Source organism: Stutzerimonas sp. Brlt_14 (assembly GCF_051948915.1).
Classification (GTDB): domain Bacteria; phylum Pseudomonadota; class Gammaproteobacteria; order Pseudomonadales; family Pseudomonadaceae; genus Stutzerimonas; species Stutzerimonas stutzeri.
Genome location: NZ_JAYJLM010000001.1, coordinates 506450 through 560260, shown reverse-complemented (window position 1 = coordinate 560260; position 53811 = coordinate 506450). Strand labels below are relative to the sequence as shown.

The window sequence follows — 53811 nt, the reverse complement described above, 5'->3', positions numbered from 1 at the left end:
GTCGCCGTTGATGCTCCGCATCCTGAATTCGAAATCACGGAAGCGCAGGGCGATGCCGGCCCAGTGCACGGTGCTGCCGCCGACGCCCTTGACGATCCAGGCCGGCAGGTTGGGGTTGTTCTCGGCCAGGTGCCAGTCGCCGGCGGCGATGCGCTTGTCGAGCCAGGAGATTTTCTTGAACATCGCCCACTCGTCGTTCTCGATGTCCTCCAGCGTGTGCCGCTTGCCCGCCTCGAGCACCACGCTGCGAATCTTCTGTTTGGCCAGCGCGTTGGCCAGCGTGCCGCCGCCAGCGCCGGAGCCGATGATCACCACGACGCCATCGTCGTCCTGGGCAAAAGTTGCCATGGGGAATCCCTCTCTTGTTCTTGTTGTCGGCGCCGCGAGGCGCCCTGGCTCAGAGCCAGTTGAGATCGTCGAAGCCGCGGTTGACGTAGCCGCCGTATTCCCACGACGAGCCCTCGTAGCCGAACAGCGGGAATAGCGTCTTGTTGTCGTACAGGCCGAACATCAGGCTGCTGCGCACCGCCTTGAAGAACGGGGTGTTCTCGATGTCGCTGAGCAGCGCCACGCGTTCGGCTTCGTCCAGCTGTTCGAAGCGCTTGCCGTGGGCCTTGCGTGCCTGCCGCTGCAGCTCGTCGAGCCCGCCGCCGATCAGCGCCGGCTCCTGTTCCGCCAGGTCGAGCAGGGGCTGTACGTAGTGGCGATCGCTGATGAAATCGTGGGGGAAGATGTCGCGACCCATGCGCAGCAGGCCGTCAGGCAGTTCCGCCTGCCGCTCTTCGGCGAGCAGGTTCACCGGGATCAACTGGCTCAGGCTCAACGCCAGCAGCGACTGGCTGGACAGAGAAAGAAAACGTCGACGGTTTAGCGTGCCGTGCGGACGAGCTGAATCGTGCATGACAGTAGCTCCTGATTATTACCAACAGCGCTGAGGGGAGCAGGCGGCTGGCGATCTTGTTATGCGAAGAGTTTGTTCCGCACAGGGTGATCAGCAGGGGTCATGCCAACTTTCATGTATGAATATTTATATACCTATCTGTCTGAAATTAAAGGATTTATCTTGTTTGAATTGGATGGCCGTAACGGTGGTGTAACGCAAGTTGCGCTTTACACCTGTAAAGCGTTGTAAAGCGCTTTACAACGTGCGGCTAATATTTGAAACGCCCAAGCAGGCATGCTTCCAAAGTTCAGGCTGGTCCTGACGGTTCAATCGTTTATCCTTCAGTACACTTCATAACAATAAAGCGTTTCGCTGAGGCGCCCGTTGCCATCCGCTGCGAGCGCTTCGAGGAGGATGCATGAACCTGCTCTCCGGTCCCGTGAGCCACATCGACGCGGTGCTGACGCTGGCCAACGCGCCGCATCTTTCCGCTGACCGCGATCCGATCATTGCGCGCTCCTGGCGCCGCTGTGTGCACGACTACGGTCTGGACCCGGCACGTCCGTCCGAGGCGCGCTTCGTGCCCCGGCAGGTTCTGCGCGAGCACCAGGACCAGGCAGACGAGCTGATCAACGTGGCCCGTGCGGGCGTGGAGCAGCTCTACCGGCAGGTGGCCGAGCTGGGCTACGTGATTCTGCTGACCGACAACCGCGGCATCGCCGTGCAGTTTCTCGGCGATCCGGCGGACGAGAAGGCGCATCGCAAGACCGGCCTGTATCTGGGCTCGGACTGGGGCGAGGACCACGCCGGCACCTGCGCGGTCGGCACCTGCATCAAGGAACAGCAGGCGCTGGCGTGTCATCAGCACGATCACTTCAGCGTCTGGCATACCAACCTCACCTGCACGGCGGTGCCGATGTTCAACCCCCAGGGGCAACTGCTGGCGGTGCTGGACATCTCGGCGCTGCATTCGCCGCCGTCCAAGGATTCGCAGACCTTCGCCCTGCAGCTGGTCAAGCAGTACGCGCGGATGATCGAGGACGCCTACTTCCTGCGCCTGTATCGCGACCGGCCGATCCTCTGTTTCGACGGCTCGCGGGAGTTCGTCCTGATCAACCGACGCTACCTGCTGGCGCTGGGCGACCAGGGCGAGCTGCTGGCTGGCAACACGGCCGCGCGCGGACTGCTGGCCGAACATGGGCTGGCACTGTCCGGCCCGTTCGGTACCTCGAACCAGGTGCATGTCGATCAGCTGTTCGACTGCGAACTGGCGGACGTGCTGAGCATTCCCTACGCCAGCCACGATCAGGTACGCGCTTTCCGCACCCATCGCCATCAGCTGTTCTTCGCGGCGCTGATGGAACCGCGCCGCCGCGCGCCGGCAGCGACGGAGCGCAGCTCGCCGGCCGGGCAATCGCCGCTGGATGCGCTGGCCGACGATGACCCGGTCATGCGCAAGATGCTCGCCCGCGCGCGGCGTCTGTGCAGCGAACCGCTGAACGTACTGCTCAACGGCGAGACCGGCACCGGCAAGGAACGTCTGGCCAAGGCGCTGCATGAAAGTGGCAGCCGACGCAGCAAGCCGTTCGTGGCCATCAACTGCGGAGCGATGCCCGAATCGCTGATCGAGAGCGAACTGTTCGGCTACGCCCCGGGTACCTTCACCGGGGCGCGCAGCAAGGGCATGCGCGGCCTGATCCAGCAGGCCGACGGCGGCACCTTGTTCCTCGACGAGATCGGTGACATGCCGCTGCACCTGCAGACGCGCCTGCTGCGCGTACTGGCCGAACAGGAGGTGACGCCACTGGGCGCCGAGCGGCCGGTGAAGGTGGACATCCGCGTGATTGCGGCCAGCCACCGTGACCTGCGGCAGATGGTGGAGAGCGGGGCGTTTCGCGAGGACCTGTTCTACCGGCTGAATGGTGCGTCGCTGAAGCTGCCGCCGTTACGTGAGCGGGCGGACAAGGCGTTCCTGATCGACCGCGTCTTCGCCGAGTTGGCCGAGGGGCGACCGGGCAACCCGCACCTGCGTGGTGATGCGATCAGCGCGCTGCTGGCCTATCCCTGGCCGGGCAACATTCGCGAGCTGCGCAATGTGCTGCAGTACGCGCTGGCGACCTGCGAGGGGGACGAGATCACCGTGCAGGATCTGCCGGATGAATGCCTGCCGCGCATTCTCGCCCGCAGCCGGCAAGCCGAGTCGGAGCCGGAACCCGAGTCGGCCGCGGCCTTGCGCGAGACGCTGCGTCGCCATCGCTGGAACGTCAGTGCCGCGGCGCGCGAACTCGGCGTGTCACGGCCGACGATGTACCGCCGCATGCGCCTGCTGGGGATCGAGGCGCCGATCTGACGTGAATCAGCGCGCCGCGGGCTCGGTACCCGGTTGGCCCGCCACCTCGATATCGAAGGCGATGCTCCAGTTCTGCAACGGGTAGGGCTGGTGCACCAGGGCCCTGATGTTCGCTTCGGCGGGCATCAGGTCCTTGAGGTATTCGTAGGTCGCATCGGCACGCATCGGGTCGCTGTCGCGTAGCTGGCCGGCGCCGCCCACCTGGTAGCCGGCATAGCTGACGCGTGGCTGGCCGCTGAGTTCGCGATCGGCGCGCAGGCGGACGATGGTATCGGCGACGATCTCCACGGCAGCGATGGGCACCTCGCCCTGGTCGTCCTGCAGCATGAAGCCCTTGTTCTTCACGTCCCGGGCCTCGTGGCCGATGTAAGGCTGGTCGAACGCCAGCGGCGGGTGCGGCACGTGGAAGTCGATCAGTACGTCGCGGCCGTCCAGTGTGGCCTGGCGGGGCGACAGGGGCACCCATTCCTTACGCTCGATGACGACGTGGTGATAGACCTTGCCGAGCATCTGGCCGAACCAGCGGTAACCGTTGGCCGACAGGTGCACGCCCTTGTCGGTGTAGGGGTAGACCGGCCCGACCAGGTACCAGCCGGGCTCTTCCTGAGCCAGTTCCCATTGCGCCATGCCGACCGCGAGCGAACCGTCCTTGACCGAGGATTTGGCGTCGGTCTGGTAGCTGAAGAAGGCCGGCATCTTTTCCTGCCCGGCGATGGCCTTGGCGGTGTCGGCATAGAGGTCGTCGCGCAGCTGGCGCAGCTTGGCCTTGTAGTACGCCTGATCGTTCTTGCCGCCATTGGTATGGGAATAGTCGTACTCGCCCTGCAGCCAGAAGAATGCGCTGATGCTGTAACTGGCCTGTTGCGCGTCGGCCAGCGCCTTGGCCTGATCGACGGCCTGGGTCACGCGCAGGTATTCGTTGGTGCCACCGGTTTTCGAAAGCTGGGCAATGGAGCGACCCGAGGTCGAGGCGTTGCTGGCGACGAACAGGTGCTCCGGATCGGTGTCGCGGCCGAGGTGATGTAGATAGAGCCGACGTGCCATGTTCAGCGCGCCGACTTCCACCGATTCGCCTTCTTCCTGCGCCTGCGGCGCGAGCTTGCCGACCTTCTCTGCATCGAGCACCACGGCCGCGTTGCTCTTCTGCTGCACCACGGCACGCAGCGGCGTGAAGGCTGCTTCGCCCACCGGCTTGAACGACGCGCCGCTGAAGGCTGCCGAGCGTGGTGACTGGCCGAGCATCAGGTTGTCGTAGCGTGGCGCGACGGACAGCGCCGGCCAGCCCTCGGCGGCGGAGGCCAGCGATTGCCCGTAGGTGATGATGTGGTTGTACTTGCTCTGCAGCGGCTGGGTCAGCTCGTTGGGCTTGGCCATGAGCTCGGCGGTCACCCGCTTGTTCTCGGCATCTCGCTCGGCGAGCTGGCTCTCGGTGACTTCGGCGAAGCAGGGTGCAGTGATGCTCATCAGCGCCGCGGCAATGGCCAGGCGCAGGGCTGTGGAATGGCGGAGGCGTTGGAGCTCGGGCATGGGCGGTTCCGGGGCGGCACTGGATCGTCTGCTGAGGCTGCGTCGGACGAGCCGTAGCAGGGTGGACGCGCTTTCGACGATGGCAATCGAGGTAAGTTCGTGGCGGTCATGCCGATGCAGGATTGGCTATGCTGTCCGCCATTCCCGGGGCGGCTTCGATGACTCGAACGATGCCGATGCTGGCCGCTGCCCTGGCAGGTCAACCCGTAGCGGAGAAGTGTTCATGAGCCACAAAGCCATATTCGTACAGCCCGGCGGCGGTTATGAGCGGGTCATCGTCGGCACCAGCGAGGCCGCCCGGCCCGAGGCCGGCGAGATCACCGTGCGGCTGCGCGCCAACTCGCTGAACTACCACGACTTCGCGGTGGTGAGCGGCATGTGGGGGCCCAGCGAGCCGCGCATTCCCATGGCCGATGGCGCCGGTGAAGTGGTGGCGGTGGGTTCCGGCGTGACTGAATTTGCCGTTGGCGACGCGGTAGTCAGCACCTTCTTCCCCGACTGGCTGGCCGGCGAGCCGCTGGTGGAAGGCTTCGCCACGGTGCCGGGCGACGGTGTCGATGGCTATGCCCGCGAAATGGTCACCGCCCGCGCCACCTCGTTCACCCATGCGCCCAAGGGCTACAGTCATGCCGAGGCGTCGACCCTGACCACCGCCGGCCTCACTGCCTGGCGTGCGCTGATGGCCGACGGCAAGCTCAAGCCCGGCGACAGCGTGTTGATCCAGGGTACCGGCGGCGTGTCGATCTTCGCCCTGCAGTTCGCCAAGATGGCCGGCGCCACGGTCATCGCCACCTCGTCCAGCGACGCCAAGCTGGAGCGCCTGCGGGAGATGGGCGCCGACCACCTGATCAACTACCGAACGACACCCGCCTGGGGCGAGACGGTGCGCGAGCTGACCGATGGCCGCGGCGTCGACCATGTGATCGAGGTCGGCGGGCCGGCGACGCTGGCGCAGTCGATGGTTGCGGCGCGCATCGGCGGGCATATCTCGGTGATCGGCATTCTTACCGGCATCGCCGGCGAGCTGCAGCTGGTGCCGGCACTGGTGCGTCAGTTGCGCTTGCAGGGCGTGCTGGTGGGCAGCCGCACGCAGCAGCAGGAAATGATCCGTGCCATCGATGCCAATGGCATCCGCCCGGTGATCGACAAGCGGTTTGCGCTGGACGAGATCGTCGAGGCGTTCCGTTACCAGGAGAGCAACCAGCACTTCGGCAAGATCTGCCTGGAGTTCTGACGCCGCTGCCGTGCGGCGGCCAAGCGGTACGGCGGCATCGCGGTCGTCTATGTTGGATAAGTGCCCGCTCCGAGCGATGTCGGGGCGGCGCGATCACGACAATAAGGATGACTACGATGCGCTTGCTACACATCACCCAGTTCACTCTGGCGGCAATCGTCGCGACGAGCCCCGTGGCTTACGGTGCGCTTCTGGAAGGCGGGGCGGTTGCCGCTCCCGATGAATACAGCGCCAACGTGGCCGCCCAGGTCCTGAAGAATGGCGGCAACGCGGTGGACGCGGCGGTAGCGACCGCCTTTACCCTGGCCGTCACCTATCCCGAGGCGGGCAATATCGGCGGCGGCGGTTTCATGACCCTGTACATGGACGGCAAGCCGTATTTCCTGGACTACCGGGAAGTCGCGCCGAAGGCCGCCAGCAAGACCATGTTTCTGGATGATCAGGGCGAGGTGATCGAGAACCTCAGCCTGGTGGGCGCCCGGGCAGCCGGCGTGCCTGGCACGGTGCTGGGTATGTGGGAAGCCCACCAGCGCTTCGGCAAGTTGCCCTGGAGTGAACTCATCACCCCGGCAGTCGGTTATGCCCGTGAAGGCTTCACGGTGGCCGACCAGCAGTTCCAGTATCGGGAGGACGCCATCGGCCTGTTCAACGGTACGACCAACTTCGAGGACTACTTCGGCAGCATGCGTCCGGGTGCGACCTTCCGCCAGGCGGAGCTGGCCGAGACGCTGGAACGCATCGCCGACCAGGGGCCGGACGACTTCTACAAAGGCAAGACCGCCGCATTGCTGGTCGCGCAGATGGAGCGCGATGGCGGGCTGATCACCCAGCAAGACCTGGCCGACTATCGCGTCAAATGGCGTGAGCCGATGCGCATCGACTGGCGTGGCAACAGCCTGTACACCGCGCCTCTGCCCAGTTCCGGCGGCATCGCCCTGGCCCAGCTGATCGGCATCAAGGAGCGCCGTGCCGCCGACTTCGAGGGTGTCGAGCTGAACTCGGCGCGCTACATCCATCTGCTGGCGGAGATCGAGAAGCGCGTCTTTGCCGATCGCGCGGACTACCTGGGCGATCCGGACTTTTCCGATGTACCGGTAAAGCGGCTGACCTCGCCTGAATACCTCGCGCAGCGCGCCGCCGAGATCAACCCTACGGCCATCTCCGCAACGGAGAAGGTACGACCGGGCCTGGAAAGCCATCAGACCACGCACTTCTCCATCGTCGATGCCGACGGCAACGCGGTGAGCAACACCTACACCCTCAACCTGGACTACGGCAGCGGCGTGGTGGTCAAGGGTGCCGGCTTCTTGCTCAACGACGAAATGGACGACTTCAGTGCCAAGCCAGGTGTGGCCAATGCCTTCGGCGTGGTCGGCAGCGACGCCAACGCCATCGAACCCGGCAAGCGCATGCTGTCGTCCATGAGCCCGAGCATCGTCACCCGCGACGGCAAGGTCAGCCTGGTGCTGGGTACACCCGGCGGCTCGCGCATCTTCACCTCGATCTTCCAGGTGCTAAACAACGTTTACGACTTCGGCCTGCCGCTGGAAAAAGCCGTGGCCGCGCAGCGCGTTCACCACCAGCTGTTGCCCAAGGACACGATCTACTACGACGCCCATGCGCCGCTGACCGGAGAGGTGGCGCAAGCGCTGGAAGCCATGGGCTATACGCTGGAGGATCAGGGCTGGTTGATGGGTGACATCCAGGCGATTCGCGTCGACGGCAGACGTCTGCAGACCGGGTCTGACCCGCGTGGGCGCGGCGTAGGAATGGTCGTCAGGCCCTGACAGGCGAGGCAGCCGCGGAGGAGGGATCGCAGCCGCGTTTTGACACGTGATGCGCCGCATGGGGCCGCGGCGCATCGACGTTCAGCATTTCCAACCACCTATCTATCCCGTCATGCAGTGTCAGACGGCCAACGCGGCATAGCGCTTGTCCCGCTCACCCTTAGGAAATACCAAAAAGGCTCGGCTCGAGTCGGCTGCCCCGATCCTTCCAGTCGGTGCCTGCAACCGCTCTAGCTATTCGTTTTGAACGTCATTCGGCGTCTGGCTGTCCGAGTTTTGGACAAGGGTTCCGTGGGCATGGCGCTTTATTTTGTTGCGAAGTTTTTGCAGCTACGTGCGCATCCCGGGGCAGTCCAATTCGGCACGGCGGGTCAGCATGCGCCGCAGGGCAATCGATCAGGACCGTCTTTCCGATGCTCGGGAGCAGTGCATTCGATGACTAGCTTTCGTGTTGAGCTTCCCGAACCGCATGACCCCGATCCATTGGTTCATAAGGAGTCGAAATGCCTACAAATCCCCCCAACGGATTGACCCGGCGCAAGCTGCTGACCGCATCGGCCGCCACGGTGGCGGCCGGCGTTGCCGCGACCGCAAAAGCCGTCACCATTAATGGCGTACCGCAGTGGCTGCCCTTCGACCATAACGGTCCGCTGCACTACGAGGCCAAGGGCTGGCAGTTTTTCACGCTCGAGGAGGCCCGCGAGGTGGAGGCGATCGTCGAGCGCCTGATCCCTGCCGACGACCTTTCGGCCAGTGGCAAGGAGGCGGGATGCGCGGTGTTCATCGACCGCCAGCTGGCCAGCCACTATGGCCGCTATGAGCGGCTCTATCAGCATGGTCCGTTTGTGCCTGGCGTCGAACCGCCCTCGGACTTGGTGCCTGCCGAGCGCTACCGGGTCGGTATCGAACAGCTGGGCAGGCATTGCCAGGCGACGTTCGGCAAGCGTTTCAGCGAGCTGGAAGGTGACCAGCGCGATGAGGTGCTCAGGAAGATGGAGAGTGGCGATATCGCCTTCGAAGGCATCGAGTCGGAGGTGTTCTTCGAACAGATTCTGCAAAACGCCATGGAGGGGTTCTTCGCCGACCCAATCTACGGCGGCAATCGCGACATGGTCAGCTGGAAGGTGCTCGGCTTCCCCGGTGCCCGTTACGACTATCGCCCCTACATCGACCGGCATAACGAGAAGCTGGATCTGATACCGCTGTCGATCATTGGCAGCTCCTCCTGGAGTCGTAAAGGATGAGCAATATGACCAGGAAACTGCCTGCGACCGACGTCGTTGTGGTAGGGCTCGGCTGGGCTGGGTCGATCATCGCCAAAGAACTCGCCGATGAGGGCCTGACGGTCATGGGGTTCGAGCGGGGTGCCTGGCGTGATACCGCAAGCGACTTCAATATCGCGTCGGTGACCGACGAGCTGCGCTACGTGATTCGCCAGGAGCTGATGCTGCGCACCCGCCAGAACACCTGCACGATGCGCAACAAGCCAAGCGAAACCGCACTGCCGATGCGCACTTGGGGCTCTTTCCATCCCGGCAACGGCACCGGTGGGGCGGGTAACCACTGGGCCGGCATCACCTTTCGCTTTCAACCGGAGGAGTTTCGCCTCAGGAGCCATCTGGTCGAGCGTTACGGCGAAGCGTCCATCGAAGGGCTGGCCCTGCAGGACTGGGGCACTACCTGGGAAGAGATGGAGCCGCACTACGATGCCTTCGAGCGTGTGGCCGGGGTGTCCGGCAAGGCCGGCAACATCGGAGGCAAGGTCGTCGACGGTGGCAATCCGTTCGAGGGCGCGCGGTCCAGGGAGTACCCCAACCCGCCGACCAAGCAGACCTTCGCGCCCGTACTGTTCGCCGATGCCGCACGTGACATGGGCTACACGCCGTTCCCGGTGCCATCGGCGTTGGCTTCGCAGGCCTATACCAACCAGTACGGCGTGACGATGGGACCATGCACCTTCTGCGGGTTCTGCACCAACTACGGCTGCGCCAACTATTCCAAGGCAAGTGCCATCGTCAACGTGCTGCCATCGCTGGCACGCATGCCCAATTTCACCGCCAAGACCCATTGCGAAGTGCTCGAGGTAACGAAGGACAGCACCGGCAAGCGCGCCACCGGCATCGTCTATGTAGATGCCAACGGCGACCGATGGGAACAGCCGGCGGATATCGTCGTGGTCGCCGCGTTCACCTTCGAAAACGTACGCTTGATGCTGCTCTCCGGCATCGGCCAGCCCTACGACCCGCTGAGCAACACCGGTACCACCGGGCGCAACTACGCCTACCAGACGGCCAACAGCGTGCAGCTGTTCTTCGATGACAAGAACTTCAACCCTTTCATCGGTGGCGGCGCCATCGGCATGGGCATCGATGACTTCAACAACGACAACTTCGACCATTCCGGGCTGGGCTTCGTCGGCGGCGGCAGCACGCGGGTGACGCCCATTGGCGCAGCGCCCATCAACTCCCGCCCGGTACCGCCTGGCACGCCCAAGTGGGGCTCGGAGTGGAAGAAGGCGACGGTGCAGTACTACGCCAACAGCATGTCCATCGGTTGCGAAGCGAGCAACTACAGCACCCGCAACAACTACCTGTCGCTGGACCCGAGCTACACCGATCCGCACGGCCGACCACTGCTACGGATTACCTTCAACTTCACCGACAACGACCTGCGCATGGCGCAGTATGTCACCGACAAGACGGCCGAGATCGCCAGGGCGCTGAACCCGAAATTGATGTTTGCCAGCCCGCGCAAAGGCCCTTGGTCCAATACGTCCTATCAGTCCTCGCACGTGGTAGGTGGTTTCGTCATGGGGGCTGATCCTTCAACCAGTTCGGTAAACAAGCACCTGCAGGTCTGGAATGTACCGAACCTGTTCGTGGTCGGCGCATCGGCCTTCCCGCAGAACCCCGGCTACAACCCAACGGGTACCGTTGGCGCACTGGCATTCAAGGCAGCACACGCGATCCGGACCTACTACCTCAAACGTCCTGGGGAGATGATCAGCGTATGAAGCCTCACCTGAACACCGGCCTTGCGTTGCTCGCCGCGATGAGCGCCAGCGCCCATGCCGTCACCGCGCCGGACGGCTACGAACTGGTGGAAAAAGGTCGCTACATCGCCACGCTCGGCGATTGCACTGCCTGTCACACGTCGCCGGGCAAGCCGCTTTTTTCCGGAGGCGTGGCCATCGAGACGCCATTCGGCGAACTGCTGGGCGCCAACATCACCCCAGATCCGGCAACCGGTATCGGCCGCTGGACCTTCGAAGACTTCCAGAACACCATGGCCCGCGGCCACGGGCGCAACGGCAAGCAGCTCTATCCGGCCATGCCCTATGCCGCGTATACGAAGGTCACGCGCGAGGACAACCTGGCGCTCTGGGCCTACCTGCGCACCGTGGAGCCGGTGCAGAACGAGGTGGAAACCAACCAGCTGCCGTTCCCCTTCAATGTGCGCCTGAGCATGAAGGCCTGGAACTGGCTCAACTTCACCGAGGGAGAGTTCGAGCCTGACGCGGAGAAGAGTGAGCAATGGAACCGCGGCGCGTACTTGGTGCAGGGGCTAGGGCATTGCGGCAGTTGCCACACGCCGAAGAACCTTATCGGCGGAGACAGGCGCGATGGCACACTCAAAGGCGGGGAGCTGCAGGGCTGGATGGCGCCGAATATCTCCAACACGGCGCATGTCGGCCTGGCCGAGTGGACCGAGGACGACATCGTGCAATACCTCAAGACCGGCGCCAACCGCTACGACATAGCCTCGGGGCCGATGGCCGAGGCGGTGGAGAAATCCACCCAGTACTGGCGCGATGCGGACCTGAAGGCCGTCGCGGTTTATCTCAAGAGCCTGGACCACGAGCACGAGAAGCCCGAGCCGCTGGGCGCTAACGATCCGATCATGACAGCCGGACGTAGTCTCTATGAGGATCGCTGCTCGGCTTGCCATACACCGGACGGAGAAGGCATTCCGACGCTGTTTCCCAAGCTGGCCAATGCCCCGCTTGTCAATGCGCGCGATGCGGTATCGATGATTCGCGTGGTACTTGCCGGCAATCGCGCCGGCACAACGGACGCGGCACCCACCGGGCCGGCCATGCCGTCGTTCGCATGGAATCTCTCGGATGAGAACATCGCCGACGTGCTTACCTATGTGCGCAACAGCTGGGGCAATGCGGCCCCGGCAGTCAGCGCCGATGAGGTACGCAAACAGCGCGAGGCACTGCAAAGCCAGTGAGCGTGTCGCTGGAGGCGCGCCGATGCGAGCGCAGGATCAACGCCGCACAGGGGCGGCGTTGAAGCAGAGGAAGGTTACTGCGGGCGATAGATAGCGCACAGCTTGTTGCCGTCAGGGTCCCTTACATAGCTGAGGTGCAGCGCGCCGAGACTGGTCTCGCGCAGCCCCGGCGGCTCCTCACAGGTGGTGCCGCCATGGGCGACGCCTACGTCGTGAAAAGCCTTGACCTGTTCGGCCGAGCTGCACTTGAAACCAATCGTGCCGCCATTGGCGACGGTCGCTTCCTCACCGTTGATGGGCTCGGTGACACCGAACAGGCTGCCGTCGTGACGGTAGAACAGGCGGGTGTGCCCGGACGGCGCCGTGTTGCGCATCGGCTCGCCTGCGCCGAGTACGCCGAGCACGGCATCGTAGAAGCGCTTCGACCGTTCTATGTCATTCGAACCGACCATTACATGATTGAGCATGGGCCCCTCGCTTGGGTTTGACGTGAACTTGCACTGTAGCTGGCTTCGCGCGGGCATGCTGCCCGGTGGCTGGCTGTCACGCATCGGGATCAGCCATGAGGATGAAGCTCACGGGCCTCATGGGATAACCACCCGGCCTTGCCGGCTGGCCTTCTCGTAGCGCTCGCGGAGCACCTCGGCCAGGCGCTGCTTGGCCTGGTCCTCGCCGTGGATCAGGCGGATCTCGCTCGGCCATTGCTGCATGCGCGTGACGAAGCCCACCAGGTCCGCCTGGTCGGCGTGGGCGGAATAGCCACCGACGCTGTCGATGCCGGCGCGGATGTCGATGCGCTCTGCGTCCAGATCGACGAAGCCGCCCTCCGGCCCGTAGGTCTGTATGTCCCGTCCCGGCGTGCCCTTGCCCTGGTAGCCGACAAACACCACGTTGTGCCGCGGGTCCCCCAGCATGGCCTTGAGGTAATTGACGATGCGTCCGCCCGAGCACATGCCGTTGCCGGCGATGACGATGGCCGGGCGTGCGGTCTGTGCGAGGTGTTCGACGATGCGTATGTGTTCGTCATGGCTGTCGACGGTGATGAGCTGCTTGAACGACAGCGGCTTGCGGCCTTCCTCCAGGCGATGACGGGCGTCTTCGTCCCAGTAGCCTTGCAACTCCTTGTAGGTGGCGGTGAAGCGGCTGGCGAGCGGCGAGTCGAGGATGATGGGAAGCTGCGGCCAGTCGATATCGGGGTCGCCATCCCTGGCCTGTTCTGGCGCTTCGACAGGCGTGCCGCTGGCTTCGGCCGCTTCGCGCTTCTCGTGGAGGATTTCCTCCAGCTCGAACAGCAGCTCCTGCGTTCGGCCGATACTGAACGACGGAATGAGCACCGTGCCCTGGTCGGCCAGCGCCCGCTCGATGGCCGCCTGCAACCGCTCGCGGCGGTGCGCGCGATCCTCGTGGCGGCGGTCGCCATAGGTGCTTTCGAGAATCAGCAGATCGGCGCGTTCGGGCGGAACCAGGTCCGGCAGCAGCGGTGAATGTGGCGCGCCCAGGTCGCCGCTGAATACCACGCGCTGGACGTCGGAGCCCTCGCTGAGCTCCAGCTCGACGTAGGCCGAACCCAGCACATGCCCCGCCGGCTGCAGGCGTACCTTGCACGCGCGGCCGTCGGTTTCATTGAGGGTGAACCAGTGATCGTAGGGCAGGGCGATGATGCGCTGCTCGACGACCTTGAGGTAGCGCTCCAGTTGGTCCTGGTCACGGCTGATGGAGAGCCGGAAGGCATCCTCCAGTACGATCGGCAGCAGCCGGGCGGACGGTTCGCTGCACAGGATCGGCCCGTCGAAGCCCGCTGCCAGGAGGTTCGGGATACGCCCGACATGGTCGATGTGCACGTGGGTCACGATCAGCGCCTTGACACCCTCGACGGAGAAATCCAGCGCCAGCTCATCTTCGTGCCCCGCTTCGTCGTCGCCCTGAAATTGCCCGCAGTCGATCAGTACGCTGCTGTTTTCGTCCATCCACAATTGATGACACGAACCGGTCACGCCTTCGCGCGCGCCGTGGTGGATGAGTTTTGGATGCTTCATCGGGTGTCCTTAACGTGGACCGATAGGGCTCGGCAGAAGAGTGCGATGTCAGTGTTCGCTGACGCTAGATTGGGCAATTGGCCGTCGCGCATAGTTTCCGCCGCCTGACGAGCCGGTTCTTGCCGGCCAAGCAAACGCCACGCGGGCATGCTCCCAGACGGCTACGCCGTTTAGAATGCACGGCCCGCTGCCAAGATGCCCGTCCCATGACCACCGCCCCCCTCGTGATCCTCGAACGACACCTGCTCGACGCCCTGGCCGCTGCGCCCGAGGAGACACGGCGGCTGTTTCACGGGCGGGGCCGCTGCTATCCGGGGCTGGAACAGCTGACTGTCGACTGGCTGCAGGGTGTGCTGCTGGTGGCGCTGTTTCGCGACCCCGGTGCGGCGGAGCTGGAGGCGCTGAAGCGGATGCTGCGGGCGCTGGCCGAGTCCTCGGCATGGCAGCAGCGGCAGGTTCAGCACCTCCTGCTGCAGCACCGCTACCTGCCTGAGGCGCCGGCCGAGGCACTGTTCGGCGACGTGCCCGCGGAGTGGCGGATCAGTGAGAACGGCCTGCACTACAAGCTGGATCTGGGGCGCAAGCAGAACAATGGGCTGTTCCTCGACATGCGCTATGGGCGCCGCTGGGTAAAGGAGCATGCGCGCGGCAAGCGCGTGCTCAACCTGTTCGCCTACACCTGCGGTTTCTCGGTCGCGGCGATCGCCGGCGGCGCCGAGCATGTGGTCAACCTGGACATGGCCAGCGCGGCGCTGACCCGGGGGCGCGAGAACCACCGCCTGAACGGCCATGAGATCAGTCGGGTCAGCTTTCTCGGCCACGAGCTGTTCAAGTCCTGGGGCAAGGTCCGCAAGCTCGGACCCTACGACCTGATCATCATCGACCCGCCGTCCTTCCAGAAGGGCAGCTTCGCGCTGACCCGCGACTACCAGAAGATCCTGCGCCGCCTGCCTGAGCTGCTGAACCCGGGCGGCCAGGTGCTGGCCTGCGTCAACGACCCTGATACCGGCACCGACTTCCTGATCCAGGGCATGGCCGCCGAAGCGCCGCAGCTGCGTTTTTCCGAACGCCTGGAAAACCCGCCGGAGTTTCCGGACATCAGTCCTGAGAGCGGGCTCAAGGCGTTGTTGTTCGTGGCGCGGGACTAGGGCTCAGGCCTGTTCAGCGCTCGGCAACTTCCGCACAGCTGGGCTCGATGGTGAAGGTGCGTGCCGAGTCCACCGGCCCGAGCTTTTCCAGGGTGCGCCGGCCCAGCAGCACCGGGTAGTTCATCTCGTCGCGGTCTCTCAGAGAGAACTCCTCTTCGAGCAGACGATCGCCGACGCAGACCTTCATCAGCACCACCGGCCGATCTTCCTTGCCGCCGGCGCCGCGCACGGTCAGCTCGCGCTGCAGCTTGCGCTCGATGCGCGACTTGACCAGCTTGTCTTGCTCCACGTCCTTGAGGTCCAGATCGAAGCGGACCCACTTGTCGCCGTCCTTTTCGAAGTAGTCGAGGTCTTCGGCATGCATGGACGAGGTCAGGGCACCGGTGTCCAGCTTGAATTTAACCGTGACGTGCTCGGGCAGTATCTGGCCGCGCTCCACCCAGCCCAGCGGGGTGCCGTCGGCGGCAAGACAGGAGTAGGACGCGAGCGAGAAAAGCAGGGCAGCCGGTACGGCGAGCAGACGGGAAGCCATCAAGAACGCTCCTGAGCAGTGGGTTCGCTCAATAGAGCGGCATCCAGGGCGGAACGTTCAGCGCTGCTGCGGCGCTGTGCGGGACGAGGAGGTGCCTTGCGCCGCTTCGCGGATGGCGATTTCCTCGCTCAGTGCGCGGACAAAGGCGTCCACCGCGACCGGCAGGTAACGCGAACTGCGCACGTACACGCCGAGGTCGCTGAATACCGAGCCGCCGTCGTTCAGCGGAACGTGCACCAGGGTGCCGTTGACCAGCTCGGCCTCGATGCCGATGCGTGTCTGGAAGGCGACGCCGGCGCCGCGCTTGGCCATCTGCAGGGCCAGCTCCACCGAACTGGTTTCCAGCGGCGCCTTGTGCCGCGGGCGAGTGCGTGCGAGCAGCGGCGCCAGCAGGTGATGGATGGAAAGGTCGCTCTTGGCCAGGATCAGCGGGTACTCGGCGCAGGTGGCGAAGCTGACGTCCCGGCGTTCGGCCAGTGGATGCCCCGGCGCGACGATGGCGCCCAGACGGAAATGACCGACGCCCAGCTGCTGCAGGTCGGCGGTACGCGGCAGGGCGAAGGCCAGACCGATATCCGCCTGGCCGCTGGTCACCGCGTCGGGAATGGCCTGCGAGCCGAGGCTGGTTACGCCGACCGTGACGCGCGGATAGCGCTCACGCAGCTGTTCCAGCACGCCGGGCAGCAGATCGGTGGTGACGCCGGATACCGTGGCGATTTCCACGTGGCCGGTGCGCAGGCCCTGTAGCGCGTCCAGTTCGGAGCGCACACGCTCGGTGTCCTGCAGTACGACGATGACGTGGCGGGCGAAGATCTCGCCAGCGGCGGTCAGGCGCAGGCCGCCGGGCAGTCGCTCGAACAGCGGCGTGCCGACCTCGTCTTCGAGCTTGAGAATCTGCCGATTGACCGCCGAGGAGGCAACGTTGAGCCGGCGCGAGGCTTCGCGGATCGACTGGCAGCGGCGCACCATGTCGAAATAGTGAATGGCCGGCGAGTGGATGCGCAGCTTGCGGGCCAAGCCTTCAGCGCTCCGCTGCCGGTGGCTTGAGCCCGCAGCCCTTGAGGATGATGGCGATCAGGTTGTCGCTGGCAAGGGCGAAGTCCGCGCGGGTCATCCGCTTGCCGTTGATGCGGCGGATCTGGTCGGAGAAGTCGGCGTAGTGCTGCGTTCCGGCCCAGATCAGGAAGATCAGGTGCATGGGGTCGACCGGGTCCATCTTGCCGGCGGCGATCCAGGCGTCGAATACCGCGGCGCGGCCGCGGAACCAGTTGCGATAGTCCTGGTTGAAGTGCTCGGACAGGCATTCGCAGCCGCTGATGACTTCCATGGCGAAGATCTTCGAGGCTTGCGGATGGCGCCGCGAGAATTCCATCTTGATGCGGATGTACTCGGCCAGGGCGGTGGCCGGGTCGTCGTCGACGGTGAGGTCGTCGAAGGCCGTATCCCAGAGCTCGAGGATGTGCCGCATGACTTCCACGTACAGCCCCAGCTTGCTGTTGAAATAGTAGTGCACGTTGGCCTTGGGCAGCCCGGCGCGGCTGGCGATGGCGTTCATGCTGGTGCCCTTGAAGCCGTAGCGGGCGAACTCCTCGGCAGCCGCGGCGAGGATGGTTTCCTCGTTCTTCTGGCGAATGCGGCCGGCAGGTTTGCCTTGGGCGTTGTAGAGGGGCTGCGGTGCGTTGTTCTTGTTCATGTTCCCTATCCGTGAGCGCGCGGGGCAGTCGGGCCGGTTTGAGCGTCAGCCCAGCTGGCGGCCGTTACCGGTTTGGTGGGCTGAAGCCCACCCTGCGGTCCAGGCCCACCGGGGTGAGCTGACTGGGCTGATTCTGCACGAGTTTCGTTGCGCTATCAGCCGTTGCGCTTGTCTGAATGAACAGCGGACTGAAACGACAAGGCGCCGCCCGGCGTTCGGGCGGCGGGCGCATCAGAAATGCGCCTTGACGATGAAGTTGGCGACGTTGTTGTCGGTGTTGAAGGCATCGGTGTCCTCGATGCCGTACTTGTTCGACCAGTAGTCGTATTCGATACCGACGTAGAGCTTGCCGGGCGTGTAGTCCAGCGCCTTGCCGAGGTCGTACTTGATCTGCGGGTTGAAGTGGAAGTTCTTCTTCAGCTCGGTGTTGCCGTTCTTCTTGTCGTTGACGACCCAGTCGATGTAGCCATCGAAGAGGATGTCCGACTTGCCGACCGGGAAGGTCATGGCCCAGGTCGGGGTGATCTGCCACTGGCCGCTCGGCTTGCCGGTGATGCCGTCGGGCTTGCGGTAGTAGGTGTTCAGGGCGAAGCGATCGAAGCCGGGGATCGCCAGATCCACCGCCGGGCCGAGCAGATAGTTGCGGTTGCGGCCTTCGCCGCGCTCGTAGGTCGCCGAGATCAGCACGTCCTTGACCGGGCCGAAGGACAGGTCGGCGCCGCTGATCTTGCCCAGCGAGAGGCGTGGGCTGAACTCGCCGTAGTAGGTATGGCCGTCGCTGCCGGAGATGCCGTTGTACCACTTATTGTCGACGAACAGGAACATGTCCCCCCAGGTCCAGCCGCTGGCATGTTCGAAGGTGATGGTCTGCTGGATATCGCCTTCCTTGCCGCCGGCGGAGTCCACGGCGAAGTTCTTGCCGTAGAGGTAGGTAAGGCTGTTGTTCTGCCAGAGCATGGGGCTGGCCATGGCTTGGCTACTGAGGATGAACCCGGCCGCGAGGGCTGCGGTGGTCAGGCTGCGCTTCATTGAGTGTGTCTCCGTATTGGCATTTGAGTGAGCTTGTAAGTTGTCCAAGCGGTCAGGCTTTGGTCCCATAGCAAGCGCCGCGCCAATCACGGATTGCGGTTGTAGCGTAAGGTTAACTAGATGATTTGAAAGGTTATTTTGTGGCGATTGAATCCAGGAAGCGCGCGGCCAGGCTTCCGCGCAGCTGATTGTCGGGCAGGGATGACCTGACCGATGCGTCAGCTTGCTTCAGTTTGGGGCGAGGGCGATGGCGGATCGCCAGGGTTTCGACCGAAACGGTGCAGCCGCACGGCGGTCGGGCGATGAGAAAGGTGGGATGCAGGCGTGCGACTGCCGGCGCGAGGCCGGCAGTCGGTGAGCGCCAACTCAGTGCTGGGTGACCAGCGCGCTGTTGTTGGTGCCGTTCTGGTTGATGTAGGCAGCGTTGCCGTAGCCGGCCTGGCTGACCAGGGCGTCGTTGGCGAAGCCGTGCTGAGTGACCTTGGCCAGATGGTCGTAGCCACTCTGGGTCAGCATCAGCTCGTTCAGGGTGCCTTCCTGACGCACGGTGGCCAGGTTGTCGCCGCCGGTCTGCTCGATGTCGCTGCTGTTGTGCCAGCCATGGCTGACGCCGACGATTTCATTGTCGCTGCCGTTCTGCACCGCGTTCAGCTCGTTGCCGACGCCATCCTGCTGGAAGTGCAGTTCGTTTCCGCGACCCTGCTGATCCACCGAGGCGACGTTGAGCCCGCCGTGCTGGATGGTCTTGGCGGTCTGATTGCGGCCGTGCTGGTTGATGTCGGCCTCGTTGGCTGTGCCGAACTGCTCGGTGGTCGCAGTGTTGTTGCCGCCGAACGGGCTGTTGCTCTGTGTGATGCGCGAATCGTTGCCGTTGCCGTACTGCAGCGCAAAGGCGTTCTGCGCATTGCCGCTCTGGTCGATGTCCACCCGGTTGTTGTTGCCATCCGACAGCATGTAGGCCTCGTGCTGGTGGCCGGTCTGGGAAACCATGGCGTCGTTGCGCCAGCCGACCTGCTCGACTTCCGCGATGGAGCCGATGCTGGCGACCTGAGTGACATGCGCATCGTTGTCGGTGCCCTGCTGGTCGACAAGGGCGCGGTCGCCCCAGCTGGCGGTCTGGGTGATGCTGGCATTGTTCAGTTCGCCGTCCTGTACCAGCTTGCCTTGGCTGTTGATCGCGGCGCTCTGGGTGATCAGACCATAGTTGTGCTTGCCGGTCTGCTCGGTGGTGGCGCTGCTGGTCGTGGTGCCGGTCTGGAAGGTTTCGGCAACGTTGTGAATACCGTTCTGGTTCTGCGTGGCGCCGGTCTTGTAGGTACCGGTCTGTTCGACCGTTGCGTTATTGCCCCAGCCGCGCTGGTTCTGCGTAGCGGCGGTCAGCGCGGTGGCGCTCTGCTGGGCATCGGCGACGTTGTAGTTGCCAGCCTGGGACTGCGTTGCGGTCGTCTCCCGCGAGTGGCTCTGCTCGACCGTCGCCTGGTTGCCGAAGCCGCTCTGGCCCTGCTTGGCCAGGTTGCCCGAACCGCCGCTTTGCAGCACTTGCGCGACATTGTTGATGCCCAGCTGGTCCTGCTCGGAGGTGTTGTTGGCCGCGAAAGCCTGGGCAGTGGCGACAGTCAGGATGGCTGCTACAAGAGGTTTGAACTTAAACATTTTTGTCACTCCATGGATGTTTTAAGTACAGCGGTATTTCCCTGGGATTAGCGGTACTGGCGAACCACTACCGTCAGACCGCGGCCGCTCTGGCTGACATTGCTGCTGTGCCCGCTGCCGGTCTGTTCGATGAGGGCGCGATTGCTCGAGCCCTGCTGTGCGATGGCGGCACGGTTGTCCGCGCCGGTCTGTTCGATCTGGGCCTCGTTGCCGAAGCCGTCCTGGCTGATCAGCGCCGCGTTGCCCTGGCCGATCTGTTCGATCGAGGCGCTGTTGGCGTAGCCGTTCTGAAAGATGTAGGCCTCCAGCTCCGCGCCGCTCTGGGCGATGCGTCCGGTCATGCCTTGGCCGGCCCGCTGTACGACCGCGAGCGCACCCTGCGCGCCGCTGGCAGCCTGACCGAAAGCGGATGAGTGAATGGCGGAAGGAACGAGTTCATTCGGGGCCAGATCGCCCGGAATGGCGACGTCGGCATGGCCGTAAGCGGCCAGCAGGAGAATCATGGGCAACAGCAGGTCATGCGCAATCCGTTGCGAGCGTTTCATGGGCGTCCTGTCCTGATCGAGCTCAGATGCCGACATGTTTGCCTCGATTCAGTGCAGAAAACATCCATCCAACGATTGAAAGTGTTGTCTGTTGGTGCGCAAGAGGTGTTTACGTGGACGCGAAAAAACACCGCGGTAGCAGCGCGCGGTGTCGGTTGCATGATCGGGGCGGTCGCCAGGGCCGCTGGCGACGGAGCACCGGCCGGCGTTGCGCCGGCCGGTGTGTGTCAGTTCAGCTTGCTCAGGTACTTGCTCAGCGCAGGGTGCTCGCTGCCGTTGCCTTCCGCGGTCTGCCAGAGACGGCGTTCGACGCCCTGAGCGATCAGGTGGGCGACGGCAGCCTCGATGGCGGAGAGCACGCACAGCTGCGCGGGCTCGTTGGTGGTGTAGCCTGCCTCGGCTTCCAGCAGTTCCTTGAACTCGATGAACTTGTAGACGTTGGCGCTGCGGCCGATGGAGAAGATCGTCTTGGTGGTCATCACGTTGGACAGCACTCGACCGCTGCGCACGTCGATGGCCCGCAGGTTCACCGTCACCTGGTCGACGCGATACTCCTGCGAGACGCCGATGCCCAGATAGCGTGCGCCCTGGCCGCCGCTGCGCACGTTGGTTTCGTAGGCGACGATGGCACCTTCCATGATGATGTTCGCTGCCAGCAGCGAGGGCAGTTCGGACTGGATGTTGGGCGCGACATCCGGCTTGGCCTGGGAGGCACGAATGATCTTGCGCTCGGTCAGCACGTTCTGCAGGCCTTCGCGCTCGAGCACCACGAACCAGCCGCTGGCCTGCATGGCATCGACCAGCATGCTGGCCGCGCCCTGGGTCACCGCGGTGGAGAAGGAGCTGGCAGGGGTCGGTTTGTACTGCCCGGTCTGGTCGCGAAAACCGTACACCGCAGCCACCAGCGGGCCTTTCGGGCGCGGCAGCGCCAGCAGATCCTGGTAGGTGGAGGTGCGTGGGGTCAGCGTGGGCGGATGCTGGTCGGCAGGCAGGGGCTCGCGAATGCTGCAGCCCTGAAGTAACGCCATCATCCCTATGGCTACGAATAGGCTTCTCATGGCCTTTGTTTCTCCTTGGGGTCAGTTCTGCCCGACGATGATTTCGGACATTTCTCCGGTGAGGCGGTCGGTGATTTCCACGATGAGCATGCCGGCGTCGCCGTTGTAGACGCGCACGATGAAATCGTCGGTGGTCACGGTGCCGGTCTTGCCGCTGCTCACGCCACTGAGCAGGTCGCCCAGCAGGCGCGACTCCAGCTGGCTGGTGAAGCGATCCAGCGCGGACTGGTTACCGAACAGCGAGGAACGATCCAGCGCATCCGGATCCTTCTTGTTGTTCTGCGCCTGGGCATTGCCCAGCAGCCAGGCACCGTTGAGCGGGCTGCCACCGAAGGATGGATTGACCGGGGTATAGACCAGCTCGGTGGCGCTGGCGCCGGCACTGAGCAGCAGGCCGCCGAGCAGCATGCCGAGGGGCTTGTGGGTGTGCGGTTTCATAATTCGTCCTTGGCCATGTCAATGTTGTCTTCGAACAGCGCTTCGATCTTTCGCCGATTGATTTCCTCAACCACGAAATCGGCCGCCTCATAGGCCGGCTCCTTCATGTCCGCCACATTGGGCTGCAGAAAGCGTCGGTACAGCGTCTGGTTCTCGTGCTCGACCCATACCAGAACGCCCCAGCGGGCCGAGGGCCTCTCCTTGATGGCAAGGTTGAAGTCCAGGCCGCTGATGTCGTTCAGGCGCTCGCAGAAGCGCAGGTAGAACTCGTGACCGGAGCGGGAAATCGTGTTGTTGGTGATGAAACCCTGCAGCTCGGCTTCGTCTGCCTGGGCCGTCAGGCCCACCAGCAGCAGAAGCAGCGCGCCGGTGCGTTTCACGACACCGCCTCGCTGACGTGGGCGAGTACCAGCGAAGCGCCCTGGGCACGGTTGCTCGCGCCCAGTTTGCGCAGTGCGTTGTGCACATGGCTCTTGATGGTATGGATGCTCAGGTGCAGCTGCTCGCCGATCTCCGCATTGGAAAGACCCTGCCCGGCGAGGGCGAGAATCTGCTTCTCCCGCAGCGTCAGCTCATCGATCACCTGATTGGCGCTGCTCAGCTGCCGGTAGCGTGACAGCAGTGCCTCCATCAGCTCCCGTGGCAGCCAGTCGCCGCCGGTGAGCAGCGTGCGGATGCCGCGAACGAAGATGGTGCGCGGGGTGGCGCGGTAGAACACGCCACGGATCCAGGGGTGGGTTTCGACCAGCCGGCGCGCCTGGTCCGGCTGCGCATTGACCAGCGCGACCGGCGTGTCGCCGATCTGCCTGAGCAGGTGAACGTTGGTGTCGCGGTCGTAGCTCCCTACGTCGAGCAGCACCAGCGCTGCCTCGACCTCGCCGCGCGGTGCCGAGGCGTGGCTGAGCGTCCAGTCGGGGCAATCGTACAGATGCTGCCGCAGGGTGCTGTTGAGCGAGCTGCTGGCCGAAAGCAGCAGTACACGGGGGGAGTTGGGCTGATAGGCCGGCACGACGTCGTCTTTCATTCGCATGTCCTTTGCTGAATGTTGAAGGGGAGTCCTGGACGCGTGGGCTTAAGCATCCACGCGCAACTGAAAGTAGTTCAGCTTTGCGACAAAAAAAAGTCAAAAGTTGAAATTCGTGTCAGCTTTCCGACGAAGAGGGCGGGTGATTTTCTACTGGCGCGGCTGCAGTGAAGTTCCTACGCTGATGCGGTTGGCAGATGGAGACCTGCGATGAGCGATCCCTTTTTCTGGATGGTGTTCTTTTCGGCTGCGCTGGCGCTCAACCTGTCGCCCGGCCCGGATCTGCTCTACGTGTTTTCCCGAACGCTCAGCGGCGGCCGGCGCATCGGCATCATTTCCGCGTGCGGCGTTTGCAGCGGGGCGCTGGTGCACGTGGTGTTCGCCGCGCTGGGTATTTCGGCGATCCTGGCAACGTCGGCGCTGGCGTTCACTGTGGTCAAGTACGTCGGTGCGGCCTATCTCCTCTACCTGGGCTTCCAGGCGCTGCGCTCGGCCGGTGCCGGCGGAACGCTGATGCCCAAGGCAGTGCCGCAGGCGTCGGCCTGGAAGGCCTATCGACAGGGCGTTCTGGTCGACCTGCTGAACCCCAAGGCGGCGATCTTCTTCATGGCCTTCCTGCCGCAGTTCGTGCGCCCCGAGCACGGCGCCGTACCGCTGCAGCTGCTGGTGCTGGGCGTGCTGGTCGTGGTGGTGGCGATCGTCGTCGAATGTGCGCTGGTGCTGCTGGCCGCGCGGGCGACCACGGCGCTGCGCAGCAATCCCGCGGTGAGCCAATGGCTCGACCGCGCGCTGGGCTCGATCCTTATCGGCCTGGGGATACGTCTGGGCCTGAGCGAGCGCATCTGAGGGAATTGCACGGCCCGGTACGGTTCTCAACTGAGGAAGGTTGCCGATCGGCAATCCACGACGGGAGCTGCGTATGTCAAATCAGAGCAAGCACACCTGCGCGACGCTGATCCCCTGCCTGCGCTATCGCGATGTCGCCGCCGCCATCGATTGGCTGGGCCAGGCCTTCGGCTTCGAATGCCAACGGCAGTATCGCGATGAGCAGGTGGGCATCACCCACGCGCAGCTGGCCTTCGGCAACGGCATGGTGATGGTGGCACCGGTGATCGATTCCGAATATGGACGGCTGCTGCGGCAACCGGACGAGATCGGCGGTGCTTCTACCCAGGGCCTCTACGTGATCGTCAACAGCGCCGATGCGCTTTATGCCCAGGCCAAGGCCGCCGGCGCGGAAATCGTCATCGAGCTCAAGGACGAGGATTACGGCGGTCGCGGTTTCAGCTGCCGCGACCCGGAAGGGCATCTGTGGAGCTTCGGCACCTACGACCCCTGGGCGGACGAAGCGGCCGGCACTGTGGCGCAGGCCTGAAGCCGAACGGCCGCTGCGCCGACCATCGGCGGGAATGATCGTCCCGCCGCGGTTGTCAGCTTAGCTACAGACGACTGCGGAGGGAGGAACGACGATGGCCCATGCAAATCTCCACGGCGCCCTGGTGGTGCTGACCGGCGCCTCCAGTGGCATTGGTCGCGCCGCGGCCCAGGCGTTCGCACGGCAGGGCGCGCGCCTGGTGCTGGCGGCGCGTGATGCCGAAGCTCTGGCGGAAACCGCCGACGAGTGCCGCGCGCTCGGTGGCGAGGTGCTGGTGGTGCCCACCGACGTCACCCATAGCGATGAGGTGGAAGCCCTGGCCAGCGCGGCGGCGGAGTTCGGACAAGGGCGCATCGACGTCTGGATCAACAACGCCGGCATCGGTGCGGTCGGTGCCTTCGATGAGACGCCGCTCGATGCCCACGAGCAGGTGGTGCAGACCGATCTGCTCGGCTACCTGCGCGGTGCCCATGCGGTTCTGCCGTATTTCAAACAGCAGCAGCGCGGTGTGCTGATCAATACGCTGTCGGTGGGTAGCTGGGTCGCGCAGCCGTTCGCGGCGGCCTATTCGGCGAGCAAGTTCGGCCTGCGCGGGCTGTCCCAGGCGCTGCGCGGCGAGCTGGGGCCCTGGCCGGGCGTGCACATCTGCGATGTCTATCCTGGCATCGTCGACACGCCCGGTTTCCGCGACGGCGGTAACTATGCCGGACGCTCGTTGCAGCCACCGCCACCCCTGATCGACTCGCGTCAGGTGGCCAACGCCATGGTCAGCCTGGCATTGCATCCGCGGCACACCACCTCGGTCGGCGCCACCGCGACCCTGCTGCGTCTGGCGAACTTCCTTACACCGGGCTTTGATCGGCTCAACGGCCTGATCACCGGCTTCGCCCTGGGCCGGGCACAGCGTGTGCCGACGTCGTCGGGCAATCTGTTCCACCCGCCGCTGGGGCAGCGGCGCATCGACGGTGGCTGGCGTTCGGCGGTCGATGGCGATAAGCACTGGCTACTGATCGGCGGTATCGCGGCGGCGGCCGTGGGTGTCTGCCTGTGCCTGACGCGGCGGCGCTGAACGCCCGGGTCAGCGACCCTTGGGCGCGGCGCTGACACCTTCAAGGGTGGCAAAGGAGGTGTCTTTGGCCGTCAGCAGGAAGTCGCGCATGAACGGCGAATCGAGCATGTCTGCGCGAATGCCGGCATAAAGCGTGGCGAACAGGCCCTTGTCGCCGAGACGCTTGGCGGTGACGTAGCCGCGCGAGCTGTACTCGTGCAGGGCCCAGTTGGGCAGACAGCAGACCCCGCGCCCCGATGCGACCAGCTGCATCATCATCACGGTGAGCTCCGAGGTGCGCACCTGCGCGGGTTCGATATCGGCCGGTTCGAGGAAGCGGGTGAAGATATCCAGGCGATCCCGCTCGACCGGATAGGTGATCAGCGTCTCGCTGGCCAGATCCTCTGGCCGTACGTACGGCCGCGCGGCCAACGGGTGCTGGTTGGCCACCGCGAGCAACGCCTCGTAGGTGAACAATGGCACATAGGTGATGCCCGGCAGCTCCAGCGGGTCGGAGGTCACCACCAGGTCGAGATCGCCGCGGGCCAGGGCTGGCAGCGGCGCGAAGGAAAATCCGGACGCCAGGTCCAGCTCCACTTCGGGCCAGGCGTCGCGGAACTGGTCGATGGTCGGCATCAGCCACTGGAAACAGCTGTGACATTCGATGGCCATGTGCAGGCGGCCGGCCGTGCCACCGGCGAGGCGGGCCAGGTCGCGTTCGGCACTGCGCAGTTGCGGCAGCATCAGGTCGGCCAGTTGCAGCAAGCGCAACCCGGCGCTGGTGAAGCGCACCGGGCGGGTCTTGCGCACGAACAATTGAAGGCCGAGGCGCTCCTCCAGCTCCTTGAACTGATGGGAGAGCGCCGACTGGGTCAGGTGCAGGCGCTCGGCGGCTTCGACGAGACTGTCGGTTTCCCGCAGTGCATGAAGCGTCTTCAGGTGGCGAATTTCCAGCATGCCGAACTACCTTGCGAAGCGGGGTAAGCACGGCCTCGAGCAGCAGGCCTGATGTCCCTGAATGAATAAGAAGATGAGCAACGCTCATCCCCCGCAAGTGTGTCCCAGCATCTGGATGCTGTCGAGTGGCCGCTACGCAATCGGCCGGGCCATTCAGAACCAGAGCCGCGAAACCATGTAGGCCAGACCAAAGAAGAACAGCAGCGCGGCAACGATCATCGCGCCGTCGCGGGCCATCATGCCCAGCCCCAGCACGCTCAAGGCGGCGCCGGCAGTGGAGTTGCCGAACGGGATCAGCTCCAGCGGCGGCATGGTGGCCGCTATTGCCAGGCACAGCACGGCATTCAGCCGATTCGCCAGGCCGTTGGTAAGGAAGGTCAGCCGTCGCTTGAGCAGGCGGTCGACGAAGCCGGCAATGCGATGCAGGAAGGCTATGGCCTTGTCGTACTTGCTGCGCGAGGCGCTGCGCTTGAGCAGCCATTTGGGTAGCCAGAAGTGCTTCCGGCCGATCAGCAGCTGAATTGCGATCAGCGAAACCATCACCGCGAACACGCTGGGCAATCCGGGAATCCCCGACAGGGGCGAGAACACCAGCAGGCCTGGTACCAGCAGCAGGGCACCGAAGCTGCGCTCATCGGTGGCTTGCAGCATGCACTCGATGCTTACCGGCTCACCCGGCTCCCCGGCCTGCTCGAGACGCTCCAGCAAGCGTTCGAGGTTCTGCGGTGGTGTTTCGGAATTCATGAGGGCGCCTTCAGGTTGAGTTCTGGTTTAGAGCCCTGAGCGCGCGAAATGCTTCAACATGAATATTTCTTGCTTTGAAATGAAATTACGTGAGTTTGTTTCATTGGATTGGCCCGCGGACAATCCTCGCATTCATGCAGAACGACATTTCGGAGTGAGTAATGGCTGTAGCGCATAACCTTGGCTTTCCACGCATCGGTGCGGATCGCGAATTGAAGACGGCCCTCGAGGCGTACTGGAAAGGCGAGCTGGACGAGCAGGGCCTGCGTCAGGTCGGTCGCCAGCTGCGGGCGCGCCATTGGCAGGCCCAGCTCGACGCCGGCATCGAGTTGCTGCCGGTGGGCGACTTCGCCTGGTACGACCAGGTGCTGAGTCATTCCTTGATGTTCGGCGTCATCCCGCAGCGATTCCGTCCGGCCGAAGGCCAGGCGACGCTGGACACCTTGTTCGCCATGGCGCGCGGCGTGGCCAGGAGTTGCTGCGGTGGTGCCCAGGCTCAGGAAATGACCAAGTGGTTCGATACCAACTACCACTATCTGGTCCCGGAGTTCAGCGTCGACCAGCAGTTCCAGCTGTCCTGGACGCAGCTCTTCGAAGAGGTCGAAGAGGCCAAGGCGCTGGGGCATGCCATCAAGCCGGTGCTGATCGGCCCGCTGAGCTATCTCTGGCTCGGCAAGCTCAAGGGCGAGGCGGATCAGACCCAGACCTTCGACAAGCTGGAGTTGCTGGACAGGCTGCTGCCGGTTTACGGCGAGGTGCTGGACCGGCTGGCGGCGCAGGGAGTCGAGTGGGTACAGATCGACGAGCCGATTCTGGCGCTGGACCTGCCGCAGGACTGGAAGAATGCGTTCGAGCGCGCCTACAACCTGTTGCAGCGGGCGCCGCTGAAGAAGCTGGTCGCCACCTACTTCGGCGGCTTGGAAGACAATCTCGGTCTGGCTGCAACCCTGCCGGTGGACGGCCTGCACATCGACCTGGTGCGCGCCCCGGAGCAGTATCCGGTGATTCTCGATCGCCTGCCGGCCTACAAGGTGCTGTCGCTGGGGCTGGTCAACGGGCGCAACGTCTGGCGCTGTGATCTGGACAAGGCGCTCGAAGTGGCACGGCATGCGGCCGAACGCCTGGGCGAGCGCCTGTGGCTGGCGCCGTCCTGTTCGCTACTGCACAGCCCCGTCGACCTCGAGCGCGAGGACAGGCTGGACGAGGAAGTGAAGAGCTGGCTCGCCTTTGCGGTGCAGAAGTGCTCGGAAGTCGCCACGCTCGCCCGGGCCATCGACGATCCGCAGGACGCCGAGGTGCAGGCTGCGCTCGCCCGCAGCCGCGCGGTCCAGGCGGCCCGCGCGCGGTCGCCGCGCATCCACAAGCCGGCGGTACAGGCACGCCTGGCCGCCATCGAGGCCAAGGACAGTCGGCGCACGTCGGTGTTCGCCACGCGCATCGAGCTGCAGCGCGCGCGGCTGCAGCTGCCGGCATTCCCTACCACGACTATCGGTTCGTTCCCGCAGACGCCGGCGATCCGCCTGGCGCGGCAGGCTTACAAGCAGGGCAGGTTGTCGCTCGGTGACTACACCGAGGCGATGCAGGCCGAAATCCGCCATGCGGTGGCGGTGCAGGAGCAGATCGGCCTGGATGTGCTGGTGCATGGCGAGGCGGAGCGCAACGACATGGTGGAGTACTTCGCCGAACAGCTCGAAGGCTACGTCTTTACCCGCTTTGGCTGGGTGCAGAGCTACGGCTCTCGCTGCGTCAAACCGGCGATCATCTATGGCGATCTGAGCCGTCCGCGACCGATGACCGTGGACTGGATCCGGTATGCCCAGCAGCAGACGGACAGGATCATGAAAGGCATGCTCACCGGTCCGGTGACCATGCTGATGTGGTCGTTCGCCCGCGAGGACGTGCCGCGCGAGGTGCAGGCGCGACAGTTGGCGCTGGCCATTCGCGACGAGGTCTGCGACCTGGAGGCTGCCGGCATCCGCATCATCCAGATCGATGAGGCGGCGTTCCGCGAAGGCCTGCCGCTGCGCCGCGAGCAGTGGCGGCACTACCTGGACTGGGCGGTGGAGGCGTTCCGCCTGTGCGCCAGCGGGGTGCGCGACGAGACGCAGATCCACACGCATATGTGCTACAGCGAATTCAACGACGTGATCGAGTCCATCGCGGCGATGGATGCCGACGTCATCACCATCGAGACCTCGCGTTCGCAGATGGAACTGCTCGAAGCGTTCCGTGCCTTCGACTATCCGAATGACATCGGCCCGGGCGTCTACGACATCCACTCGCCGCGCGTGCCGGATACCGCCGAGATGGTGCAGCTCCTGGAGAAGGCCGCCGAGTGCATTCCGGCCGAACGACTCTGGGTGAACCCGGACTGCGGGCTGAAGACCCGTGGCTGGCCTGAGACCGAGGCGGCGCTGGTGAACATGGTGGCAGCTGCCCGGCAGCTGCGCGCGGCGCGAAGCGCCAAGGTCGCCTGAGCGATGGCGCTGTCCGGGGCTCGTGTCAGCCCTGGGCGGCGTGCTCGAAGGTGGTCAGGCGTTCGGCGGTCCGGCTGTCCATGTACTGCTGCAGGCGTGCCGTTTCGGCGGCTTGCAGGAACAACCCGAGCTTGGTTCGGCGCCAGAGAATGTCGTCAACCGTAAGCGCCCATTCCTCGACGATCAGGTAATCCACCTCGCGGGCATACAGCCCGGCGCCGAAGCATTCGCCGAGATCCTGAATGCGCTCGGTGCCCTTTAGCAGCAGCCAGCTGCGCGTGCCGTAAGTGTTCGTCCAGCGGCGGGCGACCGGGCCGGGGAGCCATGGGTAGCTGGCGCAGAGGGCATGGGCCAGAGTGGATGGATCATCGAAATGTTCGCCGCCGGGCAGCGTTGCTCCGCGGGTCCAGGCGCCTTTCATTTCCGGAAACAGCGGTGCCAGCTGGGCCAGGGCTGCTTCGGCAAGCTTGCGGTAGGTGGTGAGCTTGCCGCCGAACACCGAGAGCAGGGGCGCATCGCTGCCGCCGTTGTTCAGTGTCAGGGTGTAGTCGCGGGTGATGGCCGATGGTTGGTCTGACTCGTCATCGCACAGCGGGCGGACGCCGGAGTAGCTGTGGCGGATGTCTTCACGGGCCAGCTGGTGTGTGAAGTGCGCATTGACGATGTCCAGCAGGTAATCGATCTCGCCGTCGGCGATCTGCACCCGGGTCGGGTCACCGTGATACTCCTGATCGGTGGTGCCGATCAGGCTGAACTGCCCAAGATAGGGAATGACGAAGACTATGCGCCGATCCTCGTTCTGCAGGATATAGGCATGGTCCCCATCGTAGAGCTTCGGCACCACGATGTGGCTGCCCTGAATCAGGCGCATGCCGTGGGGGGAGCGTTGGCGAAGCTGTTCATCGAAGAAGGACGCCACCCAGGGGCCGGTGGCGTTCACCATGGCGCGCGCCCGGATGGAAAAGCGGCTGCCGTCGTCGCGCTCCAGGTGCAGGTGCCACAGCCCCTTGCTGCTGCGTGCGCTGACGCAACGGGTGCGGGTGTGGATATGCGCACCGTGCTCACGGGCAGCCATGGCGTTGAGCACCACCAGGCGGGCATCGTCGACCCAGCAGTCGGCGTATTCGAAGCCGTGGCTGATCTCGTGCTTCAGTGGGCTGTCGGCGCCGAAGCGCACGCTATGCGAAGCGCCTAGCTTCTCGCGCTTGCCGAGGTGGTCGTAGAGGAACAGGCCGGTACGGATCATCCAGGACGGGCGCAGGTGCGGTCGGTAGGGCAGCACGAAACGCAGTGGCCGAATGATGTGTGGCGCCTTGGCCAGCAGTACCTCGCGCTCGGCCAGTGCCTCGCGCACCAGACGCAGTTCGTAATGCTCGAGGTAGCGCAACCCGCCATGTATCAGCTTGCTGCTGGCCGACGACGTGTGCTCGGCCAGGTCGCCCTGCTCGCAGAGGAAGACTGTCAGGCCACGACCTGCGGCGTCTGCCGCAATTCCCGCGCCGTTGATGCCGCCGCCCACAACGGCCAGGTCGTAGACTTCCGCGAGCGGTGCAAGAAGAGGATGATTCATGGGCGCTTGTGACTACCGAACGTTGATCCGTTACGTTACCGCCATTCATCAATCATTAGCACTACAAAGCCATGACACCCGCCATCGACCTGTTGAAAAAAGCCCGCACCGAGCATCGTGTGCACAGTTACGAGCACGACCCGAAGTCCGCTTCCTATGGTCTGGAGGCCGCCGAGAAACTGGGACTCGAGCCCGCGCAGGTGTTCAAGACGCTGCTCGCCTGCACCGAGAAGAACGAGCTGCTGGTGGCCGTGGTGCCGGTGGCCGGCACGCTGGATCTGAAGGCACTGGCCCAGGCTGCGGGCGCGAAGAAGGTGGAAATGGCCGACCCCATGGCCGCGCAGCGGGCCACCGGCTATCTGGTAGGCGGCATCAGCCCGCTGGGGCAGAAGAAGCGCCTGCGCACCTTTATCGACAGCTCCGCACAGGCGCAGCCGAGCATCTACGTCAGCGCCGGCCGTCGCGGGCTGGAAGTGGAGCTGGCACCGGCAGTGCTGGCCGAGCACACGAGCGCAGCGTTCGCCCCCATCGGTCGCAGCTGACGGCGCATCAGGCTTGAGCGGCGGCGATGCGCTGCAGCAGCGCCACTGCCTCGCTCGCACCCATCATGCGCGCCGCCGCCAGAGGCGTGGTGCCTCCGGCATCGGTCGCATGCGGGTCGGCGCCCTGCGCCACCAGCCACTCGACGATCGCGGTGTGATTGAACATAGCGGCCATCATCAGTGCGGTCTTGCCGTCTGCGCAGGGGCTTTCGACATCGGTGCCTCGCTCGACGAGCAGCCTGACCATCGGCAGGTCACCCTTGAACGCGGCGCCCGCCAGCGGCGTATGGCCGCGGCGGTTAGCCAATTGCGCGTCGGCGCCGTGGTCGAGCAGTACGCTGGTGGCGGCGAGGCGGCCATGGTAGCTGGCCAGCATCAGCAGGCTGTCGCCGGCATGATTGCGCAGGTCCGCCGGCATGCCCTGGCTGAGCAGGTGACCGAGCCTGATGCTGTCACCGATGCGTGCGGCATGAAACACATGCTCGGCGAACGCCAGCGTGGCGTCATCCAGTTCTGCGGGTCTTGTGTGCGCTTGCATCGCATTCCTCCAGGCAAGATCGGCGGGCGCCGTGTTGGCAGCCATTGTCTGCACGCCGTCCAGGGCGCTCCAGGCAAGCCTCTCTATTCCTCGGATAGAGACGCTTGATACCGCCGCTCCGTAGGCCGCGGCAGTTGCGCTCTGGGCGGACGCAGGAAGGCGACCTGTGGCAGTATCGGCGCCTTATCACCTGGCCATCAGAACGATGAAACCCGAAGACCTCGAACGCCTGGTCACTCAGACGATGCCCTATGGCAAGTACAAGGGGCGCCTGATTGCGGATCTGCCCGGCCACTACCTCGGCTGGTTTGCCCGTGTCGGCTTTCCGCCAGGCAGCCTCGGCCAGCTGCTGGCGCTGATGCACGAGATCGACCACAACGGGCTGTCCGCGCTGCTGGAACCGTTGCGCCGCGGCAGGACGCAGCGGCGTTAGCCTCGCCTTCGGGCCGGATTACTGTTCGGTCTCGGCACGCAGGGCGTCCAGCGCGGGCGCGGCATAGATGCCGACGTCCACAGCCAGCTCCAGCAGCCGTGGCACGTCGCAGGTGTAGACCAGTACCGCCTGCAGCTCATCGTCCAGCGGCTCACTGAAATCCACCAGCACGTAACCGCCTTTCTCGGGATAGAGGCTGCTCAACTGCACCTGGATGCGGTTCAGCGCGGTCAGCGGCTCGGTCTTGGCGAGCTGCTTGGGCTTCAGCACGAAGCTGACGCTCTCGCCGAAAGACGCGACGATCTGGCTGAACAGATCCTGGTAGTCATCTGCCTGGAACAGCACCGTGTCCGGCAGGCTGCCCACCACTACCCATTCGCCCAGCGGAATGGGGAAGCTGTCGTCATAGTTGATGTCCGGATTGGCCTCCAGAAAGGCCTGCGGACCGGCATAGGCCTGGGCGGCTTCATCCGCGATCCGAGCGATTTCTTCATCGGTCATGCAACCGGAGCTGATGAGTGTAAGCAGCTCGGCGAGTTGATCTTTCATGGCTGATCCTGAGGTGGGGGCGGGCAAGGATAGCCAACCTCGTCGCCTTGTGCGCAACCAGCGTGATTCTCCCAGAGGCCGCTTCGTCAGCTATATGCAAACGAGTTCTAAGCTTATTCTGTTTCTAGAGGTCAGCCCGGCCGCTGTGATAGCGTTTTCATGCGACAAGCTGCCGCATACCGCCAACAGAACAGAGCGTCGCGCGACGACGCCGGGTAGCGGACAGCATAACCACAACAGCTGATGAGGCGCTTTTCATGAACTCCACTCACTGGCCCCTGGCCGGCGTGGCTGCGTTGTTGCTGACGATGCAGGCACAGGCCGCTGACGGGCAGACGATCTATGCACAAGGGGGTGCCAACCCAGCCGCCATGGCCTGCGCGACCTGCCATGGCGCCGATGCGATGGGAATGGCAGCGGCGGGCTTTCCGAGGCTTGCCGGAATCGCTGCGGGCTACAGCCGCAAGCAGCTCGAAGACTTTCGTTCCGGTGCGCGCAGCAATCCGATCATGCAGCCGATAGCCGCTGCGCTGACGGATGAGGAGATGAATGCCGTCGCAGCGACCCTGGAGGCCATGCCGGCTCCGACCTTCGCTGCCACCAGCCGAGCAGAGAAGGCCGAAGGCGTCGGCGCACGCCTGGCGCTGCGCGGCGCCTGGGAGCGCAACATTCCCGAATGCGTGGCCTGCCATGGCCCCGCAGGCATGGGTGTCGGCGCGAGCTTCCCGCCACTGGCCGGACAGTCGGCCCAGTATCTCGGCGCTCAGCTCAACGCCTGGCGCCAGGGCACGCGCAAGAACGATCCGAATGATCTGATGGGACATATCGCTCGGGCGATGAGCGACGACGAGGTTCAGGCCGTAGCCGGGTATTTCGCTGACCTCGGGCAGAAGGAGGCCGGTCAATGAACACGCATCTGCTTCCTACGCTGCTGGCGCTGTCCGTGAGTGGCGCGGTGCTGGCCGCCGAGATCAAGATGGACGATCAATCCCAGCTGACTCAGAAGGCGGCAAAGGGTGCCGGTGAGCGCTACTTCCAGCCGCCCCAGGAAAAGGACCTGCCGAGCAACGCCTATGGCGAGCTGGTTCAGCAGGGGCGAGCCATCTTTGTCGACACGCAGAAGCATGCGGCCGAGTACGTCGGCAACGGCATGAACTGCACCAACTGCCATCTGGATCAGGGCCGCAAGTCCAACTCCGCGCCGCTGTGGGGTGCCTATCCGATGTATCCGGCCTATCGGAAGAAGAACGACAAGGTCAACAGCTATGCCGAGCGGGTGCAGGGCTGCTTCCAGTTCAGCATGAACGGCACGCCGCCAGCGGCGGACAGCCACGTCATCAATGCACTGACGGCCTACTCCTACTGGTTGTCCACCGGCGCTCCCACAGGTCAGGAACTGCCGGGGCGGGCGTATCCGGAAGTCCCGCAGCCGGAAGGCGGTTTCGACATCGCCAAGGGCAAGCGAGTCTATGCCGAGCAGTGCGCGATCTGCCACGGGGACAACGGCCAGGGGCAGAAAGCCGGCGATGGTTATGTGTTTCCGCCGCTGTGGGGAGCGGACTCGTTCAACTGGGGTGCCGGCATGCACCGAATCAATACCGCAGCGGCCTTCATCAAGGAGAGCATGCCGCTCGGCAAGGGCGGCACCCTCAGTGATGCCGACGCCTGGCATGTCGCGGCCTACATGAACAGCCATGAGCGCCCGCAGGATCCGCGCCTGATCGAGGGTTCGGTGGAGAAGACGCGGGAGAAGTACCACGCCAACGATGGCATCAACCTCTATGGCCAGCAGGTCGACGGCGTGCTGCTCGGGCAGGGCGTCAAATAGCGCTGCAGGCTACGCTGTGAACAGAAGAGGGCGCCAAATGGCGCCCTCTTCATATTCAGACCGTGCAGTCGCGGGTTTATGCGCCGAATGGCTTAATTACAGCGATTGTAATCTGCGCAATGTTACGGATTCTTTCAGCTTTTCATGCACAATAGCTGCCATTACAGATCACGAGAAAGCGTAGCGAGCGAAGGCCGGACAAGGCGAAACGCGGATGAGATAGCAGCGTTTACCGGTGGTGAACGAGGATTTCTGCCCGCTTTCAACGCAGCCCGACCCACAGTGCAGCAGCTTGCCCGGAGTCTGGTTAAAGAGGCGCTGGAATGATCGTGGTTGGCTAAGGCTAGCCGCCGTACCGTCCCACCGTCAGTACGATCAAGCCCTATTCGAGAGGAACGACTGTGTACAACGTCGTCATCAGCGGTACCGGCCTTTACACCCCTGCCAGCAGTATCTCCAACGACGAACTGGTGGAGTCCTTCAATACCTACGTGCACCGCTTCAACAGCGAGAATGCCGCTGCCATCGAGGCCGGTGAGGTCCAGCCGCTGGCCGAATCCAGCTCTGCCTTCATCGAGAAGGCCTCCGGCATCAAGAGCCGCTACGTCACCGACAAGGCCGGCATCCTCGACCCCGAGCGCATGGTTCCGCGCATTCCGGAGCGCAGCAATGACGAGTGGTCGATTCTCTGCGAGATGTCGGTCAAGGCAGCGGAAGAAGCGCTGGCCCGCGCCGGCAAGACGGCGGCCGATATCGATGGCGTGATCGTCGCCTGTTCCAACCTGCAGCGCGCCTATCCGGCCATCGCCATCGAGGTGCAGGCCGCACTCGGCATCAAGGGTTTCGGCTTCGACATGAACGTCGCCTGCTCGTCTGCGACCTTCGGTATCCAGAACGCGGTCAACAGCATCAAGCTCGGCCAGGCCCGCGCCATCCTCATGGTCAACCCCGAAATCTGCACCGGGCACATGAACTTCCGCGACCGCGACAGCCACTTCATCTTCGGCGACGCCTGCACCGCGGTCGTTATCGAGCGTGAAGACCTGGCCACCTCCGCGCATCAGTGGGAGGTGCTCAGCACCAAGCTGGTGACCGAATTCTCCAACAACATCCGCAACAACTTCGGCTTCCTCAACCGCACCGCCGAAGAGTACATGAGCAACCCGGACAAGCTGTTCATCCAGGAAGGCCGCAAGGTCTTCAAGGAAGTCTGCCCGATGGTGGCGGAGCTGATCGGCGAGCACCTGAGCGAGAACGGCATTGCGGTGGAGTCGGTCAAGCGCTTCTGGCTGCACCAGGCCAACCTGAACATGAATCACCTCATCGTGCGCAAGCTGCTCGGTCGTGATGCCACCGAGGAAGAAGCGCCGGTGATTCTCGACACCTACGCCAATACCAGTTCGGCCGGCTCGGTGATCGCCTTCCACAAGCATCAGGACGACCTGCCCAGCGGCAGCCTGGGCGTGCTCAGCTCGTTCGGCGCCGGTTACTCGATCGGCAGCGTGATCCTGCGCAAGCGCTGATCGCGGGAGAGGGCCGTTCGTAGGCTGGGCTGTAACCCAGCTATGACGATCAGCCGGTCAGCTCACGCATTCGCTGCAGCACGGCATTCATGCCGTTGCTGCGCGAGGGCGACAGTTGGCGTGACAGGCCGAGGCTTGCGAACCAGCCGGCCATGTCCACTCGGGCCAGTTCATCCGCATCCAGCCCATTGACCCGCGCCAGCAGTACCGCCAGCAGGCCGCGAATGAGCCGGGCGTCGCTGGCGGCGCGGAAATGCCAGCGGCCATCCTGGCAATGGCCTATCAGCCAGACGTGACTCTCGCAGCCGGCGACGCGGTTGGTCTCGCTGCGTTCGCCATCGTTTACCGGCTCCAACCGTTCCCCCCACTGCATCAGCAGGCGTGCGCGCTGCTCCCAGCCAGGCGCCTGGGCGAAGGTCGCCAAGGCCTCGCGGGCGGCGTCGGGCAGTTCACTCATCGCAGCAGCTCCAGGGCCTGGTCCAGCGCATCGAAGAAGCGCTGCAGATCGTTGTGGTCGTTGTACAGGCCGAGCGAGACGCGCGTGGCGCCATCCAGGCCGAGATGCTTCATGAGCGGCATGGCGCAGTGGTTGCCGCTGCGCACGGCGATGCCCTGTTCGGTGAGCAGGTGACCGAGATCGGAATGGTGCACACCGTCGACAACAAAGCTGGCCAGCGCGACCTGCGGCGCGCCGAGCAGACGAATGCCGCTGCGCTCGGCGAGGCCGGCGAGCAACAGGTCGTGCAACGCCTGTTCATGTCGGCCGACCGCGGTGGCGTCGAGGGCGGCGAGATAGTCCAGTGCGGCGCCCAATCCGATCACGCCGGAAATCGGCGGTGTGCCGGCCTCGAAACCCAGTGGCGCAGCGTGAAACTCGGCACTCTGGTAGTCGGCGATCCGCACCATCTCGCCGCCGAACTGCCAGTGACGCAGCTGCAGCAAGGATTCGCCGCGGCCATAGAGCGCGCCAACGCCATCCGGGCCATAGAGCTTGTGGCTGGACAGCACATAGAAGTCGCAGCCCAGTGTGGTCATGTCATGGCGCCCGTGGACCACACCTTGCGCACCATCGACGACAGTCAGCGCGCCCTGTGCCTTGGCCAGGCGCAGCAACGGTTCGAGCGGCTGCCAGCAGCCGAGCACGTTGGACAACTGACTCACCGCCAGCAGCCGCGTGCGCGGCCCGATCAGCCCGGCGGCCGCGGCGAGGTCGATACGCCCGGAGGCATCGATGGGCAGTACCTGCAGCTTGGCCGCTCGACGTTTGGCCAGCTGCTGCCAGGGCAGCAGATTGGCGTGATGCTCGAGGGCGCTGATGACGATCTCGTCGCCGGCTTCGATCAGGTGTTCCAGGCCGTAGGCGAGCAGGTTCAGCGCTTCGGTCGCGCCACGGGTGAACACGATTTCGGTCGGGCAGGCGGCATTCAGCCACTTGGCGACTTTGATACGGGCGTCTTCGTAGGCACGGGTGGCGCGTTCGGCAGGTTGGTGCTGGGCACGGTGCACGTTGGCCGCACCGCAGGTGTAGTAACCGCTGAGGGCATCGATCAGCGCCTGCGGCTTCTGTGCCGTGGCGGCGCTGTCGAGGTAGGTCTGGCCTTGTGCTTCGAGCACGGCCAGAGCGGGGAAGTCAGCGCGCCAGGGGGAGAACAGGGCCATAAGCGGCAAGCCTCGTGCAACAGGGTGCGGCAAGGCAGGCGCTCATGGCTCGCAGCTTGCCGCTGCTCCCGTCAGTTATGCGCGTGCAGCGCCTCGTTCAGCTCGATGGCCGACTTGTGGGTCTTGCACTCCACGGTGCCGGTCTGCGAGTTGCGGCGGAACAGCAGGTCGCTTTGGCCGGCCAGGTCGCGAGCCTTGACCACTTTCACCAGCTGGTCGTTCTCGTCGAGCAGGCTGACCTTGGTGCCAGCGGTGATGTACAGGCCCGACTCAACCGTGTTGCGATCGCCCAGCGGAATGCCGATGCCGGCATTGGCGCCGATCAGGCAGCCTTCGCCAACCGAAATGACGATGTTGCCGCCGCCGGAGAGGGTGCCCATGGTCGAGCAGCCGCCGCCCAGGTCCGAACCCTTGCCAACGAACACGCCGGCCGACACGCGGCCTTCGATCATGCCCGGACCTTGGGTGCCCGCGTTGAAGTTGATGAAGCCTTCGTGCATGACGGTGGTGCCTTCACCCACATAGGCGCCAAGGCGCACGCGCGCGGTATCGGCGATACGCACGCCGGCCGGCACCACGTAGTCGGTCATCTTCGGGAACTTGTCCACCGAGAAGACTTCCAGCAGGTCGCCCTTCAACCGCGCTTCCAGTTGGCGCTCGGCCAGTTCGGCGAGATCCACGGCGCCCTGGTTGGTCCAGGCGACGTTGGGTAGCAGCGGGAAGATGCCGGTCAGGTTCAGGCCGTGCGGCTTGACCAGACGATGGGAGATCAGGTGCAGCTTGAGGTAGGCCTCGGGCGTCGAGGTCAGGGCTGCGTCTTCGGCCAGCAGGGTAACCACCAGCGGGCGCTGGCTTTCTGCCAGACGGGTCAGCAGGGCATGCTGGGCGGTGTCCAGCGGCTTCAGCGCGTCGGCCAGCTGCGCCGCCTGGGTGGTGGTGATGGCGATCGCCTGGTTGCCGCCGGCGTAGCCGAGCAGCGGGGCGATGGCGTCGACCAGCTCGCCGGCCGGTTGCAACAGCGGCTGCGCGTAGAAGACTTCCAGCCAGTCGCCCTGGCGGTTCTGGGTGCCGACGCCAAAGGCGAGGCTGAAGAGGGTTGCAGACATGGGATTATCCTTTTTCGATGGCCGCGCCGTCCGGCGAGCGGCTGTCAGTTCGGCGCTGCCAGTGCGGCAGCGTAAAGATCGGGCTTGAAGCCAATCAGGGTTCTGTCGCCTAGGTCGAGCACCGGGCGCTTGATCATCGACGGTTGGGCCAACATCAGCTCGATGGCCCGGGCCTGGTCAAGATCGGCCTTGGCAGCGTCGTCCAGTTTGCGGAAGGTGGTGCCGGCACGATTGAGTACGGTCTGCCAGCCATGCTCGTTGCACCAGGCTTCCAGGCGGGCGCGGTCGATCCCGGCGCTCTTGTAGTCGTGGAACTCGTAGTTCTGCCCATGTTCGTCGAGCCAGGTACGGGCCTTTTTCATGGTGTCACAGGCTTTGATTCCGTATAGGCACAACCGCTGATCGGGTTCGGACATGGGCGACTCTCCAAGGCTCCTGCAAAACTGGACGGCGGATTATGCCACGGCTTGCCTGCTGATGGTCGCGAAGCACGGGGTCAATGCCGGTATTGCCAGCCCCGTGGCTGCATGGTTGCACGCGGTTCAGCCTCGTCCGGCTGCACCCAGGGCCTGCTCGATGGCCCGCAAGTCCTGCGGGCGAACCACGCGTCCCAGCTCCTGGCCCTTGCTCAGCAGAATCAGCGTAGGCCACAACTTGACCCGGAACGAACGTCCCAGCGGCCGCCCCGGACCATCTTCAATCTTCAGATGGGTGATGCCTGACCGGTCCGCCAGCGCCTTGCCGATCAGCGGTTGGGCGGCGCGGCAGTGGCCGCACCAGGCCGTGCCGAACTCCAGCAGCACGGGGCCTTCCAGCGCGTCCACGTCAGCGCGGCTTGGTTCGATGTTCGCGTAGTGCTCGGTCATTTCCACTGGGGCGGCCCTCCGGATTGCGCGTATAGGTTCGAGCCTGCCATGGGCATGACGTTCAGCCGGCGGTCTCGACCTTTTACGCGGATGCTGTTGTCCATTGATGACAATCGCAACGGTGAGGTGATGACTAATGGCACGCAAGCATTTCGAGAAGTTCGAGGCGATTTCTTCGGCGGTGCCTGCTGAAGATGCGTTCGAGGCGGTGATCGCCATCAAGCGGCGCGACAGCGACGAGGACGTGCAGGTGTTCAAGGTCGCCGACGGTCGTCGCTATGACCTGGCATCGGAAGCGGACGCCATCGCCGAGGCCGCGTTGACTAAAGTTATAGAGGTCAGCGACGAGGGTCAGCTGATCTGGGAAGAACATGCCATCTGAAAAGGGGCTACCTGATGAACGAGCATGACGAGCGGACAGAACGGCAACACGGCGAGGCGCATCCCGAGCCGCGCGACGAGCATCCGGGTGCGGACATTCCCGAGCACATGAAGCCGGAGAACCTGGAGAAGCTGCGCGACTACGGCAAGGACATGATCCCGCCTGGCGTGGCTTGACGGATCGTCAGGCCGGGCGGTCGGACCGCCCGGTGCGCTGTCAGAGCGTTTCGATGAAGTGGCGAATTCGCTGTGCTGCTTCGATGCATTCAGCTAGCGGTGCGACCAGCGCCATGCGCACGCGTCCGGCACCCGGAGAGGCACCATCCACCTCGCGTGACAGGTACGACCCGGGCACCACGGTGACGTGCTCGCGGGCGAAGAGCTCACGGGTGAATTGCTGGTCATCCATCGGCGTTTTCGGCCAGAGATAGAAGCCACCATCCGGGCGCTGTACGTCCATCTCCGGCGCGAGGATGTCCAGCACCGCGTCGAATTTGGCTCGATACAGCTCGCGATTGGCGCGCACATGTATCTCGTCGTTCCAGGCGGCGATGCTCGCCAGCTGGGTCTGCACCGGCATGGCGCAACCGTGATAGGTACGGTAGAGCAGGAATGCCTTGAGGATTTCGGCATCACCGGCGACAAAGCCCGAGCGCAGGCCCGGCAGGTTCGAGCGCTTCGACAGGCTATGAAACACCACGCAGCGCTTGTAGTCGTTGCGGCCCAGTGCAGCACAGGCGCTGAGCAAGCCTGCAGGGGGATTGGCCTCGTCGAAGTACAGCTCGCTGTAACACTCGTCGGCGGCGATGACGAAGTCGTGCTCGTCGGCCAGGGCGATCAGCTTCTGCAGTGTTTCCAGCGGTACCAGCGCACCGGTCGGGTTGCCTGGCGAGCAGAGGAAGAGGATCTGGCAGCGCTGCCAGATCTCCGCGGGCACGGCGTCGAAATCCGGGTTGAAGCCGTTCTCTTCGAGGCATGGCAGGTAGTGCGGCGTGGCTCCGGCGAGCAGCGCTGCGCCTTCGTAGATCTGATAGAACGGATTGGGGCTGACCACCAACCCATTGGCGTTGCGATCGACCACAGCCTGGGTGAAGGCGAACAGTGCTTCGCGTGTCCCGTTCACCGGCAAGACATGGCGCGCCGGGTCCAGCGCCTCGGCAGCCAGGCCGAAACGCCCCTCGCACCAGCGCGCGATGGCTTCGCGCAGCGCAGGAATGCCGAGCGTGGTCGGATAGACCGAGAGTTGGTCGAGGTTGTCCGCCAGCGCCTGGGCGACGAAATCCGGCGAACGATGCTTGGGTTCGCCGATCGACAGGGCGATGGCGCGCTTGTCCGCAGGCGGTTGGACGCCGGCAAGCAGCGTGCGCAGTTTCTCGAACGGGTAGGGATGCAGCAGATTCAGGGCGTTGTTCATGAGTGCTGTTCTTTCAGGATGAGCGCGGCGACCGCCCCGCATTCGTTGTTTCAGTCGTCGCGTCCGCCGCCATAGTAAGCGCAGCCGCGCAGGGTCTGGCCGTCCAGGCGAAGTTCGGCGCTCAGATGGCTGACGGTCCCGCTGGCGCTGTCGACGCAGCGCTGCGGCGCGACCCAGAGATCCAGCTGCTGTGCATTGGCCTCGCTGGTGAAACTGAGTTGACCGCCGGGCAGTTGCTCCTCCAGGTAAGGCAGGGCAACCGGTTCCTGCCCGGGGCGGGTCAGCAGCATGCCGCGAGAGGTCACGTTGACGGTCCAGCCCGGCTCATGGCCACTGGCGCGTAGGATCAGGTGCTTGAAATTCTCCTCGCCGCAGCCGTGGCCTTCGCGCTGCAGGCGATAGACACGGGTCAGCGCGAACTGGCCGGTCTCGTTCGGCCTGGCCTGGCTGAGCGTGCCGCGCAGGTCGGCGAACAGGCGGTCCTGCCGGCCGATCACCAGCGCCTGGACCTCGTCCTGCAAGCCTGTCTTTCCCTCGAGCAGGTTGAGCAGCCGCTGGCCCTGGCAGCTCTGGAACTGCAACTGGCCATCGACCTGGCGCAGCTCGCCTTGCAGGCGCTCGGTGGCCACTCGCGAGGGTGCCCGATCAGCAAAGAAGGATTGGCAGCCGGCCAGGGACAGCAGCAGCGCGATCAGCAGGGAGCGTGAAAGGGCCATCGGTGAACTCGGAGAGGTTGCGGGGCGGCGACCGCGATGGCCGCCGTGATGGATCAGTTGCCTTTGACGGTCTTGCCGCCAACGCTGCCCTCTTCGAGCATGATCTGGTACTCCTTGCCGTCCTTTTCCACCTGATGCAGGCGGACCAGCAGGTAATCCCAGTCCTTGGCGAACCAGAGGATGGTTTCACGCTTGCTCTGGGTCGGGTCGCGCACGCGCTCGACCTTGATCGCATCGACCTGACCGGCCTTGGTGCTGACCTTCTCCTGGCCGAGCACGCGGAAGTCGTAGGTTTCGATTTCGTCGCCATCCACGACCTGGTAGCTCATGCTCTTCTTGCCGGCCGCCACTTCATGCTGCAGTGCCACCTGGTAGGTGGACTTGTCCAGCAGGCCGACGTGCAACGGCAGCTTCACCGGCTCGCCGCGGTCGCTACCCTCGACCACCTTGTTGTCCCAGTCGAAACGGTGCTCGACACGCTTGCCCTTGCCCAGACCGCTGCGCTTGAGGCGATAGGACTGCGGCAGGAAGGTGTCGCCTTCGGTTCGGAAGGTGCTGCGCTCGTTGAGGCTGGCGACCAGCATGGAGGCGTCGAAGTCCAGCCGCCAGCTGCCATCGTCCAGTTGCTCGAGGCTGCGCTGGGCGGTGCCACTGACCGGTACCTGTTTCCAGTCGGCGGTGTAGCTGGCGGAGAAGGGCTTGAGCTCCAAGGCCTGGACCGGAAGGGCCAGCACGGCGAGAGCAAGCAGCAAGGCGCGACGCATGGTATCTCCTAGATTTTGATCTGATAGCCGGAGACCGGCAGGGTGACGCCGTCCAGCATCGCGCCTTGTTCGGCGAGGCGCAAGCGCCCCTCGGCGAACCAGCGCATGGCCAGCGGGTAGATCTGGTGTTCGGCCACATGCACCCGCTGGGTCAGGCTTTCGATGTCGTCGCCTGGTTTGACCTGCAGGGCGGCCTGGAGGACCACCGGGCCGCCGTCCAATTCCTCGGTCACGAAGTGCACGCTGCAGCCATGCTCCGCGTCGCCCGCCTCAAGCGCGCGGCGATGGGTGTCGAGCCCCTTGTACTTGGGCAGCAGCGACGGATGGATGTTGAGCAGGCGGCCGTGGTAGTGACGGACAAAGCCAGGGCTGAGGATGCGCATGAAGCCCGCCAGGATCACCAGATCCGGGGCATGGGCGTCGATCAGTTCCATCAGCGCGGCATCGAACGCCTCGCGGCCATCGAACGCCTTGTGATCCAGAACGGCGGTGGGGATGCCGGCGCCCTTGGCCCGGGTCAGGCCGAAGGCATCGACGCGGTTGGCAATCACGGCGCGAATGCGCGCCGGGTTGCCTTCGTGCTGGCTATCGATCAGTGCCTGCAGGTTGCTGCCGGAACCCGAAATCAGCACCACTACGTTGCAGGTCGTGCCCATCAATGCTGTTTCAGGTTGTTCAGTACGACGCGTTCCGCGCCCTGCGCTGCAGTGGCGATCTGGCCGATGACCCACGGTGCCTCACCGGATGCGCGCAGGTTGGCCAGGACGGACTCGACCTGCTCCTGAGCCACGCAGATAACCATGCCGACGCCGCAGTTGAGCACGCGGTGCATCTCGTGTTCGTCGACGTTGCCCTTTTCCTGCAACCAGTCGAACACCGCCGGGCGAGTCCAGCTGGCGACATCGATCACCGCCTGGGCACCTTCGGGCAGCACGCGCGGGATGTTGTCGAGCAGGCCGCCGCCGGTGATGTGGGCCATGGCCTTGACCGCCCCGGTATCCTTGATCAGCTTGAGCAGCGGCTTGACGTAGATGCGGGTCGGTGCCATCAGCAACTCGGTGAGCGGCTTGCCGGCCAGCTGGGTGTTCTCGATATCGGCACCGGCCACCTCGATGATCTTGCGGATCAGCGAATAACCGTTGGAGTGCGGGCCGGAGGAGGGCAGCGCGATGAGGGCATCACCGGCCTGCACCTTGGAGCCATCAATGATCTCGCTCTTCTCCACCACGCCGACGCAGAAGCCGGCAAGGTCGTAATCCTCGCCTTCGTACATGCCCGGCATCTCGGCGGTTTCGCCACCCACCAGAGAGCAGCCGGCCAGTTCGCAACCGGCGCCGATGCCGGTGACCACGGTGGCGGCCACGTCGACGTTGAGCTTGCCGGTGGCGTAGTAGTCGAGGAAGAACAGCGGCTCGGCGCCACAGACCACCAGGTCGTTGACGCACATGGCGACCAGGTCCTGACCGATGCTGTCATGCTTGTTCAGGTTCAGCGCCAGACGCAGTTTGGTACCGACGCCGTCGGTACCGGAGACCAGCACGGGCTGCTTGTAGCCTGCCGGGATTTCGCACAAGGCGCCGAAGCCGCCCAGGCCGCCCAATACCTCAGGTCGTGCGGTGCGTTTGGCCACGCCCTTGATGCGTTCGACCAGCGCTTCGCCTGCATCGATGTCGACGCCAGCGTCCTTGTAGCTGAGGGAGGGTTGCTTGCTCATAGAATCCGGGCCTGTGAAAGGAGTGCGGGTGTCGACCGGTTGGTTGCTGCATGCGTGCTCGTGAAAACGCCGCCGGCGGCTCGGCTGTCTCGAGGAAGCCGGGCAGGCCCGCGGGCATTTCCCAAGGCCCGAATGCCGGGCGTGAGAGCGCCGGAACCGGTCTGCGGAAAGCGCGCGATTTTATCAGGCTTGCCGCATAGCGGCCATCCCGCAACGCTATCGGTGCCGCCTGACGGTTGGTGTGTCTGTGAGGTAGGCGGTTGCCGCCTCTGGGCCGCCTGTTTAAGGTGTAGCGTCCTGTCGCCCCACAATCCTGCCCCGGCTTGCCTGCGAGAATCGATCATGCGCCTTATCTACCGTTCACTCATCCTGTGCCTTGCGCTGGGCATGGCATTGCCTAGCCAGGCCGAACAGCTCAGAGGCCTGTATCAGGTGCATGAGGCCGTCTCCGGGCAGCAGGCGCAGGAGCGCGCTGCCGCCCTGCAGCGGGCATTCGACACGCTGCTGCTGCGCCTGACCGGCGACGCCGAGGTCGGCAAGCGCCAGGCTGTTGCCGCCCTACGCGAAGATCCGCAACAACTGATCAGCAAGTATGGTTATGAAGGTGAGCATATCGTCGTCGACTTCGACCCCGGCACCACCGAGCGCAGCCTGCGTCGCGCCGGCGTAGCGCTGTGGGGGGCGAATCGGCCGAGCGTGCTGAGCTGGTGGCTGAACGAGCGGGTCGAAGGCACCCAGTTGGTCGGCGACGGCCAGGACAGCGCTGCGCCGTTGCGTGCCGCTGCGCAGCATCGCGGATTGCCGTTGCGCCTGCCGTTGGCCGATCTGTCCGAGCAGCTGCTCGCCACGCCCGAAGCGCTCGGCGCGAACAGCCAGCAGACGCTGGGCGAGGCCTCCGAACGCTACGATGCCGATGTGCTGTTGGCGGTGCACGCACGCGAAGGCGACTCCGGCTGGCAGGCACAGTGGAAGGTGTGGCTCGACGATGGTCAGCGCGATGGCAAGGCGGAGGGTGAAAACCTCGAGGCGCTGGCTGACGCGGTGATGCTGGCGGTCAGTCAGTATCTTGCGCCGCGTTATGTGGTCGCGCCGGGCGCCGCTTCGGATATCACCCTGGAGATCATCGGCGCCGACGTGGCGCGCTTCGCTGAACTGGATCGCCTGCTTGAACCCTTCGGCGGCAGCCTGCTACGGGTCGAAAGCGATCGCCTGGTCTACCGTGTCAACGCCAGCCCCGAGCAGCTGCGTGCGCAGCTGTCGCTGGCACGATTGCACGAGGTCAGCGAGGACGAGCTGCCACTGGATGCGCGGCAGCCGATGGGCGAAGGGCCGGAAGGCACTGAACCCGCCCAGCCGCCAGCAGACTCCCAGGGCGGCACGGTGCTGCGCTTCCGCTGGTGATCCGCCTCCCTGCGATCGAGCCCCAACCGAGACAACTGTCCTGCAAGGAAGCCATCGAGCATGACCATGAATGATTCGAACCGCTGGCTGTGGCTGGCGGGCCTGTTGCTGTGCATCTGGCTGGTGTATCTGCTGACCCCCATCCTGACGCCGTTTCTGATCGGCGTTCTGCTGGCCTATCTGGGCGATCCGCTGGTCGATCGCCTGGAGCGCTGGGGGCTGTCACGCACATGGGGCGTCATTGCCGTATTCGCGTTGTTCAGCCTGCTTTTGCTGGTGTTGTTGCTAGTGCTGGTGCCTATGCTGGGCAAGCAGATGGTCAGGCTGTATCAATTGGCGCCACTGGCTCTGGATTGGCTGCAGCACGTGGCGTTGCCGTGGGTCCAGACGCAATTCGGGTTGGAAGACGGCTTCTGGCAGCTCGATCGGCTCAAGGCGGCCTTCACCGCGCACCTGGGCAGCACCACCGATGTGCTAGGCATGATTCTGAGCCGCGCCACCGCTTCCAGCCTGGCGCTGCTGGCCTGGATCGGCAATCTGCTGCTCATCCCGGTGGTCAGTTTCTATCTGTTGCGCGACTGGGACCTCATCATGCTCAAGCTGCGCAGTCTGCTGCCGCGCAAGCGGGAGGGCATGGTGGTGCGGTTGATGAGCGAATGCCACGAGGTCATCGGCGCGTTCCTGCGTGGTCAGCTGCTGGTGATGCTGGCGCTGGCGATTATCTATGCTTCCGGCCTGATGCTGGTGGGGCTCGAGTTGGGGCTGCTGATTGGCGTGTTGGCCGGGCTCGCCAGCATCGTGCCCTATATGGGGTTCGTCGTCGGCATCGGTGCAGCGGTAATCGCCGCGCTGTTCCAGTTCGGACTGGCGCCTTATCCGCTCATCGGCGTGGCGGTTGTGTTTACCGTGGGGCAGATGCTCGAAGGCATGCTGCTGACGCCACTGCTGGTGGGCGATCGCATCGGGCTGCATCCGGTCGCGGTGATCTTCGCCGTGCTCGCCGGTGGGCAGCTGTTCGGTTTTGCCGGTGTGCTGCTGGCACTTCCGGTGGCAGCGGTGATCATGGTTCTGCTGCGCCACGTGCACGATCTCTATAAACTCTCGGACCTTTACGCCGAGCCCGCCGGTGCACCGGCCGAACCACCCGGTCAGCCATGAAACCCATCCAGCTTCCCCTGGGCGTCCGCCTGCGCGACGACGCCACCTTTGCCAACTTCTACCCGGGCGCCAATGCTGCGGCGCTCGGCTATGTCGAGCGCCTGTGTTCGCCTGCCGCGGGGTGGTCCGACGAGCTGATCTATCTCTGGGGGCAGCCGGGCGTCGGTCGCAGCCACCTGCTGCAGGCAGCCTGCTTGCGGGTCGAGGAGCGTGGCGAGCTGGCCGTGTATCTGCCGCTGGCCGAGGTTGCCGAGTATGGCCCGGCATTGCTGGACAACCTGGAGCAAAGCGAGCTGGTCTGCCTGGACGATCTGGATGCCGTGGCTGGCGACGCCATCTGGGAAGAGGCATTGTTCCATCTGTTCAATCGGCTGCGTGATGCGGGGCGGCGCTTGCTGCTGGCGGCCGATGCGTCGCCGCGCGAGCTGGCCATCAAGCTGCCCGATCTGCAGTCGCGATTGAGTCTGGCTCTGGTGTTCCAGCTGCAGCAGCTTTCCGACGAGGACAAGCTGCGGGCGTTGCAGTTGCGCGCCTCGCGCCGCGGCTTGAACTTGCCGGACGATGTCGGTCGCTTCATCCTGACCCGCGGCTCGCGCAGCATGAATGCACTGTTCGAATTGCTGGACCAGCTGGATCAGGCGTCGCTGCAGGCGCAGCGCAAGCTGACCATCCCCTTCCTCAAGGAAACCCTGGGCTGGTAGAGGATTGGCGGGCGCGCATCGCTGCGCTTCCGCCGTCCGTTCAGGCCTCGCCGGCGGCCTTGCGCTCGTATTGATAGCTCCAGCGCGTATACAGCAGCGCCGCGACGAAGAGCGTCAGGCTGATGGCCGCTTCCAGCACGCCGTAGATCATTCGTGCCGGATCGATCGCGGCGAGCACGCCCTGGATGAAGTACAGGTTGACGATAAAGCAGGTCCAGGCATGCGCGCGCGGGCTGCCGGCCAGCATGCCGGGCGCGACCAGTGCCAGCGGTATGAGCTGGATGCTGAGCACGACCCAGATGCGTGCGCCGTGCAAGTCGGCGAATGCGAGGTTCCATACGGCCAGCAGTGCTGCCAGTCCGAAGAAGCTGGCAAGGCTGATCACCCGGCTGGATTTCACCCGGGGGGCGAGCCACTCCAGCGGTGGCAAGGGTTTGCGCTTCTTAGCCACGCGGGGTCTCCAGCTGCTGTGCGGTGCGCGCCAGGCGCTGCCCCAGGGCGCGACAAAGCGCGATTTCATGTTCGTCCAACAGCCGCTTGCCATCCGCGCCTGCATGGTGGCTCGGACCGTACGGAGTGCCGCCACCGCGCGTTTCCAGCAGTGCGTTCTCGCTGTAGGGCAAGCCGAGCACGAGCATTCCGTGATGCAGCAGAGGCAATAGCATCGACAGCAGGGTGCTTTCCTGGCCGCCATGCAGGCTCGAGGTCGAGGTGAAGACACCGGCCGGTTTGCCAACCAGTTCACCGGTCAGCCACAGGCTGCTGGTGTCGTCGAGGAAGTACTTCATCGGCGCTGCCATGTTGCCGAAGCGCGTCGGGCTGCCGAGGGCCAGGCCCGCGCAATTCTTCAGATCTTCCAGGGTCGCATACACGGCACCTGCATCGGGAATGGCCGGGGCGACCGCTTCGCATTCAGTGGACACGGCGGGCACCGTGCGCAGGCGTGCTTCCAGGCCGGCCATTTCCACGCCGCGGGCAATCTGCCGGGCCATCTCGGAGGTGGCGCCATGACGGCTGTAGTAAAGCACCAGGATATAGGGCGTGCTCACGGCAGGATCTCCAGCACTCTTTCCGGCGGGCGACCGACGATCGCCTTGTCGCCTGCCACCAGGATTGGGCGCTCGATCAGCTGCGGGTGTTCGACCATCGCCTCGATGAGCTCGGCTTCGCTGAGTTCGGGATTGGCCAGCGCGAGGCTCTTGTATTCATCCTCGCCGGTGCGCAGCAGCTGGCGGGCGGAGAGCCCCAGCTTGTCGAGCAACGCACGCAGTTGCGCAGCGGTCGGTGGCGTTTCCAGGTAGCGCACGATGGCAGGTGTCAGCCCGCGGGTCTCCAGCAGCTCCAGCGCGCTGCGCGATTTGGAACAGCGCGGATTGTGGTACAGAGTGAGTTCGGTCATTTGTAGTTGCGTCAGGCCGGATGAGGTGGCCATTCTAACCCTCAAAGGGACGCTGGCCGAAATCTGGCGCCTCGCCAGCTCCGGGCACGCTTGTCTCGGGCTGTGGTCGTAAGCGCTGTCGCGCCAATGGCTGCAACAGCCCAGTAAGGAGAAGGGATGCATCAGCGCATCGACAACACGTTCGAGTTCGGCCGTTTCCTGGTTCGGCGCTTTATGGCCGATCAGGGACCGCAAAGTGCTGCGGCGCTGACCTACACCACGTTGTTCGCCGTGGTGCCGATGATGACCGTTACCTTCGCCATGCTCTCGGCGATCCCGGCATTCAAGGGGGTTGGCGAGCAGATCCAGTTCTACATCTTCAACAATTTCATTCCGTCCACCGGGGCGACCATTCAGGAATACCTACTCGCCTTTACCAGCCAGGCGCGCCAGCTCACCTGGTTCGGTGTGGGATTTCTGATGGCCACGGCGTTGATGATGCTGCTGACCATCGAAAAGGCGTTCAACACCATCTGGCGCGTCCGCCAGCCGCGCCGAGGCGTCTCCAGCTTCTTGCTCTACTGGGCCATCCTCAGCCTTGGCCCGCTGCTGCTGGGCGCCGGTTTTGCCACCAGCACCTACATCGCCTCGCTGTCGCTCATTTCCGGGCCGTATGCGCTTATCGGCGTCGGCACGCTGATCAAGGTCATGCCGCTGCTGCTGAGCGTGGCGGCGTTCACCCTGATCTACGCCGCTGTTCCCAACACCCGGGTGCCGCTGCGGCATGCCCTGGTGGGTGGGGTCTTCACTGCGGTGCTGTTCGAGGCGGCGAAGCAGATGTTCGGTGTCTATGTCAGCTACTTTCCGAGCTATCAGCTGATCTACGGCGCTTTCGCGGCGGTGCCGCTGTTTCTGTTGTGGATCTACCTCTCATGGATGATCGTGCTGTTCGGCGCGGAACTGGTCTGTGGTCTTTCCTCGTCGCAACAGTGGCGCCGACGCCCACTGCCGCGTCTGCTGGTGATGCTGATGCTGCTGCGCAACCTGCACGAGCGGCAGCAGGAGGGGCGCGAGCTGCATCTGCGTGATTTGCACAAGGCGGGGCTCAGGCTGCCGGAGGACGAGTGGGACGACATCCTGGGCTTCTTCGAGCAGGAGCAGCTGGTCTGTCGCACCGGGTCTGGTGGCTGGGTGCTGTGCCGCGATCTGAATCACTACAGCCTGGATCAGCTGCTGCGTTGCAATCCCTGGCCGCTCTCGGCGCGAGTCGAACTACCGGAGCAGCTCAATGAGCCCTGGTACCCGACATTGCGCCGCTCGCTCGAATTGCTGCAGCAAGAACAGGCCAATCTGTTCGGCGGCAGCCTGGCGGACTGGCTACAGGCGAACGGTGACAAAAAACGTCAGTAACGGAAGGAATGCGCAGGCCCAGATATCAACGGCGCTCATGGGCGCTCGATTTCCCTGCGCTGGGACGCGCGCAGCCACGCGTGCGGCCGGACGGCTCAACGCTGGCACGCTTCTGGCTATAACCTGGATAGTTGAGAGGACGGCCTGATGAACGGCAAGCGCAGCACCATTCTTTATCTGCATCAGCGAGCGCCCGATGCGGCGCTCGAGGCGTTGAATCGTCTGACCGGTCTGCGCTTTACGCAGTGGCCCGAATCATTGGTCGATCGTGCCGATGCGCTGACTGGCACCACAAGTGCCGATGCGGTATGCCAGTCGGAAAAGCCGAAGGTGGTCAGCGGCTGACTTCAGGCCTGGATGGCCTGTTTCTGCGCAACGGGCTCGACCGGGTGCACGAACAGCTCTTCGACGATTACCGCCGTGACCGCCGCGGCAGGGCGTATATGAATCTGCAGATCCTCGATCTTGTGCCGAACTGGCAGTCGCGCGACGCCTGATAGCAGGATCTTGCCGGCGCCGTCGGTGCGTCCGTGGTCTACGGCCGCTTCGCGAAGCTGCTGGCCATCGCGGTACTTGGCAATGAGCGACACCGTCAACCCTGGATGCCCCTGCAGTTGCAGCCAGCTTGCAACGTTGTATTCGGCGACGCGGCCCTCATAGGTGGTCAGCGCGATGACGGCTTGTTCGACGATGCGTGCGGGTACGGTACCGATCAGTTTGTCGTGATGTTGAGACATGGCTTCGCTACTGGCAGGCGGTGATGGGTGCGGAATTATAGGCAGCGCACCCGTGGCAAAACTGTGCACTTGGCCGCCGCACCACGTGACCCGACTCGCATAACGACAAAAACGCGCCGGTAACTTGGCGCCTTCGGTGGCTCCGTCAGGATATGGTGCGGTTGAGGTGCCCTTGCGGCGAGGGAGGCGGTATGCTCTGCCTTGTGTGTAGGGGATAGCCACCATGACCAGACCGCTCGCTTCGCTCCTTCTATGTTCCTGCCTGTTCCTGTCGGCCTGCGATAACGGCTGGGGTGTCGATCAGCATGGGCGCGAAATCACCGCGGCGCAGTTGCAGGGGCGTTGGCTGTTGATCAACTACTGGGCCGAATGGTGCGGGCCGTGCCGAACCGAGATTCCCGAGCTGAATGCATTGTCCGAAGCCGATCACGGACTTGAGGTGCTGGGGGTCAACTTCGATGAGCTGCGTGGCGAGGAGCTTGCCCAGGCAGCCGAAACCCTGGGAATTCGGTTTCGCGTGCTCAGCGATGATCCGGCCGAGCGTCTGCAGTTGTCCCGTAGCGAAGTGTTGCCCGTTACCTATCTGGTGGACGATAGGGGCACCGTCCGCCAGCGCCTGGTGGGTGAGCAGACCGCCGAAGGAATACTGGCGCATCTGGCTCGCCTGAAAGACCAGTGAAGTCCGGTCAGGGTTTGACGTACCAGAAATCCTGCCAGAAACCGATCACCTTGGCCGGGTAACGATTCTGGCCGAGGCTGCCGTTGTAGCGCGCCAGCGCCCGATTGATGTCGCCCTTTTCCTTCTGCAGGTAGTAGCTGAGGATCGTGCAGCCATAGCGCAAGTTGGTTGCATTGTCGGTGAGGTTGTCCTGGGGGCGTCCCAGTTCAGCTTTCCAGAAAGGCATCACCTGCATCATGCCTTGCGCACCGACGCTGGAAATGGCGAAGCGGTCGAAGCGGCTTTCGGCATGAATCAGCGCCAGCACCAGTTCCGGCTTCAGTCCGGCCTTGCTCGCCTCCCGATGGACCAGCCTCAGCAGCGACAGGCGCTCCTCGGCGTCCGGGACATAGCGTTTGAGCCGCCCGGACATGTCGACCAGCCAGACCTCGGCATCGAAGCGATCCTGAAAGCTGTCCGCCTCGGCGACCGTACGCTGCATCAACTCGCGCAGTTCCGGTTCCGGAGCCTGGCGAATGTTGGCCGCCGCCGGCAGCGCGCCGAGCAGCAGCAATGCGAGCACGATACCGCGCAGCTTCATCGTGCTCAGTTCCCGTCGCTGCCTTCGATCAGGCTTTGCAGGAACTGCTGCTGCAGCTCCGGATCGTTGCGTGTCAGCTCGATCAGGCTCTGCTCCAGTTCGCTGGCTTCTTCTTCCAGCCCCAGCTCCGACAGGCGGCGAACGCGATGTACCCACTGTGCCACATCGTCGCCCTCGAGATCGTCGAAGATCAGGTCATGGGCTTCCTGCAGCTTGCCGCGCAGCTTGTGGCTGACCAGTAGCGTGGCGTCGGCACGGGTGCCGTCCTGAGCGTCTTGCACGGATAGCTGCAGCTTGCCTACCTGTGAGATGTCCTGGTCGGCGAAGGGCCCGTCGAGAAGGTTCAGGCGCAGCACGCCGAATCTGTCCGTCGACAGTTCATGCGTATGC

General features: G+C 64.4%; 60 protein-coding genes (2 of these 60 only partly in view). 24 read left to right on the top strand and 36 right to left on the bottom strand.

Annotated features, from left to right (window positions below):
• Positions 1-348, bottom strand: the beginning of a protein-coding gene (locus VF716_RS02765; protein WP_125865438.1) for a GMC family oxidoreductase. It extends 1230 nt beyond the left edge of the window; only the first 348 of its 1578 coding nucleotides appear in the window; the start codon lies at positions 346-348; its stop codon lies off the left edge, out of view.
• A 49-nt stretch (positions 349-397) separates the two neighbouring features.
• Complete coding sequence (locus VF716_RS02760) at positions 398-901, bottom strand: gluconate 2-dehydrogenase subunit 3 family protein (RefSeq protein WP_048329608.1); 504 nt, start codon at positions 899-901, stop codon at positions 398-400.
• A 400-nt stretch (positions 902-1301) separates the two neighbouring features.
• Between VF716_RS02760 and VF716_RS02755 the strand changes: the two genes are divergently transcribed.
• Positions 1302-3233 carry a sigma-54-dependent Fis family transcriptional regulator gene (locus tag VF716_RS02755; RefSeq protein WP_125865437.1) on the top strand — a complete coding sequence of 644 codons (1932 nt, stop codon included), beginning with the start codon at positions 1302-1304 and terminating at the stop codon, positions 3231-3233.
• 6 nt (positions 3234-3239) lie between these two features.
• Here VF716_RS02755 and VF716_RS02750 read toward each other — a convergent pair whose 3' ends face one another.
• Positions 3240-4760 (bottom strand): phosphate ABC transporter substrate-binding protein, encoded by a 1521-nt coding sequence (locus tag VF716_RS02750; protein WP_125865436.1) that lies wholly within the window; start codon positions 4758-4760, stop codon positions 3240-3242.
• Between the two features lie 223 nt (positions 4761-4983).
• Here VF716_RS02750 and VF716_RS02745 point away from each other — a divergent pair, with 223 nt between their 5' ends.
• The 5 genes from VF716_RS02745 (at position 4984) to VF716_RS02725 (ending at position 12017) form a co-directional block, all read left to right on the top strand.
• Entirely contained in the window at positions 4984-5994 is a 1011-nt protein-coding gene (locus VF716_RS02745) for a zinc-dependent alcohol dehydrogenase family protein (protein ID WP_014597272.1), read from the top strand.
• Between the two features lie 116 nt (positions 5995-6110).
• The gene (gene ggt / locus VF716_RS02740; protein WP_440551644.1) at positions 6111-7781 is read left to right on the top strand and encodes a gamma-glutamyltransferase; all 1671 of its coding nucleotides are present in this window, start codon (positions 6111-6113) and stop codon (positions 7779-7781) included.
• A 503-nt stretch (positions 7782-8284) separates the two neighbouring features.
• Complete coding sequence (locus tag VF716_RS02735; RefSeq protein ID WP_440551642.1) at positions 8285-9025, top strand: gluconate 2-dehydrogenase subunit 3 family protein; 741 nt, start codon at positions 8285-8287, stop codon at positions 9023-9025.
• 5 nt (positions 9026-9030) lie between these two features.
• Complete coding sequence (locus tag VF716_RS02730; protein WP_440551639.1) at positions 9031-10794, top strand: GMC family oxidoreductase; 1764 nt, start codon at positions 9031-9033, stop codon at positions 10792-10794.
• Entirely contained in the window at positions 10791-12017 is a 1227-nt protein-coding gene (locus VF716_RS02725) for a c-type cytochrome (protein WP_053527364.1), read from the top strand. The genes VF716_RS02730 and VF716_RS02725 overlap by 4 nt, the downstream gene beginning before the upstream one ends.
• A 74-nt stretch (positions 12018-12091) precedes the next feature.
• On the opposite strand, the gene VF716_RS02720 is transcribed toward VF716_RS02725, so the two are convergent.
• The gene (locus VF716_RS02720) at positions 12092-12484 is read right to left on the bottom strand and encodes a VOC family protein (RefSeq protein ID WP_053527365.1); all 393 of its coding nucleotides are present in this window, start codon (positions 12482-12484) and stop codon (positions 12092-12094) included.
• Between the two features lie 117 nt (positions 12485-12601).
• Positions 12602-14053: an MBL fold metallo-hydrolase gene (locus tag VF716_RS02715; RefSeq protein WP_014597269.1), complete on the bottom strand. Its 1452-nt coding sequence runs from the start codon at positions 14051-14053 to the stop codon at positions 12602-12604.
• A 206-nt stretch (positions 14054-14259) separates the two neighbouring features.
• On the opposite strand from VF716_RS02715, the gene VF716_RS02710 reads away from it, so the two are divergent.
• Positions 14260-15201 (top strand): class I SAM-dependent methyltransferase, encoded by a 942-nt coding sequence (locus VF716_RS02710; RefSeq protein ID WP_043942230.1) that lies wholly within the window; start codon positions 14260-14262, stop codon positions 15199-15201.
• 13 nt (positions 15202-15214) lie between these two features.
• On the opposite strand, the gene rloA3 is transcribed toward VF716_RS02710, so the two are convergent.
• The 10 genes from rloA3 to VF716_RS02660 form a co-directional block, all read right to left on the bottom strand.
• Entirely contained in the window at positions 15215-15733 is a 519-nt protein-coding gene (gene rloA3, locus VF716_RS02705; protein WP_011913968.1) for a retropepsin-like aspartic peptidase RloA3, read from the bottom strand.
• Between the two features lie 57 nt (positions 15734-15790).
• Positions 15791-16750, bottom strand: a complete 960-nt coding sequence (locus VF716_RS02700; protein WP_011913967.1) for a LysR family transcriptional regulator — start codon at positions 16748-16750, stop codon at positions 15791-15793.
• Positions 16751-16754: 4 nt separating this feature from the next.
• Positions 16755-17426, bottom strand: a complete 672-nt coding sequence (locus tag VF716_RS02695) for a TetR/AcrR family transcriptional regulator (protein WP_125875360.1) — start codon at positions 17424-17426, stop codon at positions 16755-16757.
• 231 nt (positions 17427-17657) lie between these two features.
• A complete protein-coding gene (locus tag VF716_RS02690) occupies positions 17658-18455 on the bottom strand; it encodes an outer membrane protein OmpK (protein ID WP_440551630.1) in 798 nt (265 codons plus the stop codon).
• Positions 18456-18821: 366 nt separating this feature from the next.
• Entirely contained in the window at positions 18822-20108 is a 1287-nt protein-coding gene (locus VF716_RS02685; RefSeq protein WP_440551627.1) for a hypothetical protein, read from the bottom strand.
• 47 nt (positions 20109-20155) lie between these two features.
• The gene (locus VF716_RS02680; protein ID WP_014597262.1) at positions 20156-20653 is read right to left on the bottom strand and encodes a curli production assembly protein CsgB; all 498 of its coding nucleotides are present in this window, start codon (positions 20651-20653) and stop codon (positions 20156-20158) included.
• Between the two features lie 227 nt (positions 20654-20880).
• Positions 20881-21711 carry a CsgG/HfaB family protein gene (locus tag VF716_RS02675; protein ID WP_013983474.1) on the bottom strand — a complete coding sequence of 277 codons (831 nt, stop codon included), beginning with the start codon at positions 21709-21711 and terminating at the stop codon, positions 20881-20883.
• Between the two features lie 21 nt (positions 21712-21732).
• Positions 21733-22149 (bottom strand): curli assembly protein CsgF, encoded by a 417-nt coding sequence (locus tag VF716_RS02670; protein ID WP_011913961.1) that lies wholly within the window; start codon positions 22147-22149, stop codon positions 21733-21735.
• Complete coding sequence (gene csgE, locus VF716_RS02665; RefSeq protein WP_013983473.1) at positions 22146-22529, bottom strand: curli production assembly/transport protein CsgE; 384 nt, start codon at positions 22527-22529, stop codon at positions 22146-22148. Before csgE ends, VF716_RS02670 begins: the two co-directional genes overlap by 4 nt.
• Positions 22526-23173 (bottom strand): helix-turn-helix transcriptional regulator, encoded by a 648-nt coding sequence (locus tag VF716_RS02660; RefSeq protein ID WP_200632018.1) that lies wholly within the window; start codon positions 23171-23173, stop codon positions 22526-22528. The genes csgE and VF716_RS02660 overlap by 4 nt, the downstream gene beginning before the upstream one ends.
• Before the next feature lie 210 nt (positions 23174-23383).
• On the opposite strand from VF716_RS02660, the gene VF716_RS02655 reads away from it, so the two are divergent.
• The 3 genes from VF716_RS02655 to VF716_RS02645 all read left to right on the top strand — a co-directional run bounded on the left by VF716_RS02655 (position 23384) and on the right by VF716_RS02645 (position 25617).
• Positions 23384-24019, top strand: a complete 636-nt coding sequence (locus VF716_RS02655; protein ID WP_011913958.1) for a LysE family translocator — start codon at positions 23384-23386, stop codon at positions 24017-24019.
• Positions 24020-24092: 73 nt separating this feature from the next.
• Entirely contained in the window at positions 24093-24548 is a 456-nt protein-coding gene (locus tag VF716_RS02650) for a VOC family protein (RefSeq protein ID WP_019405940.1), read from the top strand.
• A 94-nt stretch (positions 24549-24642) separates the two neighbouring features.
• Positions 24643-25617, top strand: a complete 975-nt coding sequence (locus VF716_RS02645) for an SDR family oxidoreductase (RefSeq protein WP_440551618.1) — start codon at positions 24643-24645, stop codon at positions 25615-25617.
• A gap of 9 nt (positions 25618-25626) precedes the next feature.
• Here the strand turns inward: VF716_RS02645 and metR are convergent, their stop codons facing one another.
• A complete protein-coding gene (gene metR, locus VF716_RS02640) occupies positions 25627-26553 on the bottom strand; it encodes a transcriptional regulator MetR (protein WP_011913955.1) in 927 nt (308 codons plus the stop codon).
• Positions 26554-26706: 153 nt separating this feature from the next.
• Positions 26707-27297 carry an exopolysaccharide biosynthesis protein gene (locus VF716_RS02635; protein WP_095460492.1) on the bottom strand — a complete coding sequence of 197 codons (591 nt, stop codon included), beginning with the start codon at positions 27295-27297 and terminating at the stop codon, positions 26707-26709.
• Between the two features lie 161 nt (positions 27298-27458).
• Between VF716_RS02635 and metE the strand changes: the two genes are divergently transcribed.
• Positions 27459-29774: a 5-methyltetrahydropteroyltriglutamate--homocysteine S-methyltransferase gene (metE, locus tag VF716_RS02630; RefSeq protein WP_440551614.1), complete on the top strand. Its 2316-nt coding sequence runs from the start codon at positions 27459-27461 to the stop codon at positions 29772-29774.
• Positions 29775-29799: 25 nt separating this feature from the next.
• Here the strand turns inward: metE and glpD are convergent, their stop codons facing one another.
• Positions 29800-31344: a glycerol-3-phosphate dehydrogenase gene (gene glpD / locus VF716_RS02625; RefSeq protein WP_421135656.1), complete on the bottom strand. Its 1545-nt coding sequence runs from the start codon at positions 31342-31344 to the stop codon at positions 29800-29802.
• A 71-nt stretch (positions 31345-31415) separates the two neighbouring features.
• Here glpD and ybaK point away from each other — a divergent pair, with 71 nt between their 5' ends.
• On the top strand, positions 31416-31886 hold the full coding sequence (ybaK, locus tag VF716_RS02620) for a Cys-tRNA(Pro) deacylase (protein ID WP_125886408.1): 471 nt from the start codon (positions 31416-31418) through the stop codon (positions 31884-31886).
• A gap of 7 nt (positions 31887-31893) precedes the next feature.
• On the opposite strand, the gene VF716_RS02615 is transcribed toward ybaK, so the two are convergent.
• Positions 31894-32424 carry an ankyrin repeat domain-containing protein gene (locus VF716_RS02615; protein WP_440551609.1) on the bottom strand — a complete coding sequence of 177 codons (531 nt, stop codon included), beginning with the start codon at positions 32422-32424 and terminating at the stop codon, positions 31894-31896.
• Positions 32425-32629: 205 nt separating this feature from the next.
• Between VF716_RS02615 and VF716_RS02610 the strand changes: the two genes are divergently transcribed.
• A complete protein-coding gene (locus VF716_RS02610) occupies positions 32630-32857 on the top strand; it encodes a DUF3820 family protein (RefSeq protein WP_026006463.1) in 228 nt (75 codons plus the stop codon).
• A gap of 18 nt (positions 32858-32875) precedes the next feature.
• On the opposite strand, the gene VF716_RS02605 is transcribed toward VF716_RS02610, so the two are convergent.
• Positions 32876-33406, bottom strand: coding sequence for a hypothetical protein (locus VF716_RS02605; RefSeq protein WP_440551606.1), 531 nt, complete (start codon positions 33404-33406; stop codon positions 32876-32878).
• 257 nt (positions 33407-33663) lie between these two features.
• On the opposite strand from VF716_RS02605, the gene VF716_RS02600 reads away from it, so the two are divergent.
• The 3 genes from VF716_RS02600 to VF716_RS02590 all read left to right on the top strand — a co-directional run bounded on the left by VF716_RS02600 (position 33664) and on the right by VF716_RS02590 (position 36757).
• Positions 33664-34314: a c-type cytochrome gene (locus VF716_RS02600; RefSeq protein WP_440551603.1), complete on the top strand. Its 651-nt coding sequence runs from the start codon at positions 33664-33666 to the stop codon at positions 34312-34314.
• Positions 34311-35234 (top strand): c-type cytochrome, encoded by a 924-nt coding sequence (locus VF716_RS02595; RefSeq protein ID WP_440551600.1) that lies wholly within the window; start codon positions 34311-34313, stop codon positions 35232-35234. Before VF716_RS02600 ends, VF716_RS02595 begins: the two co-directional genes overlap by 4 nt.
• 401 nt (positions 35235-35635) lie before the next feature.
• Positions 35636-36757, top strand: coding sequence for a beta-ketoacyl-ACP synthase III (locus tag VF716_RS02590; RefSeq protein WP_013983461.1), 1122 nt, complete (start codon positions 35636-35638; stop codon positions 36755-36757).
• 49 nt (positions 36758-36806) lie between these two features.
• Here the strand turns inward: VF716_RS02590 and VF716_RS02585 are convergent, their stop codons facing one another.
• From VF716_RS02585 to VF716_RS02565, 5 genes are all read right to left on the bottom strand, one after another.
• Positions 36807-37214, bottom strand: coding sequence for a SufE family protein (locus VF716_RS02585; RefSeq protein ID WP_151320558.1), 408 nt, complete (start codon positions 37212-37214; stop codon positions 36807-36809).
• The gene (locus VF716_RS02580; protein ID WP_011913943.1) at positions 37211-38416 is read right to left on the bottom strand and encodes an aminotransferase class V-fold PLP-dependent enzyme; all 1206 of its coding nucleotides are present in this window, start codon (positions 38414-38416) and stop codon (positions 37211-37213) included. The genes VF716_RS02585 and VF716_RS02580 overlap by 4 nt, the downstream gene beginning before the upstream one ends.
• Before the next feature lie 71 nt (positions 38417-38487).
• Positions 38488-39522, bottom strand: a complete 1035-nt coding sequence (dapD, locus tag VF716_RS02575; protein ID WP_011913942.1) for a 2,3,4,5-tetrahydropyridine-2,6-dicarboxylate N-succinyltransferase — start codon at positions 39520-39522, stop codon at positions 38488-38490.
• 44 nt (positions 39523-39566) lie between these two features.
• Complete coding sequence (locus VF716_RS02570; protein WP_011913941.1) at positions 39567-39938, bottom strand: ArsC family reductase; 372 nt, start codon at positions 39936-39938, stop codon at positions 39567-39569.
• Positions 39939-40064: 126 nt separating this feature from the next.
• Positions 40065-40394: a thioredoxin family protein gene (locus VF716_RS02565; RefSeq protein WP_014597248.1), complete on the bottom strand. Its 330-nt coding sequence runs from the start codon at positions 40392-40394 to the stop codon at positions 40065-40067.
• Positions 40395-40524: 130 nt separating this feature from the next.
• Between VF716_RS02565 and VF716_RS02560 the strand changes: the two genes are divergently transcribed.
• Together VF716_RS02560 and VF716_RS02555 are read left to right on the top strand one after the other, a co-directional pair.
• On the top strand, positions 40525-40770 hold the full coding sequence (locus VF716_RS02560; protein WP_011913939.1) for a hypothetical protein: 246 nt from the start codon (positions 40525-40527) through the stop codon (positions 40768-40770).
• Positions 40771-40784: 14 nt separating this feature from the next.
• The gene (locus VF716_RS02555; protein WP_011913938.1) at positions 40785-40946 is read left to right on the top strand and encodes a hypothetical protein; all 162 of its coding nucleotides are present in this window, start codon (positions 40785-40787) and stop codon (positions 40944-40946) included.
• 40 nt (positions 40947-40986) lie between these two features.
• Here VF716_RS02555 and dapC read toward each other — a convergent pair whose 3' ends face one another.
• From dapC to purM, 5 genes are read right to left on the bottom strand one after another with little or no spacing between them, the layout of a single operon-like run.
• Positions 40987-42183, bottom strand: a complete 1197-nt coding sequence (gene dapC / locus VF716_RS02550) for a succinyldiaminopimelate transaminase (RefSeq protein ID WP_011913937.1) — start codon at positions 42181-42183, stop codon at positions 40987-40989.
• A gap of 50 nt (positions 42184-42233) precedes the next feature.
• A complete protein-coding gene (locus VF716_RS02545) occupies positions 42234-42899 on the bottom strand; it encodes a COG3650 family protein (protein ID WP_011913936.1) in 666 nt (221 codons plus the stop codon).
• 53 nt (positions 42900-42952) lie between these two features.
• A complete protein-coding gene (locus VF716_RS02540) occupies positions 42953-43663 on the bottom strand; it encodes a DUF3108 domain-containing protein (protein ID WP_011913935.1) in 711 nt (236 codons plus the stop codon).
• Between the two features lie 8 nt (positions 43664-43671).
• Positions 43672-44319 (bottom strand): phosphoribosylglycinamide formyltransferase, encoded by a 648-nt coding sequence (gene purN, locus VF716_RS02535; protein WP_011913934.1) that lies wholly within the window; start codon positions 44317-44319, stop codon positions 43672-43674.
• Positions 44319-45377: a phosphoribosylformylglycinamidine cyclo-ligase gene (purM, locus tag VF716_RS02530; RefSeq protein WP_020308464.1), complete on the bottom strand. Its 1059-nt coding sequence runs from the start codon at positions 45375-45377 to the stop codon at positions 44319-44321. The genes purN and purM overlap by 1 nt, the downstream gene beginning before the upstream one ends.
• Positions 45378-45719: 342 nt before the next feature.
• Between purM and VF716_RS02525 the strand changes: the two genes are divergently transcribed.
• The 3 genes from VF716_RS02525 to hda are packed head-to-tail and all read left to right on the top strand — an operon-like array spanning position 45720 to position 48637.
• Positions 45720-46778, top strand: coding sequence for a DUF2066 domain-containing protein (locus tag VF716_RS02525; RefSeq protein WP_440551591.1), 1059 nt, complete (start codon positions 45720-45722; stop codon positions 46776-46778).
• Between the two features lie 60 nt (positions 46779-46838).
• Positions 46839-47936: an AI-2E family transporter gene (locus tag VF716_RS02520; RefSeq protein WP_440551588.1), complete on the top strand. Its 1098-nt coding sequence runs from the start codon at positions 46839-46841 to the stop codon at positions 47934-47936.
• On the top strand, positions 47933-48637 hold the full coding sequence (gene hda / locus VF716_RS02515; protein ID WP_013983450.1) for a DnaA regulatory inactivator Hda: 705 nt from the start codon (positions 47933-47935) through the stop codon (positions 48635-48637). Before VF716_RS02520 ends, hda begins: the two co-directional genes overlap by 4 nt.
• A gap of 40 nt (positions 48638-48677) precedes the next feature.
• Here hda and VF716_RS02510 read toward each other — a convergent pair whose 3' ends face one another.
• Genes VF716_RS02510 through arsC form a run of 3 tightly spaced genes read right to left on the bottom strand, consistent with a single transcriptional unit; the run spans position 48678 to position 50036 of the window.
• Positions 48678-49088, bottom strand: coding sequence for a DUF2069 domain-containing protein (locus tag VF716_RS02510; protein WP_011913930.1), 411 nt, complete (start codon positions 49086-49088; stop codon positions 48678-48680).
• Complete coding sequence (gene wrbA, locus VF716_RS02505) at positions 49081-49686, bottom strand: NAD(P)H:quinone oxidoreductase (protein WP_440551584.1); 606 nt, start codon at positions 49684-49686, stop codon at positions 49081-49083. Before wrbA ends, VF716_RS02510 begins: the two co-directional genes overlap by 8 nt.
• Positions 49683-50036, bottom strand: coding sequence for an arsenate reductase (glutaredoxin) (arsC, locus tag VF716_RS02500; RefSeq protein WP_041755611.1), 354 nt, complete (start codon positions 50034-50036; stop codon positions 49683-49685). Before arsC ends, wrbA begins: the two co-directional genes overlap by 4 nt.
• 156 nt (positions 50037-50192) lie before the next feature.
• On the opposite strand from arsC, the gene VF716_RS02495 reads away from it, so the two are divergent.
• On the top strand, positions 50193-51425 hold the full coding sequence (locus VF716_RS02495) for a virulence factor BrkB family protein (protein WP_014597239.1): 1233 nt from the start codon (positions 50193-50195) through the stop codon (positions 51423-51425).
• Between the two features lie 147 nt (positions 51426-51572).
• Complete coding sequence (locus tag VF716_RS02490; protein ID WP_014597238.1) at positions 51573-51770, top strand: hypothetical protein; 198 nt, start codon at positions 51573-51575, stop codon at positions 51768-51770.
• A gap of 2 nt (positions 51771-51772) precedes the next feature.
• Here VF716_RS02490 and VF716_RS02485 read toward each other — a convergent pair whose 3' ends face one another.
• Positions 51773-52162 (bottom strand): hypothetical protein, encoded by a 390-nt coding sequence (locus tag VF716_RS02485; RefSeq protein ID WP_014597237.1) that lies wholly within the window; start codon positions 52160-52162, stop codon positions 51773-51775.
• A 223-nt stretch (positions 52163-52385) separates the two neighbouring features.
• Between VF716_RS02485 and VF716_RS02480 the strand changes: the two genes are divergently transcribed.
• The gene (locus tag VF716_RS02480; protein WP_011913925.1) at positions 52386-52841 is read left to right on the top strand and encodes a TlpA family protein disulfide reductase; all 456 of its coding nucleotides are present in this window, start codon (positions 52386-52388) and stop codon (positions 52839-52841) included.
• Between the two features lie 7 nt (positions 52842-52848).
• Here the strand turns inward: VF716_RS02480 and VF716_RS02475 are convergent, their stop codons facing one another.
• Together VF716_RS02475 and VF716_RS02470 are read right to left on the bottom strand one after the other, a co-directional pair.
• Entirely contained in the window at positions 52849-53421 is a 573-nt protein-coding gene (locus VF716_RS02475; protein ID WP_011913924.1) for a lytic transglycosylase domain-containing protein, read from the bottom strand.
• Positions 53422-53426: 5 nt separating this feature from the next.
• On the bottom strand, positions 53427-53811 hold the end of the coding sequence (locus VF716_RS02470) for a hypothetical protein (RefSeq protein WP_019406607.1). 548 nt of this gene lie beyond the right edge of the window; 385 of the gene's 933 nt are visible here — the last part of the coding sequence; its start codon lies beyond the right edge, outside the window; the stop codon is at positions 53427-53429.

What these genes read in the sequence shown, in the direction of transcription:
- VF716_RS02560 (WP_011913939.1), top strand. Translation starts at nt 40,525, where the DNA reads ATGGCACGCAAGCATTTCGAGAAGTTCGAGGCGATTTCTTCGGCGGTG.
- VF716_RS02490 (WP_014597238.1), top strand. Translation starts at nt 51,573, where the DNA reads ATGAACGGCAAGCGCAGCACCATTCTTTATCTGCATCAGCGAGCGCCC.
- VF716_RS02750 (WP_125865436.1), bottom strand. Translation starts at nt 4,760, where the DNA reads ATGCCCGAGCTCCAACGCCTCCGCCATTCCACAGCCCTGCGCCTGGCC.
- VF716_RS02600 (WP_440551603.1), top strand. Translation starts at nt 33,664, where the DNA reads ATGAACTCCACTCACTGGCCCCTGGCCGGCGTGGCTGCGTTGTTGCTG.
- dapC (WP_011913937.1), bottom strand. Translation starts at nt 42,183, where the DNA reads ATGAACAACGCCCTGAATCTGCTGCATCCCTACCCGTTCGAGAAACTG.
- dapD (WP_011913942.1), bottom strand. Translation starts at nt 39,522, where the DNA reads ATGTCTGCAACCCTCTTCAGCCTCGCCTTTGGCGTCGGCACCCAGAAC.
- VF716_RS02475 (WP_011913924.1), bottom strand. Translation starts at nt 53,421, where the DNA reads ATGAAGCTGCGCGGTATCGTGCTCGCATTGCTGCTGCTCGGCGCGCTG.
- VF716_RS02495 (WP_014597239.1), top strand. Translation starts at nt 50,193, where the DNA reads ATGCATCAGCGCATCGACAACACGTTCGAGTTCGGCCGTTTCCTGGTT.
- VF716_RS02745 (WP_014597272.1), top strand. Translation starts at nt 4,984, where the DNA reads ATGAGCCACAAAGCCATATTCGTACAGCCCGGCGGCGGTTATGAGCGG.
- VF716_RS02485 (WP_014597237.1), bottom strand. Translation starts at nt 52,162, where the DNA reads ATGTCTCAACATCACGACAAACTGATCGGTACCGTACCCGCACGCATC.
- VF716_RS02595 (WP_440551600.1), top strand. Translation starts at nt 34,311, where the DNA reads ATGAACACGCATCTGCTTCCTACGCTGCTGGCGCTGTCCGTGAGTGGC.
- VF716_RS02715 (WP_014597269.1), bottom strand. Translation starts at nt 14,053, where the DNA reads ATGAAGCATCCAAAACTCATCCACCACGGCGCGCGCGAAGGCGTGACC.
- metR (WP_011913955.1), bottom strand. Translation starts at nt 26,553, where the DNA reads ATGCTGGAAATTCGCCACCTGAAGACGCTTCATGCACTGCGGGAAACC.
- VF716_RS02655 (WP_011913958.1), top strand. Translation starts at nt 23,384, where the DNA reads ATGAGCGATCCCTTTTTCTGGATGGTGTTCTTTTCGGCTGCGCTGGCG.
- arsC (WP_041755611.1), bottom strand. Translation starts at nt 50,036, where the DNA reads ATGACCGAACTCACTCTGTACCACAATCCGCGCTGTTCCAAATCGCGC.
- VF716_RS02555 (WP_011913938.1), top strand. Translation starts at nt 40,785, where the DNA reads ATGAACGAGCATGACGAGCGGACAGAACGGCAACACGGCGAGGCGCAT.
- metE (WP_440551614.1), top strand. Translation starts at nt 27,459, where the DNA reads ATGGCTGTAGCGCATAACCTTGGCTTTCCACGCATCGGTGCGGATCGC.
- VF716_RS02540 (WP_011913935.1), bottom strand. Translation starts at nt 43,663, where the DNA reads ATGCGTCGCGCCTTGCTGCTTGCTCTCGCCGTGCTGGCCCTTCCGGTC.
- VF716_RS02570 (WP_011913941.1), bottom strand. Translation starts at nt 39,938, where the DNA reads ATGTCCGAACCCGATCAGCGGTTGTGCCTATACGGAATCAAAGCCTGT.
- VF716_RS02720 (WP_053527365.1), bottom strand. Translation starts at nt 12,484, where the DNA reads ATGCTCAATCATGTAATGGTCGGTTCGAATGACATAGAACGGTCGAAG.
- VF716_RS02725 (WP_053527364.1), top strand. Translation starts at nt 10,791, where the DNA reads ATGAAGCCTCACCTGAACACCGGCCTTGCGTTGCTCGCCGCGATGAGC.
- VF716_RS02730 (WP_440551639.1), top strand. Translation starts at nt 9,031, where the DNA reads ATGACCAGGAAACTGCCTGCGACCGACGTCGTTGTGGTAGGGCTCGGC.
- VF716_RS02545 (WP_011913936.1), bottom strand. Translation starts at nt 42,899, where the DNA reads ATGGCCCTTTCACGCTCCCTGCTGATCGCGCTGCTGCTGTCCCTGGCC.
- VF716_RS02650 (WP_019405940.1), top strand. Translation starts at nt 24,093, where the DNA reads ATGTCAAATCAGAGCAAGCACACCTGCGCGACGCTGATCCCCTGCCTG.
- purM (WP_020308464.1), bottom strand. Translation starts at nt 45,377, where the DNA reads ATGAGCAAGCAACCCTCCCTCAGCTACAAGGACGCTGGCGTCGACATC.
- purN (WP_011913934.1), bottom strand. Translation starts at nt 44,319, where the DNA reads ATGGGCACGACCTGCAACGTAGTGGTGCTGATTTCGGGTTCCGGCAGC.
- VF716_RS02525 (WP_440551591.1), top strand. Translation starts at nt 45,720, where the DNA reads ATGCGCCTTATCTACCGTTCACTCATCCTGTGCCTTGCGCTGGGCATG.
- VF716_RS02735 (WP_440551642.1), top strand. Translation starts at nt 8,285, where the DNA reads ATGCCTACAAATCCCCCCAACGGATTGACCCGGCGCAAGCTGCTGACC.
- glpD (WP_421135656.1), bottom strand. Translation starts at nt 31,344, where the DNA reads ATGAATCATCCTCTTCTTGCACCGCTCGCGGAAGTCTACGACCTGGCC.
- ggt (WP_440551644.1), top strand. Translation starts at nt 6,111, where the DNA reads ATGCGCTTGCTACACATCACCCAGTTCACTCTGGCGGCAATCGTCGCG.
- VF716_RS02480 (WP_011913925.1), top strand. Translation starts at nt 52,386, where the DNA reads ATGACCAGACCGCTCGCTTCGCTCCTTCTATGTTCCTGCCTGTTCCTG.
- VF716_RS02680 (WP_014597262.1), bottom strand. Translation starts at nt 20,653, where the DNA reads ATGAAACGCTCGCAACGGATTGCGCATGACCTGCTGTTGCCCATGATT.
- VF716_RS02520 (WP_440551588.1), top strand. Translation starts at nt 46,839, where the DNA reads ATGACCATGAATGATTCGAACCGCTGGCTGTGGCTGGCGGGCCTGTTG.
- VF716_RS02695 (WP_125875360.1), bottom strand. Translation starts at nt 17,426, where the DNA reads ATGAACAAGAACAACGCACCGCAGCCCCTCTACAACGCCCAAGGCAAA.
- VF716_RS02760 (WP_048329608.1), bottom strand. Translation starts at nt 901, where the DNA reads ATGCACGATTCAGCTCGTCCGCACGGCACGCTAAACCGTCGACGTTTT.
- VF716_RS02710 (WP_043942230.1), top strand. Translation starts at nt 14,260, where the DNA reads ATGACCACCGCCCCCCTCGTGATCCTCGAACGACACCTGCTCGACGCC.
- VF716_RS02660 (WP_200632018.1), bottom strand. Translation starts at nt 23,173, where the DNA reads ATGAAAGACGACGTCGTGCCGGCCTATCAGCCCAACTCCCCCCGTGTA.
- VF716_RS02585 (WP_151320558.1), bottom strand. Translation starts at nt 37,214, where the DNA reads ATGAGTGAACTGCCCGACGCCGCCCGCGAGGCCTTGGCGACCTTCGCC.
- VF716_RS02645 (WP_440551618.1), top strand. Translation starts at nt 24,643, where the DNA reads ATGGCCCATGCAAATCTCCACGGCGCCCTGGTGGTGCTGACCGGCGCC.
- VF716_RS02670 (WP_011913961.1), bottom strand. Translation starts at nt 22,149, where the DNA reads ATGAAACCGCACACCCACAAGCCCCTCGGCATGCTGCTCGGCGGCCTG.
- rloA3 (WP_011913968.1), bottom strand. Translation starts at nt 15,733, where the DNA reads ATGGCTTCCCGTCTGCTCGCCGTACCGGCTGCCCTGCTTTTCTCGCTC.
- VF716_RS02610 (WP_026006463.1), top strand. Translation starts at nt 32,630, where the DNA reads ATGAAACCCGAAGACCTCGAACGCCTGGTCACTCAGACGATGCCCTAT.
- VF716_RS02675 (WP_013983474.1), bottom strand. Translation starts at nt 21,711, where the DNA reads ATGAGAAGCCTATTCGTAGCCATAGGGATGATGGCGTTACTTCAGGGC.
- VF716_RS02685 (WP_440551627.1), bottom strand. Translation starts at nt 20,108, where the DNA reads ATGTTTAAGTTCAAACCTCTTGTAGCAGCCATCCTGACTGTCGCCACT.
- VF716_RS02580 (WP_011913943.1), bottom strand. Translation starts at nt 38,416, where the DNA reads ATGGCCCTGTTCTCCCCCTGGCGCGCTGACTTCCCCGCTCTGGCCGTG.
- ybaK (WP_125886408.1), top strand. Translation starts at nt 31,416, where the DNA reads ATGACACCCGCCATCGACCTGTTGAAAAAAGCCCGCACCGAGCATCGT.
- VF716_RS02690 (WP_440551630.1), bottom strand. Translation starts at nt 18,455, where the DNA reads ATGAAGCGCAGCCTGACCACCGCAGCCCTCGCGGCCGGGTTCATCCTC.
- VF716_RS02755 (WP_125865437.1), top strand. Translation starts at nt 1,302, where the DNA reads ATGAACCTGCTCTCCGGTCCCGTGAGCCACATCGACGCGGTGCTGACG.
- hda (WP_013983450.1), top strand. Translation starts at nt 47,933, where the DNA reads ATGAAACCCATCCAGCTTCCCCTGGGCGTCCGCCTGCGCGACGACGCC.
- VF716_RS02635 (WP_095460492.1), bottom strand. Translation starts at nt 27,297, where the DNA reads ATGAATTCCGAAACACCACCGCAGAACCTCGAACGCTTGCTGGAGCGT.
- VF716_RS02615 (WP_440551609.1), bottom strand. Translation starts at nt 32,424, where the DNA reads ATGCAAGCGCACACAAGACCCGCAGAACTGGATGACGCCACGCTGGCG.
- VF716_RS02605 (WP_440551606.1), bottom strand. Translation starts at nt 33,406, where the DNA reads ATGAAAGATCAACTCGCCGAGCTGCTTACACTCATCAGCTCCGGTTGC.